Below are 57,671 nucleotides of genomic sequence, written 5' to 3' on the forward strand. Positions count from 1 at the left end.
CACAAACTTCCCAGTAACTTCGCCCAAACGCTGATGAAAACCTGGCGCCTGTATCAACTTCAATGTCGCCAATCCCGCTGCAACCGCAACAGGATTACCAGACAATGTCCCCGCCTGATACACTGCACCCAGCGGCGCCAAATGAGCCATGATGTCACCACGCCCACCAAAAGCACCAACTGGCATGCCGCCGCCTATTACTTTACCAAAAGTCGACAAGTCCGGTGTAATACCATACAAAGCCTGCGCGCCGCCTAATGCCACACGAAAACCCGTCATCACCTCATCAAAAATCAATACCGCACCATATTGCGTACACACATCACGCATGGTTTGCAAAAACTCTGGCAGCGGTGCAATTAAATTCATATTGCCAACAACGGGCTCAACGATCACCGCTGCAATTTGATCTCCATACTGCTTAAAGCAATCAATCAACTGTTGTGGCTGGTTATAATCTAACACTAAAGTATGCGCTGCCAATTCTGGCGGCACACCCGCCGAACTAGGCTGGCCAAAAGTTAACGCACCAGATCCCGCCTTAACCAGCAACGAGTCGCTATGCCCATGATAACAACCCTCGAATTTGATAATTTTTGAGCGACCTGTAAATCCACGCGCCAAGCGTATGGCACTCATAGTCGCTTCGGTGCCCGAACTAGTTAGTCGCACCATGTCCATACTTGGAATCAAGGTGGTAAGCAAATCGGCCATCTCAACTTCACGTGCAGTTGGCGCACCAAAACTCAGCCCTTTTGCAGCCGCTTCACATACGGCTTGCACCACATCTGGATGAGTGTGCCCTACTATCATTGGACCCCATGACCCAACATAATCAATAAATTCGCGTCCATCAGCATCCCACACCCGTGCGCCTGATGCGCGTTCAAAGAAACATGGCGTCCCACCCACAGAGCGGAAAGCACGAACTGGGGAATTAACGCCACCAGGAATATGGCGTTGTGCGCGTTCAAATAAATCTTGGTTTATCGTCATCATTTAATCTTCTGTTTCCGCTAAAAATAAATCGGCAAATTGCCGCGCTGTTGCTGCTACATCATCACTTTCAAATAGCGCACTAATCACTGCGATCGCATCCGCTCCCGCATCAATTAAGTCACCTGCATTAGCTAAAGTAATCCCGCCTATTGCAATAATAGGTATATGGATTTGATGCGTTGCCTGCTGCAATAAAGCCATCTCTGCTAAAGGCGCATCAGGCTTGGTCGAAGAAGGAAAGAAGCTGCCAAACGCAACATAATCCGCGCCAGCTGCCTGAGCCTTTACGGCTAAGTCTATTGATTGATAACATGACACACCGACAATTTTATCAGCGCCCAATATGATCCGTGCTTCGCGTATTCCGCCATCATCCCGGCCTATATGCACACCGTCTGCACCTACCAGATCTGCCAATCGCAAACTGTCATTGATAATCAGCGGAACGCCATATTGACGGCACAAAACCAGCAACTCACTGGCTTGTTCATGTTGACGTGCGATGTCACCACTTTTGTCCCGATATTGCACCACACTCGCACCACCACGTAACGCAGCGGTTATAGCCCCCAACAATGCCGCAGTATTATCGGTCTCCTGCGTAATCGCATACAAACCCGATATCATTGCTTATCCCCATCGCGAGCCCAAAACAAACGGTCAGGAATAAACTGCCCCATACCAGGTCTGAACCCGGCACGCAAAGCTTCATAAGTAAATGCCTGTGCCTCGTGCACCGCATCTGAAATCGACATGCCATGCGCTAAAGCAGCAGCGATTGCCGAAGCCAAGGTGCAACCCGAACCATGGTAACTACCAGGCAAACGCGTCCAAGTATCAGCTCGCAACTCCCCTGTTGCGTCATACAAGGTATTTATCACTTGCGCCGTACCTTCATGCGTACCCGTAATCAACACGTACTCACACCCAGTTGCCAATAAATGTTGCGCACAAATATCCAACGCATCATTATCATTCACTATCTCATCCTGAACCAGATTACGTGCTTCTACACTGTTAGGCGTAATTATCGTCGTTTGCGGGATTAACATATCCATCATTGCTGCCCGCATATCATCCGTAGACAACTCATCGCCACGGCCAGATGCCAAAACAGGATCTAAAATCAAAGGAATATCAGGGTAATCCGCAACGATAGCTGCAATTGTTGCAAGCGCCTCCAAACTACCTAACATCCCAATCTTGAAAGCAGCCACAGGCATATCTTCGAGCAGACAGCGAGCCTGATCAGATATCCACTCTGCATCTAAAGGAAAATAATCTTCAACACCGACCGTATCTTGAACAGTAATGGCAGTTAAAACAGATAGCGCATGACAACCCATACTTGTCATCGTCAGGATGTCAGCCTGAATACCGGCACCACCAGTAGGATCAGATGCGGCAAAGGTCAGTACAATAGGTGGAGGAGATTCATTCATATAAAAAACCGTGCCATTAAAATACATATCTGGATTAGAATACCTATTTTAACTGAAAAGCGACAAGATAATGGCATCAGCTTACAATTGCTACATGTGCGTAGTTTGCGGCTATATTTATGATGAAGCCAAGGGCTGCCCTGACGACGGCATCCCTGCCGGCACAAAGTGGGAAGACGTTCCAATTAACTGGACATGCCCAGAATGTGGCGCACGAAAGGACGACTTTGAAATGGTAGCAATATAATTCAATTACAATAAATACTTGCAAGCCAGTCAAAATAAGATTAAAAATACACGTATACGTAAAGCAACGTCGTAAATAAAAAATAGCGGGGGTAATGTGGCAGACACCAATGATTTAAATGGCATTAAAGTGATGGTGATAGATGACAGCAACACCATACGCAGAAGTGCCGAGATTTTTTTGAAGCAAGCTGGTTGTGAGATCATCCTTGCTGAAGATGGTTTTGATGCCCTTGCTAAAATAACAGACCGCCAACCCGACATTATTTTCGTGGATGTCATGATGCCTCGTTTAGATGGCTATCAGACCTGCTCACTCATTAAGAAAAACAGCCGGTTTAAATCAACACCAGTCATTATGCTATCTAGTAAAGATGGATTATTCGATAAAGCCCGTGGACGCATCGTTGGCTCAAATGAATACCTAACCAAACCTTTTACCAAAGACAGTCTGCTCAGTACCGTACAGCGCTATGTTCCAGCCAGCCCCGCGATCCAACTAATCCCTAATTAATTCAAGGAACATCATGGCAGTCCACAAAGTACTCATTGTTGATGACTCACCCACAGAACGCTTCTTTCTTGCTGACTTGCTAAGCAAGCAAGGCTACCAAATCAATCTGGCGGAAAATGGTGAAGAGGCGTTAGAGAAAGTCAAACAAATCATGCCTGATCTAATCTTAATGGATGTGGTAATGCCTGGCATGAACGGTTTCCAAACTACACGCGCAATTTCGCGTGATGAAGAACTCAAGCACATTCCAATCATTCTATGCACCACCAAAGATCAGGAAACCGACAAAATCTGGGGACTACGTCAGGGTGCAATTGAATACATGATCAAACCTATAGATGGCGCCGCGCTACTACAGAAAATTCGTGCACTCTAAATCATAAAGAAACGACCATGTCCAAACGCGTCAGCTTGAAACAATTCCAACAAGATTTAAGTGATCGATTACAAATTGCAACAAGTCAATCAACTGCGAATAGTCGCCTTGCCGTACGTATTGCCGATCAAAACTGGCTGGTTGATTTAGCGCACATTAGCGAAGTAATTTCCCCATCCGCTATTGCAGTCGTGCCGCTCACACAGCCATGGTTTTTAGGGGTAACTAACATCCGAGGCAAACTGTTTAGCGTTGTTGATTTGGCTCATTTTAAAGGTGCACATGCAACGCCGAGAAATACAGAAAACAGACTGCTGATTGTCCACCCACAATTTACTTCAAATAGCGCTTTACTCGTTGAGCAGGCATTGGGATTGCGCAACATTGATAAAATGCAATTACAGTCAAACATCGCCCTGCCGGCCTGGGCTAGTCAAACGCACCTGGATGAAGACGGTAAAGCTTGGCACAGCTTGAATATTGAAGCATTAGTTACAAGTAACGAGTTCCTGACCGTAAGTTTATAAATTATTCTGATTCACATAAAACAATTTCATAATTAATTAGCACCGGAGACAAAAAATGGCTTTTAAACTTCCAAGTTTCAACCCAAAAAACGAACCTAAGAAATCTGGAAGGGCCAGCTCAGGTGCTGAAAACACAACGTTAATAATGAGCGGCATCAAAAAGATGTCAGACAGCACTGCTTTTGAAACGCCGCTAATAGGTCATTTGCCTGTAGAGAAGCAATACATTCTCTCCATGGTATCCGGTTTGGGATTCTTGGTAGTCACAGGCGTGTTACTTACATACAGTGGCATACAAGCGGGTAATAAAACAGAATACATTACCAAAGCAACTGAGATGCAAATGCTATCCCAGCGTATCGCGAAAGGTGCGCAACAATCTGTTGCAGGCAACCCAGAAGCTTTTGCACAACTCGCTGCAAGTGAAAAACAATTTATCACCAACTTTACCGCCATTTCCAAAGGCAGCATTTCCTTACCTGTCTCGCCAAAATCAACACAACCGATAGTCGCAGAACTAAAAACCCATTGGACACCTGTCGAAGCGCAAATCAATCAAATTCTGAGCCAGCAAAAGCCACTAGTGGAACTGCGTACTAACGTAGATACCATTAACAAAACAGCAAACGATCTGTTAGAAATTTCAGAGCAACTTGTAGGTCGCATGACCGATGCCAATCTTGGTCAACGAGAAAGCACATTGGCCAGTGAAATGGTCATGTTAACTCAGCGTATGGCTAAAAATGCTAATGCGCTGGTATCTTCCGAATCCATAGATCAGGACGTTGCATTTCAACTTGGTAAAGATGCAACTTCATTTCAAGAATATCTAAAAGCATTACGGGATGGTAGTGAACGCTATCACATTGCCGCACTAAGTGACGCCGACGCACATAGCAAGCTGATGGAATTAACCGCTGCATTCAAACCATTTGATGCCGCAACCACAAGCATCTTGAGTAACATGCAACCGCTCGTAGAAACCAAACAAGCCAACATGGCTATTTTCACTACCAGCGATGACATCCTGAAAACCACTCAACAATTAGCGCAAGCTTATTCAAAACTGGGCACCACCAGTAATACATTTGCGATTCTCTCGGGTATATTGGCATTAGCGAGTTTGGTGTTATTTGGTATCGTTAACGTTAACGAATCAAAACGTCGAGTTGGGCAAAGTGAAGCGGAAAACAAACGTAACCAGGAAGCTATTTTGCGATTGCTCAATGAGCTTGGTGATTTGGCGGATGGCGACTTAACCACCAACGCCACCGTTACTGAAGATATTACAGGCGCTATTGCTGACTCGATTAACTTTACTATCGATGAATTACGCGGCCTGGTTTCAGGTATTAACCGAGCGACTGAAAAAGTAACCACCACAACCTTACAAGCACAGAGCATTTCCGAAGAGCTACTCGCCGCGGCACAACGTCAAGCGCAAGAAATCGAAGAAACCTCTGCTGCTATTCTCGGTATTTCACAATCAATTAATGATGTTTCTGCCAGTGCGTCACAATCTGCACAAGTGGCAACCCAGTCACTGGAAGCCGCAGAAAAAGGCACCAAGGCGGTAGAAAACTCTATCACGGGTATGAACAGTATTCGTGAGAACATCCAGGAAACATCCAAACGCATTAAACGACTGGGCGAATCTTCACAGGAAATTGGTGAAATCGTTGAACTGATTTCAGATATTACCGAACAAACCAACGTACTTGCGCTTAATGCTGCGATTCAAGCTGCTGCCGCTGGCGAAGCTGGACGAGGCTTCTCCGTGGTTGCGGAAGAGGTACAACGACTAGCTGAACGTTCTGGTCAGGCGACCAAACAAATTGCTGCGATTGTGAAAACTATTCAGTCAGATACACAAGATGCGGTTTCCGCGATGGAAACCAGTACCCAGGGGGTAGTAGAAGGAGCCAAACTATCCGATGCGGCGGGTCAAGCGCTGAGTGAAATTGGTCAAGTTTCGCGCAACCTTGCGAGTCTGATTGAAAACATTTCTGCAGCTACCGATAGTCAGTCACAGGCCGCAAACAAAGTTACCAAAGCGATGCAGGATATTCAACAAATTACCGAACAAACGACAGCAGGCACACAACAAACTGCGTCGTCTATTGGTGAATTGACATCGCTGGCAACCGATTTGAAGAAATCTATTTCTGGTTTCAAACTAGCATAACCTCTGCACTCAACCTCGGCTTGACCGAGGTGAAAATAAATGAATAAAACAGCAGACTAAATTAGGATAGATCATGAGCTCAACACCAGAATATGACATCGGACCACTCAGCTGGGTCAAAGAAGAAATAGACCGCTCAATAGACCAAATCAATGCCATTGTTGACCAGTTTGATATAGCATCTGATGATACAGCCAAGCTACGCCAAGCAAATACTTTCTTGCATCAGATAACAGGTGCAATTGAAATGATAGGCTTACAAGGCGTTACTCTGGTTTGCCAAGAAGCTGAAAAATTTGTCCACGCGCTTGAACAAAAATCCATCAGCATCACTCCTGAATCACTAGCCTTACTCAAAAACACAACGACCCAGATCGAACAGTATCTGGACGACTTGCTCAAAGGCAAGCCCAATCACGAATTACAGCTTTTCCCAAATTACCAAGCTCTGAGACTTGCACAGGGCATTACCACCTCGTCCGAAACAGATTTGTTTTTCCCGGACATGGGCGGAAGAGCGCCTCGCGCAAATACAAAATCGGAATTATCCAGCACCGATATTAGCCAACTAATCAAAAAATCCAGAGCCAGTTTTCAACGAGGTTTACTCGGCTTTTTGCGCCAACATGATGCTGACCAGGGTCTGTTACTCATGCGCGAAGCAGTGAAGAATATAGAAAACAATATTAACGTACCAGCCAGCCGAACCTTCTGGTGGGGTGCCGGTGCTTTTGTTGATTGCCTGATTAACCATGCAATTGAACCGAGCTTTCCAGTAAAACAGCTTTGTGGCCGTATAGATTTACAAATGCGTCGCCATATAGAAGGCTCACTGAAAACCGCAGAGAGATTGCTGCGTGATTTATTATATTTCGTTGCTCAAAGTAGCGATGTCAATGAGCATGTTGCCGCAGTAAAAAACACTTTCAATCTATCTACGCTTATTCCACAGAACAAGCAGACTATGGATGAAATTGATGCGCTGCGTCCATTGTTAAAACAAATTCTTAGTCATATCAACAATGCGAAAGAGGCTTGGCTGAAACTTATTTCAGGCAGCGCAGATAGTCTTGCTCAGTTTCAATCAATTATTAATGACCTGAATGCGCCCATAGCACAGCTAAACAACACCCCAATTATTAAACTGATTGATGAAATCGCGAGTATCGCCAATGATTATCATCAATTACCGCATGAGCGTCATGAAGCTATTGGTCTGGAAGTCGCCACCACATTATTGCTGCTGCAAAACAACCTGGCTCATTACGAAAACATAGGTGGTGAATTAGTCCAGCAAGCTGAAGTACAAAGTCAACGTTTACGTGCAGCGGCTTATGCGGAAATAGATTTAGCAGACATCCCAGACATCCCCCTGCTTGATGAGTACTCTCGCCAAGCCCAGGAAAAACTATTAATTGCACAAGTCGCACAAGAAATCCAGGTTAATATCCAGCAGATAGAAGAAACACTGGACACTTTCTTCCGTGACAATTTCCACGACAAACAACCTCTGGCTGAGCTGACCAGACCCATTACTGAAATTCATGGTGCGCTTAGCATTATGCAATTAGGTGATGCCAATACCATATTGGAACATACCCACCAATTAATTAAACAGCTTGCTGATCCGGCTCTACCTGTTGATGAAGCCAGCTTTAGCACTATTGCTGATGCCATTAGCAGCATCAGCTTATATGTTGATGCTCAACGCTATCAACGTCAGGATGCGGATGCGATACTACAACCCATCATGAAGGAACTGGGGCTGGTCGATGACCTCAATACAGAGGAAATAGGCGAACGAGTTGAAGATGATCTAGACTCGCTAAAATCTGACTTACAACTGCAACTCACTGAGTGGCAGGAAAATCCTGAGCAGGAAGACACAAAAAAAAAATTAGTTGAAACCCTGCGTGAGATTAGCCAGGATGCTGAATTAGTTGGTGATTATCAACTAAAACAGCAATCTGCAGATGCTTTAAAGCAACTCGAAAATGGCGAAAATGATGCTGCACTAGGCGAGCTCTCACAGCAATTGAATTTATCTGGCGCCACTGTTGTTGAAGAAGAGACTCATACTCCCGAACCTGCTGCAGATGAAATTGACGCTGAATTGCTATCCATTTTCCTGGAAGAAGCTAACGAAGTTTTAGCAAGCCTCCACGCTGAATTAGCCACACTCTCAGAACAGCCTCACAACACTGAAGCACTGCGAACCTGTCGTCGCAACTTTCATACCCTCAAAGGCAGTGGTCGCATGGTAGGCCTTATGGATCTTGGCGAAACAGCCTGGGCACTGGAACAGCTGCTCAACTTATGGTTGCAAGACGACAAAAATGCTACGCCAACATTACTGCATCTACTCGGTAATGCACATCAACTATTTTCTGAGTGGATAGAGAAACTACAATCGCATAGCCCATTCACGCTTGATTACCATGGCCTGGCGAATGAAGCTGACATCCTGCGCACACATCAGGAATCTGATGAAAACAACTTGCCAGACAGTGAACCTGCTATCGATGAAACAACTGATACCGACAACCTGGAACCAGTTATCGTATCAGTTGGTGAACCTGAAATTTCGGCGGAAGCAGAAGCAGAAGCAGAAACCAGCCAGCCTGACATCATCAAAGAAATAACCGACACGCCTGACTATAACATCCATGAAACAGGTTACGTCGACGAAACCCCAGTACAGGAAATTGATGATCGTATTGCCATAGGCACTAATCTTATTTCTCCAATGCTGCTAGATATCTTTTTGCGTGAAGCCGATCAGCATTACCTTACCCTACATGCAGAATTCACCCATTTACAGCAGAACCCACACCTGCCTGTCAGTTATGAGTTTATGCGCGCCGCACACACCCTTGCCGGCATAGCAGGATTAACAGGATTCACCACACTCAGTGAACTGGCGCATGCACTAGAACTCTGGCTAAATCGTTTACAGAGCTTACCAGCCTCATTACCACCACATGACCAGATGACTGAGCATGCAATTGCTACGATTGCATACATGTTGCGCAACATACGCAAGCACGAATTACCCACTGCGGCAGCAGATCTGATCAACCAGCTCAACCATGCCCAAGCTGAAATCGCAAAATCTGTGGATGCAGATACTACAATCACAGATGAAAGTGTCACAGCCCAAACTAATACAGACTATAGTGGGGCAGTAGAAGCAATTGAGCCAGTGGAAGCATTTGCACCAGCGGAAGCAATTGAACCAGTGGAAGCATTTGCACCAACGGAAGCAATTGAACCAGTGGAAGCATTTGCACCAGCGGAAGCATTTGAACCAGCGGAAGTAATTGAGCCAGTGGAAGCATTTGCGCCAGTGGAAGCATTTGCACCAACGGAAGCAATTGAACCAGTGGAGGCATTTGAACCAGTGGAAGTAATTGAGCCAGTGGAGGCAGTAGAAGCACCCAAATTAGAATCACTGCGCTTACCAGTAGATGAAGCACAACGTACACACAATCTCACTGATGATATCGACGAACAGTTACTTCCTATCTTCTTGGAAGAAGTTGCCGATTTGATGCCTGCTATAGAAAGATCTATACGTAGCTGGCAAGGTGCGCCCGAAGGTGAAGAGCAAGCCAATATGCAACGCCTGCTGCACACACTAAAAGGCAGCGCCCGCATGACAGGCGCGATGCATTTAGGTGAGTTGACGCATACGCTGGAAACGGATGTCATAGACGCCATAAATCACCAGAAACTGACACCTGAAACATTTGCTGAGTTTGAAGCCCAGATAGATCAACTCAACATTGCTGTTGATAAACTGCGCAATCCTGCATTCGTAGCCGAACCTGGCACTTCCAATACGAACAACGTGACGGTAGATTTATCTCAAACTACAATCGCAATGCCAATGGCGGCAGAAGCCGACGGCAGTGCGCATACATTGCGTGTTCGTGCTGACATCGTAGACAGGCTGGTTAATGAAGCGGGTGAAATCAACATTGCACGTTCACGTATGGAAAGTAGTGTTGCGGGTATCAAAACCCATATTACAGAACTAAACGAAAACGTCGGGCGTCTGCGGACACAGCTACGCGAATTAGAAATTCAGTCAGAAAGTCAGATGCAATCGACACTGTCACACATGCAAAGTGAAGACAGTCAATTTGACCCACTAGAGTTTGACCGATTCACCCGCCTGCAAGAACTAACGCGCATGATTGCTGAAAGTGTAAACGACGTCGGCAGCGTACAGCAAAACTTGGCATTGGCGCTCAACGAAACTGATTCCGCCATTACCCAACAAGGTCGTCTTGCCAAAGACTTGCAACAAGCCTTGATGCACATTCGTATGGTGCCACTGTCCAGCATATCCGATCGACTCCATCGTACCGTGCGCCTGGCAGCAAAAGATCTGGGTAAAAAAGCCAGTTTGCAGCTGATAGGTGAACACGTGGAATTTGACCGCAGCGTGCTGGATAAAATGGTTGCGCCACTGGAACACTTGCTGCGTAACTCAGTCGCTCATGGTATTGAATTACCTCAAGATCGTATTGCTGCTGACAAATCCGAATATGGCGAAATTGTTCTGTATGCCCGTCAGGAAGGTAACGAAGTTGTAATTGCGTTACGAGATGATGGTCGTGGACTGGATCTGCCAGCCATCCGAGCAAAAGCCATCGACAATAGTCTCATGCAAGCAGAAGATGACTTACCTGCAAATGAACTCATGCAAATGATATTCTCCAGCGGTTTCTCTACTGCAGAATCAGTCACGACACTGGCTGGTCGTGGTGTGGGTATGGACGTTGTAAAAAATGAAATTAGCCAGCTAGGCGGACGTATCGACATCGCCTCCGAAACAGGCAAAGGCGCGCAATTTACGGTTTACTTACCACTGACACTCGCCGTATCGCAAGCAGTGCTGGTCCATGCAGGCGACCGCATCTTCGCGATCTCCTCATCCATGGTCGAGCAAGTTCAGGAATACAAAACCGAACAAATTAATGAGCTACTGGAAAAAGGCGTCATTAGCTGGCAAAACCACCAGTATGACTTCTTCTACCTGTCCCACTTACTTGGTGATACTCAGGCACAGCCAATACAGCAACAATACAGCCCGGTGTTATTACTAAAGAGCGGTAATCAGCGCGCCGCCGTACTCGTCGACAAGCTCATAGGTAATCGAGAATTAGTGATCAAAAATATCGGTCCACAACTTGCTCGTATATTAGGGATTGCAGGTGCAACTGTATTAGGTAATGGCCAAATCGTATTGATCCTTAACCCAGTACAACTTGCCCAGCGCCAAGGACAAATAGTTCGTCAACAAGTCAAACACACACCGATTACGCTAATTAATGAAGATCAGTCCGCGGCTAAAACGGTCATGATCGTTGATGACTCACTAACCGTACGTAAAATCACCAGCCGCATACTCATGCGTGAAGGTTACGAAGTCACCACAGCAAAAGATGGTCTGGATGCATTGCAACTACTACAGACAACAACACCAGACGTCATGCTGCTAGATATCGAAATGCCGCGTATGGATGGATTCGAGCTGACCAAGGTAATGCGTGCCGACAACAAAATGTCACAAATACCTATCATCATGATCACCTCGCGTACTGCTGATAAACACCGTGACCATGCGATGAGCCTGGGTGTTAACGCCTACATGGGTAAACCTTTCCAGGAAGACGAGCTATTAGCCAAGATAGCAGAACTGGCACAGACGGCTTGCGCCATCAATGAAGTTTAAATTCACCGCCTATTTAAAATAAGAAAACAAGCGCATAATACAAAGGAAAAAAGGAAGTCGACAGACAAAAGACAACAATAATACAGGGGGGACAAAGCCATGACTGATGCCACCATACTGATAGTAGATGATCAGCCGACTAATCTGGCTGTGCTGGCTCAGTTATTGCAACCCACCTATCAGGTAAGGGCAGCAAATTCTGGCGTACGTGCCCTGCAGGTTGCCGCGAGTGTTCCCAAGCCCGATCTTATCCTGCTTGATGTCATGATGCCTGATATGGATGGGCTCACGGTACTTACTCAGCTCAAGGCCAACCCAGTCACCCGCGATATTCCCGTCATTTTTGTCACCGCTATGAACTCATCTGAAGATGAAGAATATGGCCTGGAACATGGCGCTGCCGACTACATCACCAAACCAATTACACCCGCTGTCGTACAAGCACGCGTCCGCACCCAGCTGGAAGCCAAACAGGCTCGAGACTGGTTGCATAACCAGAATGCGTTTCTTGAAGCCGAAGTAGCTCGACGCCTGGCAGAAAACGATAGCATACAGTTTGTCAGTATTCGGGCATTAGCCCACTTGGCAGAGATACGTGATCCTGAAACGGGTAATCACCTGCGACGCACTCAGCAATATATCGAAGCACTAGCATTGCAATTACGTAGCCATCCCCGCTTTGCCGCCACCTTAACTGACCGAGCTATACAATTACTGACTAAATCAGCACCACTCCATGACATTGGCAAAGTTGGCATTCCCGACCATATATTGCTCAAGCCAGGTAAACTGACGCCAGATGAGTGGGAAATTATGAAAACCCACGCGAAAATGGGATCAGATGCAATCGAACGTGCCGAGTCAGACAATGAACAACCTGTTGATTTCCTCACCTTAGGCAAAGAAATAGCTCACTGGCATCATGAAAAATGGGACGGCAGTGGTTACCCTGATGGCTTATCTGGCGATGACATCCCGATTTCCGCCCGGCTGATGGCGCTCGCTGACGTCTTTGACGCGCTCATTTCACCTCGCGTCTATAAATTAGCCATGCCGGCCGAACAGGCACGCGACATTATCGTAACTGGACGTGATAAACACTTCGATCCAGACATAGTGGATGCCTTCCTCGTGATTTTTGATCAATTTGTCGCCATCGCCAGGCACTTTAGTGAGTCAGCGCAAACCCCATCATTGGACACAATCACAGCGGGGCTCAACATATGAAAATCAGCAGAACTGCACACACCAGATCAGGATTTTCGCTAGTAACCGTGCCATTAAATGGATTAGCGCTCACCCTAACCTCGCTACCCGCACACGCAATCGAGCTGACAACCGAATTTAACAAAATCCTCATAGGTCTGCCAGCCACATTAATACTGGTGGGCATTATCATCTTTCTTGTACTAAGATCACGCGAACAAGCCCAAGCCCAAACAGAAAAATTACAGGCCAGTGAATCACTATTCCGCTCTTACTTCGAGCTGGGTCAGATAGGCATGGCTATCACCTCATACGACAAAACATGGCTGAATGTAAACGACCGCCTGTGTGAAATGCTGGGGTATAGCAAAGAAGAGTTAGTCAAAATGACATGGACAGAACTGACCTATCCAGATGACCTGGAACCAGATCTGATACAACTCAGACGCGTTTTCTCCGGTGAAATCGACCGCTATGCCATCGACAAACGTTTCATCCACAAGAATGGCAGCATAGTCTACACCGCGCTAACCGTGGCTTGCCAGCGCAAACAAGACAGATCCGTTGACTACATTATCGCAACACTGCAAGACATCACCAAACGCAAACCATATGAAGCGGAGTTGACCAAATTACATCAGGCAATGGGACAAAGTCCTGAGAGCATAGTCATCACCGATCTGGATGCCAACATAGAATATGTTAACAATGCGTTTCTCAATACGACCGGCTATAGCATGGAAGAAGTCGTCGGGCAAAATCCACGCCTGCTGCACTCTGGCAAAACGCCGCAAGCCACCTATGATGCTATGTGGGCAGCACTGTCACAGGGTATACCGTGGAAAGGTGAGCTCATCAATCGGCGTAAAAACGGCGAAGAATATGTGGAAATTGCCAGCATCTCACCCATAACCCAGGCTGATGGGCATATCACACATTATCTAGGCATTAAGGAAGACATTACTGAAAAAAAACGTCTGGGTAGCGAGCTGGATCAATATCGAAACCACTTGGAAGATGTAGTCGCAGAACGCACACTGGCGCTTACTGAAGCAGAAATAAAATACCGCACGGTGGCAGACTTTACCTATGAATGGGAAACCTGGCACGACAACGATCAAAACTTGTTGTATTGCTCACCCTCCTGTTTACGCACAACGGGTTATCACGATCATGAATTCCTCGATCAGCCCCAGTTATATTACGATATTGTTCACCCTGATGACCTGCAAAAAGTACAACATCACTTCCATGCACAGGAATCAGGAAATGTAGCAACAGTGGTATTTCGCATTTACCATAAAAACGGCCAGCTACGCTGGATAGAACATGTCTGCCAACCCGTCAGAGATGCTGCAGGGCAACAAATTGGACGGCGTGCTTCCAACCGTGACATCAACGACAAAAAACTCACAGAAGATGCATTACAATACGCGCTAGAGCTCGCCGAATCAGCAGCGCAAGCCAAAGCCGCTTTTATCGCCAATATGAGTCACGAAATCCGCACTCCCATGAATGCTATTCTGGGCATGACTTATCTGTTACAGCGCAGTGGCGTGACGTCCTCGCAGCATGAGCAGCTAGACCGTATCCATGCTGCCAGTCGCCACCTGCTCGGACTAATCAACGACATATTAGACCTTTCCAAAATAGAAGCTGACAAGCTTGTGCTGGAACAATTGGACATAGATGTAGCCGCATTACCTGTTAATGTGGCATCCATGTTATCAGACCAGATCAAGGCCAAAGGCTTACGTTTCATTATTGACACCGCAACTGTTCCACACAACTTGCAAGGCGACCCCACGCGTATTACCCAGATGCTTATCAACCTGGTGGGCAATGCGATCAAGTTCACAGAAACTGGCACCATCACATTACACACCCACATGCTGGAAGAAAACGATGATACTGCATTACTGAAATTCGAAGTGCAGGATACAGGCATCGGCATATTGCCCGAAGATATGCAGCGGCTATTTACCCCTTTTGAACAGGGCGATAGCTCTACGACTCGGCGTCACGGCGGCACGGGCTTGGGTCTGAGCATTACCAAGCTCCTGGCGCAAACTATGGGCGGTGAGGTCGGCGTCAGCAGCACACCAGGCGTTGGCAGCACCTTCTGGTTCACCGTGCAACTCAGTAAATCCGATACGGGTTCGGCAAACAGATCCGTGCATTTGCCAAGAAATGCGGAAGCCATACTCAGCCGGGACTACCGAGGCGTACGTCTGCTACTGGTTGAAGATGACCCAACCAACCAGGAGGTCGCACTGGGTTTACTCCGCAGTGTAGGCCTTAACCCAGAGCTGGCCAGGGATGGTGTCGAGGCTGTAGCCATGGTGATAAATGATGGCTACGAGCTTATACTGATGGACATACAAATGCCCAACATGGACGGGATAGAAGCCACACAACGCATACGCGCGCTGCCAAACAAACAAGACATACCCATACTGGCAATGACTGCCAACGCCTTTGCGGAAGATCGAGATAGATGCATGGCTGCGGGGATGGATGATTTCATTGCAAAGCCAGTCGATCCTGATCTGCTGTATGCCACTTTACTCAAATGGTTACCGACCAGAGCGGAACAAGAAAAACCCGCCATCGTTGCCGCTGACATACCTGCTACAGTGGCGCACATTGACCTGCCTGATGAGCTGGAACACATGGTCGGGATGGATTTCCAGCGAGGACTGCGTGCAGTGCGTAATGATGTGAAGACCTATCTGCGACTATTGCACCAATTCACTGACAGTCAGTTGCAACAAATATCGCAAATCGCGAGTGCTGACAGCAGTACTTCGATACGCTGGGCACACACGCTTAAAGGCGCAGCAGCAACTTTGGGAATAAATCATTTAAGTGAATTGGCCAGCGCCTTGGAAACCGCGCTACACCAGAATTCACCCGCAGTCATCACCAGCAAACTGCGAGAAGACTGCCATCATGACTTACAAACACTGGATAACGCATTAAGCCACATCGATGCTGAGCAGGCTGAACAGGCGACAACAATAAACGTACAGAACACCATGGATCAATTAGCTAGCATGTTGGCTGCCGATGATACGGCAGCCAACATGCTGTTTGTAGCCGCTCAACCACAATTACGCACTGAATTGGGTGAGCAGGTAGATCAGCTGGGGAATCTAATTACAAATTTTGAATATCCAGCTGCACTGACACTTTTGAACACTATACGTAAGGAATACCGTCAGCAGGATTAGGTGGCCGACCAGTTCACCACGCCTGTATATGCGGTAGCAAGCACGACAATACCGAAAACGATGCGGTACCAGGCAAACACCACAAAATCATGCTGGCTGATGAATTTGAGCAATGCCCGTATCGCAATCAGCGCGCTCACGAATGCCGTCACAAAGCCAATGGCAAACAACATGATGTCGCCCTGTGAATTGAGCAGCAACTCCCTGTTTTTGTAAACTTCATACGCCGTTGCTGCAAGCAGTGTCGGTATCGCCAGAAAGAATGAGAACTCCGTAGCTGTGCGGCGTGACATACCAAACAATAAACCACCGATGATAGTCGCACCTGAGCGTGATGTACCAGGTATCAACGCCAGTGTTTGCGCCAAACCTACCTTCAACGCATCTTTCCAGCTCATCTCTTCTACACTGTCGACACGTATCACATGCTGACGTTTTTCCGCCCACAATATCAATATACCGCCAATAATGAATGCAGCCGCGACAGGCACAGGCTGGAACAAATATTCTTTGATCTTATGTGCGAACAACAAACCTAATATCGCCGCTGGTAGAAAGGCCACGAACAAATTAAACACAAATTTGTTTGAAGCTGGCTGCCCTAAGCCCTTAACCACCGTAGTAATCTTGCTACGATATTCCCAACACACAGCAAGTATTGCACCCGCCTGAATAATAATTTCAAAGGCTTTGCCGCGCTCATCGTTAAAATTCAATAAATCACCTGCCAGTATCAGATGACCCGTGCTCGATATAGGTAGAAACTCGGTTAGCCCTTCTACCAGTCCCAATATCAAAGCTTTTAATGCTAATACTATATCCATATTGCCCACTTTAATTAATTATGAAAAAACAGGGTAACAGTTCTGCATGACAGTTTGCTTAAAATAAAAAATGCGACCAGCGACTAAACACTGGCCGCACTTAATTTCAAGCAATACTTATGCCTTGCTGTAAATCTCAGAACCCTGTTTTACGAACTCTATTGCCTTAACTTCCATGCCTTTGGTCAAGGCCGCTTGTTCTGACAAACCCTGTGCCTGCGCGTAATCACGCACGTCTTGAGTAATCTTCATCGAGCAGAAATGCGGGCCACACATGGAGCAGAAATGTGCCACTTTGGCTGAATCTTTAGGCAAAGTTTCATCATGGAATTCACGCGCCTTATCTGGATCCAGCCCCAGATTGAACTGATCTTCCCAGCGGAACTCAAAACGCGCCTTAGACAGTGCATTATCACGTATCTGTGCACCAGGATGACCCTTAGCTAAATCCGCCGCGTGCGCTGCTACTTTGTACGCCATGATGCCGTCCTTGACGTCATTCTTGTCAGGCAAGCCCAAATGCTCTTTCGGTGTGACATAGCACAACATTGCCGTGCCATACCAGCCTATCTGTGCTGCACCAATCGCGCTGGTGATGTGATCATAGCCAGGTGCAATATCGGTGGTCAAAGGTCCCAAGGTGTAGAACGGCGCTTCATCACACCAGTCCAGCTGCAAATCCATGTTCTCTTTAATCATCTGCATAGGCACGTGTCCAGGACCTTCTATCATCACCTGGCAATCATGCTTCCACGCTACCTGAGTCAATTCACCTAGCGTTTTCAATTCAGCCAATTGTGCATCGTCATTGGCATCGTAAATTGAACCTGGACGCAATCCATCACCCAAACTAAAACTGACGTCATAGGCTTTCATGATTTCGCAGATATCTTCAAAATGGGTGTAAAGGAAACTTTCCTGATGGTGCGCCAGACACCATTTCGCCATAATCGAACCGCCACGCGAAACAATACCTGTCATGCGGTTCGCTGTCAGTGGCACATGCGCCAGACGTATACCGGCATGGATAGTGAAATAATCCACACCCTGCTCCGCTTGCTCTATCAACGTATCACGGAACATTTCCCAGGTCAGGTCTTCTGCCTTACCGTTAACTTTTTCCAAAGCCTGATAGATAGGCACAGTACCGATGGGTACAGGTGAATTACGAATTATCCACTCGCGAGTTTCGTGGATGTTTTTACCCGTTGATAAATCCATCACCGTGTCACCACCCCAACGGATAGCCCAGGTCATTTTTTCGACTTCTTCCTGGATGGAAGAGCCCAGTGCAGAGTTGCCAATATTTGCGTTAATTTTCACCAGGAAGTTACGCCCGATGATCATAGGTTCGATTTCTGGGTGGTTGATGTTGGCTGGAATAATCGCACGGCCACGGGCAATTTCTTCACGCACAAATTCAGCTGTCATGGTTTCTGGCAATGCCGCCCCATACGAATGGCCGCGATGCTGGCGACCCATCAGTTCAAACATTTTTTGACCTGTAGGGCCAGAATTCTTGAGTGACTCCAGATATTCCTGGCGGCGCATATTCTCACGGATAGCCACATACTCCATCTCAGGGGTAACGATGCCCTGACGTGCATAATGCATTTGGGTTACATTTTTGCCTGCGATTGCTTTACGTGGCTGGCGCACCAGACCGGGGAAACGCATAGATTGCAGTTCAGCGTTGTGTAAACGCTCATTACCAAATTCCGAACTCAGCCCTGACAATACCTCGGTATCGCCACGACCTTCTATCCACGGTGTACGTACACCCGCTAAACCTTCACGGATATCGATACTGACAGCTGGGTCAGAATAAGGACCCGAGCAGTCATAAACATAAATCGGTGGGTTAGGCTCAGCGCCATAAGAAGCAGAGGTATCAGACTGGCTGATTTCACGCATAGGCACTTGTATATCTGCGCGCGAACCTTGCACGTAAACTTTACGTGAATTCGGCAATGGCTTAATCGCGGCCTCATCAACATGGGCATTCGCGGCGAGAAATTCTGGATTGGCGTTCATTGGATGTCCTTAAAGCAATAAATAAGCGTAAGGAGCAGTTGAGTGCTTCCCTACGACGGCATGACCCGTATCAGGTTCGAAGGGTGTATCTCACTTCATTTTTCAATGAAGACCCCTAGCAGAGGTGTTAAATTATAGGAAATATGAAATAATCGCAAGATATTAGTGAGATAGGTGTCAAAATGAATATAGAACAAGTCCGTTTTAACATGATAGAGCAGCAAATTCGTCCTTGGGATGTGCTCAACCAAACCGTACTCGACCTGTTAGTTCAGGTGAAACGCGAAGATTTCGTCCCAGCACAATACAGCACCCTCGCTTTCGTCGATATGGAAATTCCATTAGGTCACGATGAAGTCATGATGTCGCCAAAACTGGAAGCGCGCATATTGCAAGAAGTCGCCGTGCAACCCACCGACACCGTGCTGGAAATCGGCACAGGTAGCGGCTACCTCACCGCCCTGCTTTCCCACCTGGCCAAACGTGTTTACAGTGTCGATATCATTTCTGATTTCAAAATGCAGGCACATGCCAAGCTCGCTGCGCATGGTATTAAGAATGTTAATCTGGAATCTGGCGATGCTGCCAAGGGCTGGTCTAAACACGGCAAATATGACGTCATCATCGTCACTGGCTCGCTGCCTGTATTGCCTGAATCCATGTTAAAAGACCTCAACATCGGCGGCCGTTTATTCGCTATCACTGGCGATGCACCTGCCATGTCAGCGCAGCTTATCACCTGCATGGGCGCAGACTCATATAACACCGTCACCCTGTTTGAAACCAACATCAAACCACTAAAAAACGCAGTACAACCTGAGCGTTTCGTATTTTAGTGCAACAACTCAGCGCAGCGCAACTAAACGAGTGGCTGTCCAACCCCTCACGCACACAACCAATATTGCTTGATGTGCGTGAGCCTTGGGAATACCAAATCGCCCACCTGAGCAACGCCCAGCTCATGCCTATGCACACCGTGCCCGAGCAGATGCAGACACTAGATAAGCAAGCCCCTGTCGTAGTCATCTGTCACCACGGCGTACGCAGCATGCATATCGCCAGACTATTGGAACACCACCAATTTACTGACCTTTACAACCTCAGCGGTGGCATAAATGCCTGGGCACATAGCGTAGATCTGGATATGGCGGTTTACTAGTTAGGCTGTATCCGACATTTTGCTGCCAATTGAGTTAACTGGTAGTTTTGCAAATTAGGTTACGCAGTCAGTATTTCAAACTATTTGATGATGTGGATGATAACAGGCCGAGCAGGACGAGAGTTCAGCCTTACATTTCACACAAATTCAACAACCAAAATATCGCTTGTAAGATCAGACCCTAGCGTGTTCGTAGCACACATCAATAACACATCCGCACTGACATCACCCTAGCAAAACGTTCAGCCTGCTCATTCCCTGTGTGTAGGATAAAATACGTGCATCGACTATAAGTCTAACGTGGCATCATCTTTTACATCCACTCCATCGCCTTACATGGTTTGGTAAAAACCTGTGCAAAGAAATACTTGAACGTCTATTTGGGCAAGCCAGCTGCCCCCCAGGACTCCACGCCACTCCGTGCAATAGGCAACACACCTCCATGTTCATTACCCGCCCCACATCCCTAGCCACAACTACCATACACCCCCTCAAACGAATCAAATAACCATTGATTGACATCAAGATTACATGTAGGTTATATTCTGCCAACATTAACAGAGATTACCGCATATAACATTATTAGAAAAAGACAGGGAAAAGCAGAATGGAATACAACTTAAAAAAATTATCTTCCGCTATTATTTGCGGGTCAATTTGTTTTTCCATTTCCGCCAATGCTGGATTTTTTGATAAATTAAGAATGGCATTAGGTGCCACATCTATTGTTTTTATTGAACCACCACCTATTCATGAAACGATTAAATATCGGCACTTAATATTGCAGAACAACTCATCATCTAATCCGCTATTCTCACGATTAGAGAACAATCTAACCAGTTTTCGCATTAATCAATCTGCTTATTTTGATCAGGTAAGTACCACCCCACCTGCTACAAATGAGATGAAAGATACACAATGGGCCATTGTCGATATTTCAACCGATTTATACGAAGTTCATGATGAACGAAGCTCAGAAATAAGGGCGCAATGCCAAAATGGTAAGCTTGTCTGCCATGACAATGAAGCAAGTCACTTTTACGTGGGCTGTAACACTAGGACAGCGACGGTCAGCGGGAAAATCACTTTTAGAGATGCGATAACTCAAAAAACGATCACAGCAGATGTTGGATCTGACAAAGAGATATCTAAAGTTTGTCAAGACACAGGGGGCAACCTTGTGGATTCAGAAACTCTACTTGGCAAGGCTGCCGACGTTGTATCAAACAAATTAACGGCTAAATTTACACCAAAGACCGATAAACAAATTTCAAAACTGATCGAGGAAGACTCGTCCCTGCCGATCGCAAATGACAAACTTAAACAAGCTTATCGTTTAGCAAGTTCTGGAGATGTAAATACCGCGCTTAAAATATATAACCAACTCATTACGGACGGAACTTCTGACGGCATCATCCTATTTAATGCCGCATATTGTGAGCACGCTCAAGGCAACTTTAAAAAAGCCCTTGAATTGTACCAAGCAGCTAGCAATGCGCCGAACGCTCCAAAAGATGTCATAGCAGAGTTACAAACGAAGGTATCTGATTTTGTTGCCGCAGGTATTGATACCGCCGTTAATTAGACAGCCAGATGTCGCGTGAGGATTTCCCCACCTTTTGCCAAGACAAACTTGCTTAAGCAATATTAGAAATAGGTGCTACCACCTAGAATCAATTTAAAACTAAAGGATTTTTATGAACAAAATAATACTGGCTGGAGTTGTAACTTCACTTTTTTTAAGCGCTTGTTCTACCATGCCAATTGATAGCGCCATGCCTGTGCAGGGGACTTTAAAAAATACAAAAGAAATTGGCCTGAATTTCCAAACTGAGGCCGTTAAGCCTCGTGTCGATTTTGCTGTAACAGGCTATACGATCATAGGCGTTGCTTATGTGGCAGCATCAGTTTCAACAATGAACTCACACTCGGAAGCGATGCAGACTGCATATCAAAAATACTTAGCAGCTCACCCTGATGCGTTAACGCTTAAAGATGCATTTAACAATAAGCTAAAACAAGATTTGGAGAGCCGAGGCATTAATCCACAATTGGTACAAGTGACCAAAAAGGCAGATGACAACAAGCACCTTTCTTATGCGATGGATAGCGGATTAAAAGTACAAAAAGTGGTCGTAATTGATGGACTAACATCTCAGTATTTTGCAGCTGATAACGGTTCAGACTACCACCCACGCTCATCTGTTTTGGTGTCTATTTTCGATTCCAACAACAATTACGCAAAACCTGCTAATCAGGAGCGCGTCGTTAATTTAGAGGTGTCTGATTACGCCTATCCGAATTTCGATTCGTTGGCGGCAAATCCAGATAAGTCTTATATCGGATTACTTACCAATGTGGAAAAACTAGCTGATAAGGTCGCAAACGAGCTTTATCAATAAGGCACATAGAAAAAATGTCATCCCACCATTCAGTGAGGATGACAACCAAAATATCAATTTATAGCCAGACCCAAGTGTGTATTACTTTCACGCGAAAGCATAGGGTGTTGGTGTGCATACAATATACCTTGACACAATATCTATTTGTACATACACTTTAGTGCATGAAAATCGATTTTGATCCGATCAAGAACGAACGAAATATCAAAGAGCGTCAACTTTCGTTTGATCGAGCGGCAGAAGTCGATTTCAATACTGCGCTGGTATTTCCTGATACCCGAAAAGCATATGGCGAAACTCGTTACATCGCGCTGTGCTACCTGGATTGCCGGCTGCACGTGCTGTGCTTTACCGAGACCGAAACGGGCATTCGGGTAATCAGTTTCCGTAAAGCTAATACGAGAGAGGCAAATAAACATGGCAAGCCGCAAACCATTAATTAACAGTGACGGCGAGATCCGCGAACTGACCGCAGAAGATATGGCAAAATTCAAGCCAGCCGCTGAAGTGTTGCCACTGTCCCTTAGAAATAAACTAGGAGTGCGTGGCTCCCAGAAGGCGCCAACCAAAGAACGCATTACCATTCGGTTATCACGAGACGTGGTTGAGCAATTCCGCGAAAGCGGTGATGGCTGGCAAACCCGTGTGGACTCAGCCTTGCGCGAGTGGCTCAAAAATCATTCTCCGGCATAAGACGCTGCTCAGTCAAAATCGAAACAACGTGGGCGAACCTTACATTTCACACAAATACAACTACTAAAATCTCAATTATTAAACCCTGCCGTTCCATTTAGCATTTAATGTTCATGGGAAACCCCTAGTCACAGATAGCGTGGCGCATCCATGCGGTCACACAGTATACGAATGTCGCAATGCCGCAGGCGGCGGGAGTAAGGCGATACTCAGCCATGCGTGGTCAACATTCGCTGTTTGAAAGCGTCAGCATCGAATGGGCTTGGTTCTCCGCTGGCTTCCCCGTCAATCAGCGCATCGCGGATATATTCACTGTCGATGGTATAGTGGCCAGCATCAATCCGCGCTTTAACGCAGCTGTCTTGCTGATCAGTCCCAGTAATGGTCTTGCGCACGATTCTCATAATACAGTCTTGTTACAAGTGGCACTGGTTAATTAACGTCATCAACCGCCCTGTAGCACCCTGATGACTGCCACTGAAAGTTAACGCGGCTGCGTGCATTTGTTGACGGCGTGGCTCGTCGGCGAGGAGTTCGGCGACGGCATGGGTCAGGCTGGCTACGTCTTGCACTTGCATTGCCGCGCCGCTGGTGATGGCGGTTTGCGCGACTTCGGCGAAGTTAAACATCGACGCGCCGATGATAATGGGGCAACCTACTACCGCCGCTTCTATAGGATTCTGCCCACCTAACGGCATGAGGCTACCGCCGATAAATGCGACATCCGCCAGTGCATAATAGGCGTAAAGCTCACCCATGCTGTCGCCTAACCAGATTTGCGTATCTGCGCTAATTACCTCACCTGAACTGCGGCGCTGATAACGTAACTGACGCTGCTGTAACAATGCTGCAACCTCGTCAAAACGTTGCGGATGGCGTGGCACGATGACGAGTAATGGTTTATCAGGCATAGCTTGCCAGGCATCCAGTATCAGCGACTCTTCACCTGCCCGCGTACTCGCTGCAACCCATATTAATCTGCTGCCGATTTGGCTACGCCATTGCTGCCCTAACGCAACTAATTCAGCAGGCGGTGCATTATCGAACTTCAAATTACCCGTCACCGTCACGTTTTGCCCACCCAATTGCCGCAAGCGTGTGGCATCCTCTTCGGTTTGAGCGGCAATGTGAGTGAACTGCGTCAGCGTGTCGGGAATTAGCCTGCCCAGCTTGGCATAACGACGCGCAGAACGCGCTGACAGGCGCGCGTTGATCAACATCATGGGAATATGATGTTGATGGCTGATACTAATTAAATTCGGCCATATCTCGGTTTCCATGAGCAAACCCAATTGCGGCTGAAAGTGGCGCACAAACCGGCGCACAGCAAACGGAAAGTCATAAGGCAGGTAAACTCGCCACACACGGTCAGCAAACAGGCGCTCGCTGGTTTCTCGCCCGGTAGGGGTGGTATGGGTGAGTAAAATCTGATGATGTGGATAGGCGGCCAATAAGGCCTCGACTAACGGTTTCGCTGCTCGGGTTTCTCCCACGGATACCGCATGCAGCCAGATCACTGGGCGCGTCACTTGCTGGGTATAAAAACCAAAGCGCTCGGCAACGTGCAGTAAATATCCGCGCTGTTTGCGACCACGCCATAGCAGATGAATGAGCGTGTAAGGCAGCAGCAACCAGATCAGTAGGTTATAAAAGAATCTCGCTATCATAATCGCCGCGTTTGATCGCCTTGTGTAAAACCGAGCAGTGGCATCTCCATAGCCCGTGTCCATGCCATCACTTTGAACAGCTCACCCATTTCAGCTGGGCTCATAAGTTTTTGCACCGCCGCAACTTGCGGCACATAGGCGGCAACATCATCAGCTGAAGTGAGTGCTAACAAATCAGTAATCCCACAATTAATCAGAAATTGCGCCTGACTGGTGTAACCAGCCAACTGCAAACCTGCATCTATGCCCGCCACCCCCACAGCGGTGAAATCAACGTGGGCGGTAATGTCCTGCAAGCCGGGCAAATAGTATGGATCAGGATGAGCGTGCTGCCGATAATGGCACATCAGCGTACCCTGATTGCGTTGCGGATGATAATACTCGCCCTCGCCAAACCCATAATCTATCATCACTATTGCGCCGCGTTGCAGGCACTGACCCAAGCTGCTGATAAAGCCCTGCGCGCTTAAATTGATTTCGGTGAGGTAATCGGGCATTAACGCCAATGCAGTTGCTGCATCGAATAACACACCTTGAGTAAGCGGCTGATCCTGCCAGACGAATTGCTGGTTTTCACTCACCACACCGCGTTCATACAAGCCGTGCTGTATCTGATGAATGATATGCACTGGCATCGCATCCAGCACCTCGTTGCCGATAATGCATCCAGTGAATGCAGCGGGAAGCTCACTCAGCCACTGCACTTTATTTATCCAGTCTGGTAACTCTTTGGCAACCAGCTGCTGCTGCCGCTCACGTAAGTCTGCGCTCACTTCCAGAATGTAGTAATGACCAGGCGCGCACTCCAGCCGTATCAATTCAGCCAAGATATCACACGCCAAACGCCCGCTGCCAGCGCCAACCTCAAGCACATCCCCGCCCGTTACCCGCAAAACCTGTGCAACTTGTTGCGCCAGACTGCGTCCAAACAAGGGTGAAATTTCAGGCGCGGTCACAAAATCACCTGCCGCACCCAGTTTCGCCGCCCCCGCACTGTAATAACCCAGACCAGGTGCGTACAATGCTAATTCCATATAGCGTGCAAACGATATCCAGCCACGGGCTTGTATTTCCTCGTTAATGACTTGCACCAGTTGCTGGCTAATGGATAATGCTTCAGGCGTAGGTACGGGTAATGACATAAACTCGACGTAGAACAGTAAAAGTGCAAGGATAAAGGAAATACGATGGATGGCAAAACGATATTAATCACAGGCGGCGCAAAACGGGTAGGGGCAGCGATATGTCGTCGCCTGCATGCTGCGGGTGCCAATCTGGTGATTCACTATCATCAATCCGCCAAGGAAGCGCGTAAGCTGCAAGCTGAGTTAAACAGCTTACGCGCCGGTTCAGCCATGTTGATTCAGGCCGATTTACTCGACTGCACCAGTTTTTCCAATATCATCAGCACCACACTCAACCATTATGGCCGTCTGGATGCGCTGGTGAACAATGCCTCCAGTTTCTTTGCCACTCCTGTAGGCAGCATTGGCGAAGACGATTGGCTAGATTTGATAGGTACCAATTTAAAAGCTCCGCTGTTCCTCGCCCAGGCTGCTGCGCCAGAACTGCGCAAACAGCGTGGCTGTATCGTCAATATCAGTGATATACACGCTGAACGGCCGATGAAAAATTATGTAATTTACAGCATAGCCAAAGCAGGACTGGACGGCCTCACCAAATCTCTGGCACGCGAGCTGGGTCCGGAAGTGCGCGTCAATGCCGTTGCGCCTGGTCCCATACTGTGGCCAGAAGAGGCGAACAAGATAGATGAAGTTTCACGCCAACGCATCATCTCCCACACCATACTCAAGCAGGCTGGTAATCCTGATGACATCGCACTGGCAGTTTACTATTTGATAGCGAATGCCCCGTATGTCACAGGACAGGTGATTAATGTGGATGGTGGCCGTAGCGTCAAACTTTGAAATATCTCAGACACAAAAAAGCTGACCCGTTATACACGGGTCAGCTTCAACGTCGTAATTAGAAATTAACGTTTGATAGGTGAGATTTTAGTACCCTCGATACTGATACCTGCCATCAGACCTTGCTGATCAAAGATAAATGCGTAAGCATCATCTTTCAAAGTGGATGATGAAAGATTCTTGGCAACGCCTTCATCTACTACGACCACGGTTGGGCCCACGCCGATTTCCCAGCCTTTGGATTTATGCAGATACTTAACGGCTTTATCACTCATCAGGAACACTACATAACCATATGATTGTGCGCCTGCTTGCAGACCCCACGAAGCTGAGACTGAGTTGTAGTAACCGCTCACGCCGGTGCCTTTGTACAGCACGCCCTCACCATAACTGCCGCCGAACACCAGGCCAGCTTTGACGATATTAGGGAATACCAGCGTTGCCTTGGCTTTCTTGGAAATATCCTCTGCAAATGGATGTGACTTATACAAAGTATTCAGTGCCTGTTGCGCATCATTGTTCAAATCTTCTGCTGTCGCTGCACTGGCAACATTACTCATCGTACCCAGCGTGAATGCTGTCGCGGTAACGAGTAGCAAATTAGTAAAACTACGTCGTGTAATCATGGTGTATCTCCTAATATAACAAATGGTCACCTCGACCTGATTGGCACTATGCCTGGCTGTTTGCAAAAACAGCCACTTCGGCCACTGTGCCGACCGAAGCAATCACAATTGAAACACTGAATGTTCCGCCTGTTGAGAAAGGAGATTACGCTTATCAATACACCACATCTGTGCGCCAGCACACATAGCAAACAATACTCACACTGGCTTTAACTCACATCGGCGTATGGATGCCGCCCCCATACACTCAGTCACATTTCTGCCTATACCACGATACCCAGTAAAGCGCCCTGATGCATCAAACACAGGCTCGCCACTCACTTGAAAATACTGATATTCACCATCCACACTTTGACGACGAAAAAGCAGATCGAGAAATGGACGGCGTGCAGCAATATTTGCCCTTAATATCACTAGCTCGCTCTCATTTTTTTGAGATAACACAGCATCATCAGGTGCATCTTCAGCAGGTATGCCAAGCATCTCCAGCACCGCACCATGCGTCCTGGTATAGTTCCCGACTGCGTCCTGCTCCCAATACCAGTCGGAAGATAATTCCGCCAAACAACGAAAACGCGCTTCACTTTCCCGCAATTCAGCTGTACGTTCTTGCACCATCTGTTCCAGTATCTGATTGTGTTGTTCAAGTTGCTTATACAACAATCGCACTTCCAGCATATTGTGGATACGCGTCTTGAGTTCAACCAGATCAAACGGTTTTGACACAAAATCTTTCGCTCCGCTAGCCAGCGCACGCAGCTTATGACCAGGCTGGGCGGTAATCACTAGTATAGGAACATAACTGTCAATTTCAAGTTGCTGTAGCGCTTCCATCACCTGAAAACCATCCATGCCAGGCATCTGCAGATCCAGCAGAAGCAAGTCAAAATGATGTTCACTATGCAATGCACATACCGCAAAAGGATCAGTGGTTGACGTGAAATTGCTATAACCAGCTTCCGTCAACATTTGCTCAAGCAAATCAATGTTGGCCTGCTGATCATCTACAATCAGAATATTGGCATTCAGAATATCAGTAGTATTAATCATCAAAGTGCTTCCTAGTTAACTGCATGTTCTGCCCCTGTCTCCGCGAATTCCAGCGCCACATCAAGTGTTTCCATAAATTCGTTGATCCTGATCGGCTTGGTAAGATAGCGGAAAAATCCAGCATTCAAGCCTCTTTGTATATCATGCGGCATGGCATTAGCACTGATAGCCATTACCGGAATATGTGCCGTAACAGGATCTTCAAGCAACATTTTAAGCGCCTGAATACCGCTAATACCTGGCAGATTGATATCCATCAAAATCACGTCTGGCTGGTGTATGCGAGCCAACATAATACCGCGCGTGCCATCTACCGCGCTTAACAGGCGCATATTGTCGCGACGGTCTACCAGCTGTTTCACCAGCTGCATATTTGCCTTATTGTCTTCTATATACAATAACGTACTCAACTTGGTGCCATGAGGAATTGGGCATTGCGGCAAATCATGGGGATAGTTCATGCTAGTGAGCAAACTCATAGGCGATGCGACTTTCAGCTCTATCCAGAACACACTCCCTACACCGACAGTGCTTTCCACCCCCATCTCACCCGCCATCAGTTCAACCAGACGCTTACTCACCACCAGACCGATGCCAGTCCCCTCTTCAGCACCCGCCTCTTGCCCGAGACGATTAAATGGCTGGAATAGTTGCGCGAGCTTCTCAGCAGACAATCCCTCGCCAGTATCTCGCACACTGATGCGTATGTGCTCAGGTGCTTTGACGCTACAAGTGACCTCAACCAATCCACCTGCGCAATTATATTTAATTGCATTGGTCAGCAGATTAACCAGCACCTGCTTGACCCGTGTTCTATCGGCATAAGCAAAATACGCGTCATCAACCTTGGGGAAACTCATGTGTATGCCACTTTTTAGCGCTTGTGGCTCTATCATTGCCTGGCAGTCCAGCAGTACTTCGGACAACGACATGGGTTCAAGCGACAGCGACAACTTGCCAGACTCAATCAAGGCAAGATCAAGAATCTCATTTATCAGCTCGAGCAGATACCAGCCAGCCTGAAGAATCTGGTTAATGTTGGCTTTCTGCATAGGAGTGGGCAATGGCGTGCCCAATTCCATTAACTGAGCAAAACCCAGTATCGCATTAAGCGGCGAGCGTAATTCATGACTCATACTGGAAAGAAATTCGGATTTTGCCAGATTAGCCTTTTCCGCGGCAGCTTTGGCATATGTCAGCTCGGTCTCTACTTGCTTGCGCACCGAGTTATCGGCACCGATCAGCAAATAGCCGATGATGTCATCATAATCATCACGCAATGCTGTGATCGACACGATGGCCGGGAAACGGCTGCCATCCTTACAGATGTAGGTCAGATCATAGCTGTCTTCGATACCACGGGAGGCTTTGTATGCCAGGGCTTCAAAGCCCGGCGTAATTGTCGTAGATAACTCTTTGCTCAACGCCTGTACACGCGCCATAACTTCTTCCGGGTCATGTATATCGCTAGGGTTAATCTTGTTCACAACCTCTGCGGCCATATAGCCGAGCATGCGTTCTGCACCGATATTAAATAGCTGGATTATGCCTTTTTCATCCGTGGCAATAATCGAGAAATTAGCACTATTGAGAATTGCGCTCTGCAAGGCACCTGTTTTCAGCAGTGCTTGCTGACGCTGGCCCTCCACAGCATTCACTGCGGAATCGGTAATATCGGTATCGTAAATTTTAATTGGCATGATATTCCTATGTTATTGCGCTAGAGGGGCTGACAATAAGTATTGCTGCAGCGTACAACTGTAATTTCCAGCTTAACGTACACATACATCACTCAATAATCGGTTGAATTCAGTTTTAACGACGGCATAACATTCACATACACGGGATTCCAGACCTGATCTATCGAGTACCGTAATATGACCACGACGGTAACTAATACAACCAGCCTGTTGCAAATGGCCGGCGGCTTCGGTAATCCCTTCGCGACGTACGCCTATCATGCTGGCTATCAGTTCCTGCGTCATCGTCAGCTCGTTACTTGGCAGCCGATCCAGTGTTAATAACAGCCAACGGCATAATTGCTGCTCAACTGAATGATGGCGATTACAGACTGCAGTTTGTGATATCTGGGTAATTAATGCCTGTGTGTAGCGCAGCATCAGCCGCATCATTAGGCCACCACTATTGAACTCCTGCACTATCAGCGCTGCTGGCACACGATAACCATGGCCACCAGTCTGGATAATCGCTCGACTGGGTGTGGTATTACCGCCCATGAACAAAGAAATACCCAGCATGCCTTCATTACCCACACCCGCAATTTCAGAGGAAGCGCCATTTTCCATCACATACTGCAACGATATAATGGCAGTGGTCGGGAAATACACGTATTGCAACTTACCACCCGACTCATATAAAACATCGCCCAGTGGCATGGCGATCAATTTTAAATGAGGTGCAATGCGCTCAAACTCAGCCGCAGGCAGTGCTGCAAGGAGATGGTTCTGTTTGGGATTGTCCACATAGTCCACCGAAAAATCCTCTTTTTGACGCGAACTTGATGCTGTTAGCATACACGCATATGTTTTAAATAGTAGAAGCATCTTGCACACCAACAGTTGCTATTCACCCAGAACTTCCGCCACGGGTTGCAACTGTTCCACATGCTGAGATATAACTTTAATAATGACGATGATCGGTATACCAAGCAACATGCCCCATATCCCCCATAACCATGCCCAGAACAATAGCGAGATGAAAACAGCAGCCGCATTCATTTTGGCAATTCTGCCTGTCACCCAAGTCGTTACAAAAGTACCGATAAACGTGGCGATCGCCAGAGAAGTACCAGCAACCAACAACCCCATCGACCACGAATCAAACTGCAAATAGGCAACCATTCCAGTAGCAACTGCGGTAAACATTGGGCCGATGTAGGGAATTGTATGCAACAGACCTGCTGTCACTGCCCATCCCCCCGCATTATCCAGACCTGTCCAGCGAAATGCGATCCAGCTCAGCAAGCCTAACAGTACATTGGTTACTAACAACATGAACATGTATTTCTGGATCGAATTGTTGATGTCGCTAAGTATGTTGATCGTAATTTTCTTCCTCGACAGGGATGGCCCGGTAAGTCGTAGCAATTTGCGTTTGAACGTATCACCACTCGCGAGAAGAAAAAAGGCCAGAAAGACCACCATGGTCGCCTGACTGATAAAACCTAATGCGCTCACAGAACCAGCCCACATCACATCCCCCAGCTTGAATCCAGGCTTATCGATAACAATGTGGGTAACTCGTTGCTTGTGCACAGGTGGAACACCCGTTATCTGACTGCCTGCCTGCTCCATTTCACCCACAGCAGTTTGCACCTTCTGCAGGCTACCGCCCGGATCATCTCGTATATTGACCAAACTGGCAGATAATTTGCTGGCAGCCTGGGGCAATTGCAGGAAAATGGTCTGCATCTGCCCACGCAACGCGTAAACACCCAGCGCGAATGCACATACAAATACTACAATCACCATACTAGTACCGAGCAGGCGTGGTACTTTAATGCGCTCCAGCAATATGACGAAAGGATTCAGCGTATAAGTCAGGAAAATACCGAGCAACAGGGGTACAAAAAAAGTTTGCATCCAGTCCAATGCAAAAACCACAGCAACTGCAGCCAGTATACTAAGCGCCAGACCTCGCGCATCAACAGGTACGTGAACGACAAAGGCATGAGCACCTTCCACCGTGCCAGAAGCTGGCGCTATCATGCCCGCATCCTTATCCGCTTTTATATTCCCTTCAGCACACACAACTACTTATCACTGAGTTGGCGCATAACTTTCCAGGCTAGCCAGCCACGCCCCAGCCAACTGCCAATGCGAACAGGACGAAATGCCGCCAGCACCAGACCCCCGCCTATCAGCCAGGCCGGATGCTGCTTGAGATAGCGCAATACCATAAGCCCACGATCAACGCGAGCCAAAGGTGTACGCCAAGGCGCTATACTGACTGCCAGCGCCAGACGTTGCGATGCTGCCCGTGCGACCAGATGGTTGCGGCGCTCAATCAGCAAACACAATTTTTTACTCATAACCTGTTCACCAATTCCTGCCTGTCTTTCGACAACTCCGACAGACTCGTTGCAAACATTCTCGGCTTGGTTTTCACCTTGTGCATGAGAAATGCCAATGCGACCATACCTGCCAGCAGAAAGCTTCCCGCAAGCGCACCCAACACCAGGAAGGGATGCGTGTTCCAACATAGCACTACGAGCAGTATGCTGGCCAGTACAACTCCCACACCCAGACAAAACAGGGTAATCAGGGTCGATACCAGTATCGCCATCACGTGTTCCCTGTCTTCTTCCAGATCGTTGGACAACAGATCCAGACGGGTATGCGTGACAGCAACCAGCGTCGATGCCAGCGTGGTCAGTGAGTCGAGCAGCCCTTTGTGCTCTCCAGATGTGGTATCAGTCATGAGGCAGATTAGCGACGGCCTATCAGCAAGCCTATCACCACGCCTACACCGGCAGCCACACCCATGGCTCTCCATGGATTTTCATGTACGTAAACATCGGTAGCTTTAGCTGCTGCTTTGGTTCTAGCGATTAGTGCTTCCTGCGCTTCTACCATATTCGCTTTGGCCACTTTGAGTGACTCTTCGGCCTTAATGCGTATTTCTGTCAGCTTTTCACCACCTTGACCCGCGGTTGCTTTCAGCAGAGCTTCGGCATCTTCGATAACCACTTTGAAATCAGCAATCAGTTGTTGTTTGCTGACTTGTTCTGACAAAGCGTCCATACCTTTTTGAGTTGTACGTTCAATTGCATTCATGATTTATTCCTATCTCTTAATAACGTTAATTGCTAAAGTTTCCAGCCAGTTAAAGTCCGGCCCCTGGCTGGATAAGTTGTATTATTTGCGTACCACTAACAGCACTACACCCACTAACAGCGCACCGACTCCAGCCCAGACAGGAATATTGACTGTTTCTGTATTTTTTACAGAAAGCTCTATCGGCCCCAACTTGGCCTGCTGCGTATCTTTGGTATATGTGAAACTGCCATATGCCAATCCGAGGATGCCTGCCACGATAAGTACGATTGCAAACATTCTGACTGCATTCATTTCATCATCTCCTATCAATAAACGGGTAACCAGCACGTGACTGATTGCTACAGCCTTCGCCCTTGTATGACACGTATTAGTATCACAACAATAGCGATAACCAGAAGTATGTGTATAAATCCACCCATGGTGTATGAAGTAACTAAACCAAGTAACCACAGTATGAGTAAGATAACTGCAATAGTTTCAAGCATTTTTAACACTCCCTTTCAAGTTTCATACTGCATCCTCCGCTTGCTGACAATTCAGCTCTGTGCGCTAACGCACATAACGAGCAAAAAAGTTCATCACACATAACCTAACAACAACAATATGATCAGGATAAGTAAAATCAAACCAAATCCGCCACTGGGCCCGTAACCCCAGTTGCGACTATGTGGCCAGGCAGGAAATGCGCCGACCAACATCAGTATTACAATAATCAATAAAATAAGTCCCATCTTCAGCTCCTAGTGTTATGTCAGTCATTCATACCTGAGCAATGTTGCCCAGGTATTAAGCAAATACCTTAGCGCGCCATAATATTACCGTTACCATCGGAAATGATGATTTCTACACGACGATTGAGTTGACGATGTGCTGCGCTGTTGTTACCCGCAACTGGATAAGATTCGCCATAACCATGCGTAGTGATACGGTCACTATTAACACCCATATCCAACAGGGCATTGCGTACGGCATCAGCGCGACGCTCGGAGAGCACCTGATTATGCTGCTCGCTACCTGTACTGTCGGTATAACCTTCAATCCGGATTTTGCGTTGTGGATATTGCTTTAAGAAATCAGCCAGTTTTTGTGCGCTACGCGTACCACGTGGCGACAACTGAGCTTTGTTGGTATTGAACAAAACGTCACCCAGAGTAATGACCATGCCACGCTCTGTTTTTACTGCATTCAAAGCCTGGAGTTGTGCATCTTGCTGGGCAATCAGCGCCTGGTCACTCTCGGCCTGATTACTTGCAACAACTAACGCGGCAGCTTGTTGATCAGCTGTTTGCTGCACCATCGCTGTTTGCTGATTAGCCGCATTAGTCTGCTGACGTGCTACATCGACCTCAGCTGTTCTTGCTCTCAGCTGCATTTCGTTGCGCTTGGCGCTCGCTGCTGCAACGGCCAGTTCAGCTGTTTTACGCTGGGCGGTTTGTTGGGCAATCGCAACCTGTTGCTGCGTAATGTAAGCTAGCTGATTGACAGTAGCGTCACTCTCACCGTCTTTCAATGCCGCATCCGCCTTACTCAATGAATTGCCAGCCACTTGCAGTTCAGCCGCAGCCAGATTCGTGACTTCAGGATTACTTCGTGCGCTGTCATAACTGTTATGCGCTTCAGTCAGTGATGAGTTCTGTGGTATTGAGCTGCAACCAGAAAACAAGGCAACAGCAATCAGGGTCATAGGGAAATACAGTTTTTTTTGCATGATAAACTCCATGGGAAATTAGTTAGTCTTACGATTTAATTCTTGACGCAGCACACGGCTGTCTTCTTGCACAGCATCTGCGGCTTTTTTCGCTTTGGCGGTATGCGCAGTTGCACTGGCTAATTGCGCGTCAACTTGCGCTTGTTCAGCCAGTTTCCGAGCCAGTACATAATCTTCATCCGCCATTGCACGCTCAGCACCAGCCATCTTCTCAGTAGCTGACTTCAGCTGTAGCGGTGCATACTCACTGCTACCCGCGCTGTTGGCTTCAACCACTGCAGCTCTGGAAACAGCCATTTGTGCCGTGGGTGCCGGTGTACTTGCACACCCGGCCATAAAAATAACTGCACCTGCAGTCACGCCAATTCGGCGCAGCATTTGATACGATGTCATCTGGTAATATTTTTTCATCATCGGTTCCATCCCTTGAATTTAACGTTGAACATAACCGTTGCCATAGCTAGGAGCACAACGATTTTCAATTCAGTCACAGCAACTTGTCTGTCTGATTGATTCAGCCATCTTATGGGGCAAATATCAGCCTGTCGGTGCGATAACGTACATAACGCCAAAAATGACTTTGAACAGGGAATTAATGTGAATGGAAGATGTGGCACGAAGCTATAATATTAAAATTCAGCGTAATCGTTCCCCGATGAATTTTTGCTTTCCAGCTTTACAGATATTTAGCCGTCATGAAATACACACTACGCAAAGTACTTGCCCTCATCATTAGCTTGCTCATATTCCAACCCTGTCACGCAACCGTAACTGACGGATTTCTTGCTTACAGTAAGGGTGACTATGCCAGCGCATTAAAGGAATGGACGCCACTCGCTGCACAAGGCGATGCCCTGGCACAATTTGGTATGGGTCTTTTGTATAAACATGGACGCGGCGTGACGAAAGATAATCAGCAGGCAGCTGACTTGTATCGTAAAGCCGCACAACAGGACATTCCAGCAGCGCAAAATAACCTGGGCTTAATGTATGCCAACGGTGAAGGTGTAACGCAAGACTTGCAGCAGGCAGCCATCTGGTATCGCAAGGCCGCCGATCATCATGTGGCGCAAGCCCAATACAGTCTTGGCATGCTATACGCGAATGGAACAGGCGTCACTCAGGATTATCAACAGGCTGCGAGCTGGCTACGCCTGGCTGTGGATCAATCGTACGCACCAGCACAATCTGAACTGGGTATGCTATATAACAGTGGCCTGGGCGTCAGCCAGGATCAACAACTGGCGATACGATTGCTACGCAAGGCGGCAGAACTCAACTACACGCCAGCCCAGAGAAATCTTGGATTGATATACGAAAAGCAAGGGGAAACAGCAGCAAACTACATAGAGGCACGCAAATGGTTCGGCATCGCAACTGAACGAGGTGAAGCCAGTGCCAGCGAAGACAAAGCACGTATCGAAAAAATCATGCGTCCCCAGGACATTACCGAAGCAAAACGCCTGGCGCGATCCTGGTTAGCGCAGCATAAGTAAAAATGATCAGTGCAAGTGTGTAGGCGCTGGGGTCACAGGCTCCGGCATTTCCGGATGTACCAGTTCACCTTCAACATTTGGAAATAGCGGCATACCACAATCATCGCAATGTTCCATAGGCATGGCCGTAGTCAGAACGACAATTTTACCTAAACCTTCCAGCTCAGCTTCAATTTGACTGATGATATCGGTCTCATCACTTTCATCCCCTATCAGCGGCCAGGTCACACCATGCAGTACCTGACTAGACTTGAGCAGACTGAATCCTATACGATATTCTTCCAGCACTTTGTCATAAAAAGGTGCAATCACTGCACGTAACGCAGAGGCTTCGATTTCCAGCATCTCGCATAAATAGGCAACAGCGGCTCGTAAAGAAAAAGCCCGTGCTTCATACTCCAGTTTGCGCCATGCGCTGAAAAAAGCATTAGGCAACAAGGTCTGTACATGACACCCAGGCAATAATGCTGCGATGATATCCTTGGTATGCAACTGCCAGGTTTGCAAAGCTTCATTCTGGGTAATCTCAGCCTGCTGCCATGCGAATAACGGCGCCCCTTTATCTACCACTATGGCCGCAAATACATAGCGCACATCCGCCACATATTCACCGGAAGTAAGCAAGTCGCTCACATCAACATGCATATCCTCCCCAGTTAATGCCAGCGGTATCATCTGTTGTAATAATGCGCGCGTTTCTATGAAACCTGCAGGCAATTGTTCAGGGCTATACAAAACATCAATCAACGTAATCCGTGCAGCATCGGCTAACAGATATTTAGCCATGGCTGTACGCAACTCCCGTAAACGCGATTTACTAATTTGTCCGCTGGGAATCGAATAGCGTGACCAGGCTAATAATGGAATGGCGATTAAGACCGCATCAGTCTCTGCGGCATCAGTCACGCTCTCGGCGTAATTTTCTATTTGCTGCGCCAACAGCTCACACGCAGGCGGATTTTCTGTCCACAGATAATCCAATGCTTGCTCTAAAGTTTCATTTTGTTTTTTCTGGAACATTTGCGCGATGTGTTTACGCATTTGCTCCTGCCAGGACTGGCTTTCTAACTGACTACCCGATTCTTGCAAAGCTAATGCTAAACGTATCAATTTAGCCGTTTCACGATGCAAGCTGGCTGGTACGGGATGGCGTTTCATACGATATCCCCAATTATGTGGCGGCGCTGTGAGGGTCACAGCGCCGCAGGTTGATTAAGCTAATTTACCGTGGCAATGTTTGAATTTTTTACCTGAACCACATGGGCAAACATCGTTACGACCTACACTAGCATACTGTGCCTCATTGCTGCCTTCTGATGCCAAAGGTGTATCCTCGCCTGCCAGAACAGTTTCATAGTCAGCATGATGATATTCCACATTGGACAAGCCAGTTGGTGTATCCAATTCCTCAACATCCGCAGCCGACTGGATTTGCACTGTGGCGGTGATTTGTGTCACTTCCTGCTTAATCGTATTCAGCATACCGGAAAACAGATCAAAAGCTTCACGCTTGTATTCCTGCTTAGGATTCTTCTGCGCATAACCCCGCAAATGTATACCTTGACGCAAATGATCCAGTGCAGATAAATGTTCACGCCAATGTGTATCTATGTTTTGCAACATGACCGCACGTTCAAAATGATGCATGCCGGTGTCACCCACAGACGCAACTTTTTCAGCATAAGCAGCATCACCTGCTGCAATTACACGGTCACGCACACCCGCTTCATCCAGCGCAGCATCCTGATCCAGCCATTGCTGTATCGGTAAAGTTAACTGATACTCCGCTGCCAAAGCACGCTCCAGCCCTGCAATATCCCATTGCTCGGCCATACTGCCAGGCACTATGTAGGTCATCACCAATTGTGCCAACACGTCTGCACGCATCGCGGTAATGGTTTCGGACACGTCTTGAGTTTCTAACAGTTCGTTACGCTGATGGTAAATCACTTTACGCTGGTCGTTAGACACATCATCATATTCCAGCAACTGTTTACGCATATCGAAGTTACGCGCTTCTACTTTGCGCTGTGCGTTCTCTATGGCACGGGTAACCCATGGATGCTCAATCGCCTCGCCTTCAGGCATTTTCAGTTTGTCCATAATTGCGCCTACACGGTCAGACGCAAAAATACGTAGCAACGGATCTTCCAGTGATAAATAAAAGCGACTGGAACCCGCATCACCCTGACGACCAGAACGTCCGCGCAACTGGTTATCCACACGGCGTGATTCATGGCGTTCAGTACCAATAATATGCAAACCACCGGCAGCCAACACTTCATCATGTACGATTTGCCAAGCGGCTTTCAACGTTTCAGTACGTTTTTGTTTCTCAGCATCAGGCAATTGCTCATCCAGACGTACCGCTTCCAGTTCGCGTTCGATACTGCCACCCAACACAATATCGGTACCACGACCTGCCATATTAGTTGCAATGGTAATCGCTTTAGGCTGACCAGCTTGTGCAATAATTTCCGCTTCTCTGTCATGTTGTTTAGCATTCAACACTTCGTGCGGTAATTTTGCTTCTTTCAGTAACGCTGATAAATTTTCATTATTTTCTATGGAGGTTGTACCAACCAGCACAGGTTGCCCGCGCGCATAACAATCGGCAATATCATTAATAATCGCCTGATATTTCTCACGTGAAGTGCGAAATACCTGATCCATCTTATCTATCCGCACCATAGGTCTGTGGGTAGGGATAACTACGGTTTCCAGACCGTAGATCTGCTGAAACTCGTAAGCTTCGGTATCGGCAGTACCCGTCATACCACCCAGCTTGGCAAACATACGGAAATAGTTCTGGAATGTTATTGATGCCAGTGTCTGGTTTTCCTTCTGGATAGCCACACCTTCTTTCGCCTCTACCGCCTGATGCAAGCCTTCAGACCAGCGACGACCAGACATCAAACGTCCAGTAAATTCATCGACGATTACCACTTCATTGTTCTGCACTACATAATGCTGATCCAGATGGTACAAGGCATGCGCACGTAGCGCAGCATACACATGATGCATCAGTCCGATATTTGCCGCTTCATACAAACTGGAACCGACTGGCAACAAGCCAGCTTCAGTTAACAGTTGTTCAGCACGTTCGTGACCGGCTTCTGACAACAGTACGGTATGCGCCTTTTCATCTACCCAAAAATCGCCTTCTCCATCTTCAACAGTTTGACGATGCAGGTTAGGCATAATCTTATTGACAGTCAGATATAGCTCAGTGCTATCGTCTGCCTGCCCAGAAATAATCAACGGCGTACGCGCTTCGTCAATCAGGATGGAATCCACCTCATCGACGATGGCAAAATTCAAACTACGCTGCACCTTCTCGTATGTCTGATAAACCATATTGTCGCGCAGGTAATCAAAACCAAATTCGTTGTTGGTACCATATGTGATATCAGCCGCGTAAGCTGCCTGCTTTTCATCATGTGGCATTTGCGACAGGTTGACGCCTACTGTCAATCCCAGGAAGTTATGCACCCGTGCCATTTGTGCGGCATCACGGCTAGCCAGGTAATCATTCACAGTAACGATATGCACGCCTTTGCCCGATAAGGCATTCAGGTAGGCTGGCAGACTTGCCATCAGCGTTTTACCTTCACCGGTGCGCATTTCAGCGATTTTGCCGTCATGCAGTACCATGCCGCCGATTAACTGTACATCATAGTGCCGCATTCCCAGCACACGCCGCGCGGCTTCACGCACAGTCGCAAATGCTTCGGGAAGCAACTGATCCAGGCTCTCACCATTGGCATAACGGGTTTTATATTCGGTGGTTTTGGCACACAAGTCAGTATCCGATAATGCCTGAAACTGTAGTTCCAATGCGTTAACTGCACGTACTTTAGCAACATATTGTTTAACTAAGCGGTCATTACGACTACCAAATACTTTTTTCAACAGTGATGAAATCATGGTAATTATTTAAGATGGTAATACTTGCAAATGCGTACATGTTAACATATTCGCCCTATCATTCCGAAATGCTTTAGCGGCTATATACTTATGTCTAAATATTCCAGCCCTAGCCAGCTTGCTTACCGCTATATAGACAGCAATGAACGCCTGCTGTCACTTAAATCGCATGTTAACGAAATTATGCGATGGCAGAAGATTTGGAGTGCAATTGTTCCAAAAGGTTTAACAGAAGTGAGCCGTATCGGACAAATTCAGGCAGATAGTATAAGTATTTATTGTGACAATGGTGCGGCAGCGGCTAAATTACGCCAGCTCACGCCCAGCATTTGCGCTGCGTTTGCCAAACATGGCATCGCCAACCCTACCATACTGGTCAAAGTCCGTACCAATGCTATTCCAAACCGTGAACACATCGTGAACAAACCCGATTTAAGCAAGGTAGCTATTACAGAAATAGCACGACTTACGCATGATATAGAGGAAGGGGAATTGAGAACTGCGCTGGAAAAATTACTAAGCAAACATCAATAAATCAAATACCGACTAACAACACTCGCTCTGCCACCATTAACGTACCAAACAGTGCCACTAAAATCACAGCGACCTTAAGCACGTTCCAGACATATTGCAAATAACGCTTATCACCCGTCAGAAAATACAACGCACCCGATATAATCAGCGCGATGCATGCGAGGATAAACATCAACCGAATAATGAACATCAGCTAACCTGTGGATGCCACTGTCTTACACCCGCGGGTGCTAGCGCCTCATTCTCGAAGCTGACAAACTCCCAGGCTGATTGATCCTGCAACAGCGTACGCAATAATTTATTATTGAGTGCATGACCCGATTTATGTGCGTAAAACGCACCTATAATAGGATGACCAATGATGTATAAATCGCCTATTGCATCCAGCACTTTATGCTTTACAAACTCGTCTTCGTAACGCAAACCATCACTATTCAACACCCGAAACTCGTCCATCACGATCGCGTTATCCAGACTACCACCTAGCGCCAGACCATTTGCTCGCAACCATTCGACTTCTTGCATAAAACCAAATGTACGCGCGCGACTCACTTCCTTGATATAAGAAGTTTTGGCGAAATCCAGACTAATCGCCTGACCTGATTTTTCAAATACGGGATGTTTAAAATCTATGGTAAATTCTATTTTGAACCCATCATAAGGTTCAAATCGTACCCGTTTATCGCCTTCAACCACTTCTACGGATTTTTTAATACGTATAAATTTCTTAGCCACACCCTGTTCGGTAAATCCTGCGGACTGCAACAGAAATACAAATGACGAGGCTGATCCATCCATAATCGGCACTTCTGGGCCATCCATATCGATATACACATTATCGATACCTAATCCAGCCAACGCTGACATCAAATGTTCTACCGTAGCCACCGTCGCACGCCCGTTATCTAGCGTCGAACACAAACGCGTATCTCCTACTTGATTTGCATTCACCGCAATATCAACAGGTTCAGCCAGATCCACGCGACGGAATACCACACCCGTATTTGGCGCAGCAGGACGCAGCACGATGCTGGCCTTGGTGCCCGTGTGCAGACCCACGCCTGAAGCGCGAATAGTATTCTTGATGGTACGTTGTTGTATCATGGATAATCAGGATAGATAGTTTCGCGCATTATAGCGCAAAACCACCCATCCCTGACATGCGCATCAGTCAGCCTGCTTACGCAAGAACGCAGGAATATCCAGATAATCCATACCAGAACTCTTCATTGCTTCAACCTGTGCGCTGTTACCGGTGCTGCGTCCACTACGAAATACGGTAGGCTCAGCGGTGTTGTCTGCATGATACTCAACATTACTTGCTGAATAATCATCCGTACCTGTTTTCATCACTATAACTGGTTTAGGTTGCTGACGTGCTACTGCGCCACCCAGACCGGTTGCAACTATAGTTACTCGCAATTCGTCACCGATTTCTTCGTCGATAACAGTACCCACAATGACCGTTGCTTCTTCTGCAGTAAAACCTTTAATTGTGTTCATAACTTCGTAGTACTCTTTCATTTTGAAAGAGCTTGAAGCCGTAATATTAACCAGCACGCCACGCGCACCAGCCAGATTCACATCTTCCAGCAATGGGCTGGCTACAGCCTGTTGAGCCGCCATACGTGCACGGTCTGCACCTTGCGCCGCTGCTGAACCCATCATTGCCATACCCATTTCCGACATTACTGTGGTTACGTCAGCAAAGTCGACGTTAACCATACCTGGGCAGTTAATCACTTCAGCGATACCTGCAACAGCACCATGCAATACGTTATTGGCGGCTTTAAATGCATCTAACATAGACACATCTTCACCCAATACTTGCATCAATTTTTCGTTAGGAATAACGATTAATGAATCTACATGACGTGATAACGCTTCTATCCCGGCGTTGGCCAAACGTACGCGCTTACCTTCAAAGATGAAAGGCTTGGTCACTACAGCAACCGTTAATATACCCAGCTCTTTTGCTACTTCAGCAACAACTGGTGCAGCACCTGTACCTGTACCACCGCCCATACCCGCAGTGATAAACAGCATATCGGCACCTTCTATCAGCTCAGCGATACGCTCTCTGTCTTCCAGCGCAGCTTCGCGGCCCACTTCTGGATTTGCACCCGCACCTAAACCGCGAGTCAGCTTGCCACCCAATTGCAATTGCACTTTTGCTGAATTACGTTGTAATGCTTGTGCATCGGTATTGATGCAAATGAATTCAACGCCATCCACACCACATGCAATCATATGGTCAACTGCGTTACCACCACATCCACCTACACCAATAACTTTGATAACGGCTTCTTGGCTAACTGTATCCATAATTTCAAACATCTTTATCTCCTTAAATATTGCGCAACTAATAAATTAAATAATGACCTAATTAAAAACTCACTAAAAACTCTTGAACCAACCCTTCATCTTTTCTAATATTTGCTGCATAGATGTTCCTGAAAACTTGCTTGATGTCATGCGATCCTGCTGATCCAATCCTGCCAGCAGCAAGCCCACACCAGTCGCATAGCGCGCATTGTGCATAACCTCTGATAGCCCACCCTGATATTGCGGCAAACCTAAACGTACTGGCATATGGAACACCTCCTCACCTAACTCAACCATGCCCTGCATTGCTGCCGAGCCCCCTGTAATCACTATCCCTGAACGCATCAACTCTTCAAAACCACTGCGGCGCAACTCGGCCTGTACCATTTCATACAGCTCCAATACTCTAGGCTCTATCACTTCAGCCAATAACTGCCGCGACATCTGCCGCGCACCACGTTCACCTACACCCGGCACTTCGAACATGTCGTGCGCACCAGCTAATTGGCGCAATGCACAACCATTGGCTATTTTGATATCTTCAGCATCTTTCAATGGCGTACGCAATGCCAGCGCGATGTCATTGGTAATCTGATCACCCGCTATCGGTATTACTGCGGTATGCCGGATCGCACCTTGCGTGAACACGGCTATATCCGTCGTACCACCACCGATATCCACAATGGCAACGCCCAAATCTTTTTCATCTTCGGTCAGCACAGCCATGGCTGAGGCTAGCGGCTGCAACACCAGATCCACCACTTCCAGGCCACAACGACGCACGCACTTGATGATGTTTTGTGCGGCGGAAACCGCGCCCGTTACGATATGCACTTTCACTTCCAGACGCACACCGCTCATACCGATAGGTTCACGCACATCTTCCTGACCATCAACCAGATATTCTTGCGGCAAGATATGCAAAATCTGCTGATCTGTAGGTATGTTCACTGCACGCGCAGTTTCTATCACCTTATCTACATCCCACTGCGTCACTTCTTTATCTTTAATCGGTACCATACCGTGTGAGTTAAAGCTCTTAATGTGACTGCCAGCTATCCCCGTATACACCTCGGTGATTTTGCAATCTGCCATCAGCTCAGCCTCTTCCAGCGCACGCTGGATAGAGTTCACAGTAGATTCGATATTGACCACTACGCCTTTTTTCAGTCCGCGAGATGGGTGACTACCCATACCCACTACGCTTATTTCACCCTCTGGCGATACTTCAGCGACGATAGCGATAACCTTGGATGTCCCTATATCCAGACCCACTATCAAATCGCGTTTATCTTTTGCTCTGCTCATACTGATTTCCCCTGCGCCTGTACGACAGGCGGCTTCTTGTCACTTGCTAATAAATGCACCGCAAACCCTTTTGGATAACGCAAATCTATCTCGGCAACAGGCACAGTCAATTGCGCCATCGTCATCGGATACACTGCCACCCAGCGTGCTAACCGCTGTTGCGCTTGCTCACGCCCCAGCGCCAGACGCATACCATTACTCAACACTACTGACCAACTCCGCCTGTCATTCAACTCCACCTTCACTGGATTAAGCTTGAGTGGCTGTAATATCTGAGTAAACTCCTGACTCGCTTGCAACACCTCCGGCGCACTACCATCCGGCCCATTCAAACTTGGCAACACCGCATCACTTGCTGCGCGATACACCTCGCCATACGAATTCACCAAGGCATCATCATTCCATCGCGCTGCTGCTTCATGTTCCTGCAACGTCACCACCAGCTTATTTGGCCATACCCGCCTCACAGCAGCCTCACGCACCCAGGGCAACTTGATAAATGCCGCACTGGTTGCATCCAAATCAGTACTAAAAAAATTGCCGTACAAACGTTGCTGTACCACCAGCTTCACTTGTTGCTCAGTAACATGATGCGCGCCCAATATCTTTATTTCGTGCAAATCAAACATCGGCAACCTCGACAACCATGTCAAACTTGCCCATAGCAGCAATGCCAGCGTGCCCCACAACATTAACTTTGTGAGACTGGCCAATTGCGACTCGTTATCCCACACGGGCTTGCTCCAAAATCGCTAACACCAGTTCATCGAATGTCATTCCTGCCGCCCTCGCCGCCATCGGCACCAGACTGTGATCTGTCATTCCTGGTGAGGTATTGGCTTCCAGAAAATATGGGCGCCCATCCGCATCTATCATCACATCCAGACGCGCCCAGCCCCGACAACCCAGCACGTCAAATGCCTGTACCGCCAGTTTCTGTATCGCTAATTCCAGCTCTGCTGGTAAACCACACGGCACACGGTATTCAGTGTCATCACGCAGATACTTGGCTTCAAAATCATAAAACGCCACTTTCGGCACCAGACCTATCATCGGCAATGCTTTTCCCGCCAAAATCGCACAGGTGTATTCCCCCCCGGCGACAAACTTTTCCGCCAGCACCAGGCTGTCAAACTGCGCGGCTTTTTCCCATGCCGCCCGCAATTCGTTGGCTGCAGTCACTTTGCTCATGCCTATACTCGAACCTTCACGTGCAGGCTTAACAAAGATAGGCAAACCTAAACGTGCCACTACCGCATCAAAATCCGTATCCGCGTCTAGCAAAGCATATTCAGGCGTGGGGATACCAGCTGACTGCCATAACAATTTGGTACGCCATTTATCCATGGCTAAGGCCGATGCCATTACACCGCTACCTGTATAAGGAATCTCCAACCAGTCCAGCGCGCCCTGTATCGTGCCATCCTCACCAAATCTGCCATGCAGCGCGATGATCACTCGATCAAATTTCTGTTCAGCCAGCGTAGCCATGTCGTGTTCCGCAGGGTCAAAGGCATGCGCATCAACACCCTGACGCAACAATGCTGCCAGCACCGCGTTGCCACTTTTGAGCGAAACATCCCGTTCCGCTGAGCGACCACCCAATAACACGCCTACCTTGCCGAAATCCTGCATTTTCAATTCCTGTCCCCTATGACTCGCACTTCCCGCTGCAACGTGACGCCTGTTTGCGTCAATACCGTCGCAGCCACATCGTCTATCAAATTTTCTATATCCGCCGCACTGGCATTACCGGTATTCACGATAAAATTTGCATGCTTCATCGACACTTGCGCGCCACCCAGCTGTTTACCTTTTAGTCCACTAACCTCTATCAACCGCGCCGCATAATCTCCTACCGGGTTACGAAATACTGAACCGGCATTAGGCTGCCCCAAGGGCTGACTGGAAATTCGTTGCTGCAATAATTTCTTAATTTCCAGTTTCGATGCTGCGCCATCACCTACCGGCAACTCGAACCAGCCACCGACAAACCATTCTTCTTCTGCTGCTACGTGCAACACCACATGGCGATAATCCAATTCATAATCACTACGGGCTCTCTCCTGCAACTCGCCCTGGCGATTAATGGTCAGCGCACGCCGTGCAATGCGCCAGGTATCACTGCCATAACAACCTGCATTCATCGCCAGCGCCCCGCCCACCGTACCTGGGATACCCGCCATAAACTCCGCACCGATCAAATCCTGCCCCGCCGCAAAACGTGCTAATTTCGGTGCAGCTACTCCAGCTTCCGCAAAAATCTCACCCGTTGCATCATCTTTACGGATTAAACGTATTTCTCGTAACGCGCCATGCAACAAAATCACCGCACCGCGATAGCCACCATCACGTACCAATAAATTACTGCCCAAACCCACACAGGTCACCGCCATCTCAGCCGGCAAACTGCGCAAATACGCTGCCATATCCGCCACGTCCACAGGCACATATACCTGTTCCGCATGACCACCTGCGCGCCAGCTGACATGCCCGCTCATGGGCTCATCATGATGTAATTGACCACGTAAGATCGTGTTCAAATCAGCGCACATGTGTCACCTCCAGCACTTGTGCTGGTGTATTACCAATGGAACCTGCACCCATGGTCAACACCACATCGCCGTCTTGCACTGAGTCCAATATCGTTGCTGGCATATCAGCTATCTGCTCAACGAACAATGGTTCTACCTTACCGGTCACCCGTATCGCACGTGCCAGTGCACGACCATCCGCTGCAACTATGGGTGCTTCACCAGCCGCGTAGACTTCAGCCAGCAACAGCACATCCACGCTCGACAGCACTTTGACGAAATCTTCAAACACATCACGGGTACGCGTATAGCGATGCGGCTGGAACGCCAGCACCAGTCGCCGTCCTGGAAATGCAGCGCGTGCAGCCGCCAGCGTTGCTGCCATTTCTACCGGATGGTGACCATAATCATCCACCAGCGTAAACGTTCCACCTGCTGCAATAGCGACTTCTCCATAACGCTGGAAACGTCGTCCCACCCCACTGAAATCTGCCAAAGCCTGTGCAATAGCTACTGCTGATGCACCTACTTCCAAACCAATCGCAATCGCGGCCAATGCATTCAGCACGTTATGTACGCCTGGTAAATTCAGTACCACGTCCATCACATGACGACCGCCGCCGTTCTGCACAGCAAAATGCATCTGCCCGCCAACGTGGCGCACGTTTACAGCGCGAATGTCTGCACCCTCACTCAAACCATAACCCGTTACCGGCTTGGTAATCATCGGCATAATGGCACGCACGTTAGCATCATCAACGCACAGAACTGCGCGACCATAAAATGGAATATGCTCAACAAATTCCACAAACGCATGTTTTAATTTTTCAAAGTCATGTCCATAAGTTTCCATATGGTCTGCATCGATATTGGTCACTACCGCCAGTATCGGTAGCAGGTGCAGGAACGACGCATCTGATTCATCTGCTTCCACCACGATGTAATTACCTTGACCCAAACGTGCATTTGCACCTGCTGCTTCCAGCCTGCCACCAATAACAAATGTTGGATCCATCCCCGCCTGCGCCAAAATACTGGTCACCAGTGAAGTTGTTGTCGTCTTGCCATGTGTACCCGCAATCGCAATGCCCTGACGCAAACGCATCAATTCAGCCAGCATAATTGCGCGTGGCACGACTGGTGTCGCACGCTCGCGTGCCGCAACTACTTCAACGTTGTCCGCTTTCACTGCAGTTGATACCACCACCGCATCTGCCGCACCGATATTGCCGGCAGCGTGCCCAACAAATATCTGTATACCCAGACTCTGTAAGCGACGGGTTACAGTGTTATCCGCCATATCCGAACCAGTGACTTCATAGCCAAGATTTTTTAAAACCTCAGCTATCCCGCTCATCCCTGAGCCGCCTATACCAACGAAATGTATCTGTTTTACTTTATGTTTCATTGCGCTAACCCCATACACAGTTGTGCCACTGCCATCGTTGCATCAGGCTTGGCCAGCGATTTCGCTGCCTGCGCCATCGCCAACAGCTGCGCACTGTCTAATTGTTGTAATGTTCTGGCTAACTGCACCGCGCTCAAATCTGCTTGTGGTAATAGTTGCGCCGCACCTGCCGCCACCAAAAACTGTGCATTCGTGGTCTGATGATCATCAACTGCATGCGGGTAAGGCACGAGCAACGCAGGCACACCCGCCGCTGCCAGTTCCGCCACCGTTAATGCACCTGCGCGGGTAATCGCTAAATCGCACCAATTATAGACTTCAGCCATATCAACGATGTAATCACGTACATCAGCATTCACCGCCACTGCCTGATAGTTTTCACGCAGCTTGTCCACATGTTTGGCACCCGACTGATGAATAACTTCAGGTCTCTGCGTATCGGGTATCAACGACAATGCCATCGGCACGATGTCATTCAATGCAGTCGCACCCAGACTGCCACCCACCACCAGCAAGCGCAGAGGTCGCGCTGGTATAGCTTGCTTGGCTGGTACTGCCGCTATGGTATTGCGCACCGGATTACCCAACCAGTTTGTTGTGACTTTACGACATGGAATAGGCTTATCCTGGCGATTCGTAAATGCTGCCGGAAAGCCCACTACAATCTTGTCTGCCAGACACGCGAGTATCCGATTAGTTAGTCCGGCAATTGAATTTTGCTCATGCACTACCAAAGGTTTACCCAGCAACACCGCCATCATGCCACCAGGAAAGCTGGGGTAGCCACCCATGCCCAGCACTACATCCGGCTGGTATTTACGTAACGCTTTTAATGCCTGTGCAAAGGCCACCAACAAAGTAAACGGCAATTTAATTTTGCGCAGTAAGCCATTGCCACGCACACCACCCATGGATAAGTTCACCATGGTGTAACCGTGCTCAGGCACAATACGTGTTTCCATGCCATGTTGAGTACCTAGCCATACTACATTCCAGCCCGCATCGCGCACCGCAGCGGCGACAGCCAGACCAGGGTAGATATGCCCGCCGGTACCGCCTGCCATAACCATAAGTGTGCGAGTTTTCATCAAGTACCCTTTTTGCCGCGCTGCAAACTGCGTGTTTCATAATCCACACGCAATAAAATTGCTATCGCCATGCAATTTGCCACTATGCCGCTACCACCAAAAGATAAGAATGGCAGGGTTAATCCCTTAGTTGGCAACAACCCAACATTCACGCCGATGTTAATGCACGCCTGTACACCTAACCACACACCTATACCCATAGCGGTTAATGCGCAGAAATGGCGTTCGAGTTTTGCTGCTGTACGACCGATCTGAAATGCTCGCAATACCAATGCTGCAAATAATGCGATAACGAAGGCGACGCCTACAAAACCAAGCTCTTCCGCGATGACAGCCAACAAAAAGTCTGTGTGTGCCTCAGGCAGGTAAAACATTTTCTCCACACTGCCACCCAGGCCTAAACCAGTCCATTGCCCGCGTCCGAATGCTATAAGTGCATGTGATAGCTGATACCCTTTGCCATAAGGATCAGCCCACGGATCCATAAACCCAACGATGCGTTGCAAACGATATGGTGAACTCCAGATCAGGCCAACGAATCCCACTACCAACCCTACCAACAACACACCGAATATCTTCAGGTTCAGCCCACCCAGAAACAAAATCGACATAGCAATCGCGATAATCACCACAAATGCACCAAAGTCAGGCTCACGTAGCAGCAATGCGCCGGTAAACAACATCGCAATCAGCATGGGTGCGAATCCCTGTTTCACACTATGCATAAGCGCCCCCTTGCGTACCGTATAGTCGGCTGCATATAAAACTGCTGCGAGCTTCATTAATTCCGAAGGCTGCAAATTCAGAATACCTAGTGGCAACCAGCGTTGACTGCCATTTACGTTACGACCTAATCCGGGTATCAACACTAGCGCCAGCAGTACCAGACCACCCACAAACAACCATGGCGCAAGCTTCTGCCAGCGCATCATGGGTATTTGAAATACGGTGTACGCAGCAATACCGCCAATAATCAGAAACATCAAATGGCGCTGTGCAAAAAACCAGGGGTTATGTCCACTCGCCTTGTTTGCTTCAGCAATATCTATAGACGCCGAATACACCATCACAAAACCAAATGACAACAAAGCCAGGGTCAGCCAGATCAGCACGTAGTCAAACTCCTCTACGTGTCTACGTAATCTGGGTGAAGCAGCTCTGTTGGTCATAGATTCAGCCATGTGACACCTCGGAGAGATTATTTACAGCTGCAACAAATACTTCAGCACGGTGCGCATAATTCTTGAACATATCAAAACTGGCGCATGCTGGAGATAGCAATACTGCATCACCTGCTTGCGCTTGCGCATAAGCAAGGCTTACTGCCTGCTCCATACTTTCTGCACGCAATATGGGCACACCAGCTGATGCTATTGCCTGCGCAATCAACTCACCATCCCGCCCAATTTGCACGACTGCACGTGCTGATTTTTTTACAGCAGCTGCCAACGGGGTAAAATCCTGCCCCTTGCCTTCACCACCGACTATCAGCACCACAGGCTTATCCATACCGTTTAATGCAGCCTCTGTTGCACCGACATTGGTACCTTTGGAATCATCATAGAAATCTACGCCACCGACTTTTGCTACCCATTCCACCCGGTGTGGCAAGCCCTTGAATTCACCCATCGCCTTAGCTAAGGGCGCATCTGGCAACCCTGCTGCTGCGCATAATGCCCATGCTGCCAGCGCATTCGCGGCGTTATGCAAACCAGCCAGTGGCAGATCTTTCACCGCCATTAACTGATGATGACCACGACACAAATAACCGTCACGGATACCGTATTCATTATCCTGTTCGCTCGCATCCAGCCCGAATGTCACCACGTCATGCGTTGCCATTGCCATACTGCGCCGATCTTCACGATTCAATACCTGCACACCACCGGCCTTAAAAATCCGCGCCTTGGTTTCGGCATAGTCGTCCATGCCGGCATAGCGATCCAGATGGTCTTCGCTTACGTTCAATACAGTCGCTGCAACTGGATGCAAGGTATAAGTCGTTTCCAACTGAAAACTGGACAGCTCCAACACGAAAATATCCGTTTCAGGATGATCTTCCAATGCATCCAGTACAGGTAAGCCGATGTTGCCCGCCATCAAGGTACGTTTGCCCGCCTCACGACACATCGCATCGACCATCGTAGTCACTGTGCTCTTGCCATTTGATCCGGTAATCGCAATCACTTGTGATTTCTCCGGTAGCGCTTGCGCAAACAGTTCCACATCACTCCACACCGACACACCACGCTCGATTGCCGCCTGTATCAAGGGCTGCTGCACAGGTACACCAGGACTGATAATGATGCGATCAGCCCAGGAAAAATCTTCCGCCAGGAACTCGCCTGCGCTTACTTTAATCGCTGGATTGATCGCCATTAATGCTGGCAAGTTGGCAAGCTCAGTCGCGCTATCCGCCACCCGCAAATCAGCGCCACGGTGCGACAACCAGCGTGCCGCTGCCAGCCCGCTATTGCCTAAGCCCAAAATTAAAACATGATCACCGTACCAGTTCATATCAGCGGATCTTCAAGGTTGATAAACCAATTAACACCAGAATCATGGTAATAATCCAGAACCTCACCACTACCTGTGTCTCTTTCCAGCCTTTTAACTCATAGTGATGATGCAGCGGCGCCATCTTGAATACGCGCTTGCCTCGCAGTTTGAACGACCCCACCTGTATCATCACCGACAAGGTTTCAACCACGAATACACCACCCATAATGAACAACACAATTTCCTGGCGCACAATCACGGCCACTACGCCTAATGCCGCACCTAAAGCCAAAGCGCCCACGTCGCCCATGAATACTTCAGCGGGGTATGCGTTAAACCAAAGGAATGCCAGACCAGCGCCAACGATGGCCGCACAAAACACCACCAGCTCACCCGCACCCGGTATATGCGGTACACCGAGATATTTAGAAAACACTGCATGACCAGCAACATAAGCAAACACCGCCAATGCTGAAGCGACCATCACCGTCGGCATAATCGCCAGTCCATCCAGTCCATCAGTCAAATTCACAGCATTGCTCGAACCGACTATGACAAAGTAAGTCAGCACCACAAAGCCCACCGTACCCAGTGGAATTGCTATATGTTTGAAAAACGGCACAATCAGCTCAGTTTGCGCTGGCAATGCTGTCGAATAAGCTATATACAGAGCGGCACCCAGACCAAACACTGATTGCCAGAAATATTTTGCTTTGGCAGACAAGCCTTTAGGATTGCGATAGACCACTTTACGGTAATCATCCACCCAGCCCACCGCACCAAACCCCAACGTAGTTACCAACGCCACCCACACATAATGGTTGGTCAGATCACCCCAGAGGAAAGTTGAAATTGCAATCGACACCAGTATCAAAGCGCCGCCCATAGTAGGCGTGCCGGCTTTTACCAAATGACTCTGTGGACCATCATCGCGTACTGACTGTCCTATCTTCATCTCACCCAAACGCCGTATAACATAAGGCCCGACCATAAATGAAATGGTCAGCGACGTCAGTGTTGCCAGCACTGCGCGCAATGTAATGTAGTCGAATACATTAAACGCTCTGACATCTGCCGCTAAATGTTTAAATAGCCATAACAGCATCAGCCTTGCTCCTCTAAAATTTTAACTACACGTTCCATCTGCATAAACCGTGATCCTTTAACCAGCACTGTCACATTCGCTGACATTTGTGCATCAACCGCATTTACCAACGCTTCCACAGCATTAAAACGCAGCGCACCCTCTCCGAAGCCATTAACTGCATGCACACTCAAGTCACCCAAAGCGTATAAAGCATCTATTCCTGCCACTTTCGCTGCCACACCAACCTGCTTATGCATAACCGCGGCGTCATCGCCCAATTCGCCCATATCGCCCAATACCAAAATCTTGCGACCTGGCATACCCGCCAAGACTGCAATCGCTGCCAGTGTTGAGTCCGGGTTGGCGTTATAGCTATCATCAATCACAACACCACCACACTTGGCTGCCTTGCGTTGCAACCGGCCTTTCACACCTTGGTAACTTTCCAGGCCTGCTTTAATCAGTTCCAATCCAAAACCTGCCGCATGTGCTACCGCAGCCGCCGCCAAGGCATTCATCACATTGTGCTCACCTGCTACTGCTAGATGAACAACAGTTGATACCACGCCTGTTTGCAAAGTAATTACACTACCCAGCGACTCCGCACGGTAAGTCGCACATACGTCATGTCCATGAACCAGACCAAAATCCATAACACGATGATTCCCTGCCAACTCACGCCACATAGCCGCGTAGGCATCATCCGCGTTAATCACTGCAATACCCCTGCTAGCCAACCCTGCCAATATCTCGCCCTTGGCCGCCGCAATAGCAGCTTGTGACCCCAGCATGCCTATATGCGCAGTGCCTGCATTAATGATTGCGGCTACATCCGGGTGCGCCAATTCAGTTAAATAGGCAATCTCACCTGCGTGATTCATACCCATTTCAACTACGGCAAATTGATGATCCAGTCGCAAGCGCAATAAAGTCAGCGGCATACCGATGTCATTATTCAAATTACCTTGGGTGGCCAATACCGCCTCATCGCCAACTGCAACACGCAAGATGGCAGCAAGCATTTCCTTTACCGACGTTTTACCGCTGCTACCCGTAATCGCCAGTACACGGGCAGGCATGCGCTGCCGCCACACTGATGCGAGCTGACCTAAGGCTAAACGCGTATCGGCAACAACGATGGCTGGCACAATATCCAATCCGGCCTGTTCATCCACCATGACTGCTGCCGCACCTTGTTCCAAAGCCTGTTTAACGTAGTCGTGACCATCGAATTTGTCACCACGCAAGGCGATAAATAAATCCCCAGCCTGAATCTGTCGACTGTCGGTTGTTACCCGTGCAAATGCGACATCCGCACCGAGCACTTGTGCTGAAATTGCCTGTGCAGCTGCATGTGTCGTCCACATCATGCGACTCTCGCTTTCAACGCTGCCTGCGCCACGATTACATCGCTAAATGGATATTTCACGCCAGCCACTTCCTGATAATCCTCATGTCCTTTACCTGCTATCAACACCACATCGCCTGCTTGCGCCAGCTTGATTACGTTCTGTATCGCCTGCGCTCTGTCTGGCGCAACCATTTCCTGCCCATTCATACCCACACGGATTGCGTCGATTATGGTTTGTGGCTGTTCACCACGAGGGTTATCCGAAGTCACCATCGCTACATCCGCATAACGACTTACCGCAGTGCCCATCAGTGGACGTTTACCTGCATCACGCTCACCACCGCATCCAAACACACACCACAGCTTCCCTGCAGGATTTAATTCACGCAATGTCTGCAATACTTTTTCCAGCGCATCTGGCGTATGGGCGTAATCCACAACAACCAGTGGCTGTGAATTTCCACCCAATGTTTGCATACGGCCAGCGACTGGCTGCACTTGCTCCAACACTCGCAACGCATCAGCAAATGGCACATCACTTACCAGCAGCACAGCTAAACTCGCGAGCAAGTTATGCGCATTAAACCGCCCCAGCAAAGATGACTGTAAACGACCATTTCCCCATAACGTCTCTACTTGCATACTCAAACCGGCCAAGGACAACTGTAATTCGCTGCCCTGTACATCCGCCTGTCCAAATCCGTAAGTCACAACCTTGGCTGCTGCAGGTTGCAACGCCAACTCGCGGCCCAAAACATCATCTCTATTCAAAATGACATAGCGCAAACCTGACCAGTTGAACAACTTGCTTTTAACCGCTGCATAAGTCGCCATATCACCGTGGTAGTCCAGATGATCCTGGGTAAAGTTAGTTAACACCGCCACATCAAACTTAACACCATGCACACGACCTTGATCCAGACCGTGTGACGACACTTCCATCGCCAGCGCAGTCACGCCCTGGTCACAATAATCTCGCAATGCTGCCTGCACGACAGTCACGTCTGGCGTGGTATTGCCGGTGTAATTCAAATCAGGTGGAACCCCATTACCCAAAGTGCCAATAATGGCTGTCTTGCGTGACAACTGATTCAGACATTGCGCTATCCACTGTGTGCATGAAGTCTTACCATTTGTACCGGTAACACCTATCACCCATAAATCCTCGCTTGGATTGCCATATACTGCTGCCGCAATCTCACCTAATTGTTCGCGTAATTCCGCCACGGCAAAATTGGGGACAGATGCTAACTCTGCTGGCCAGACAAAATCCTGCGCCTCCCACACCACAGCTACCGCGCCAGCTTTGACTGCAGCCGCTATATAACGCCTGCCATCCCCTGCTTCACCGGGATAAGCTGCGAACACCATACCTGCACGCACCTGACGACTATCACTGGTGATCCCCGTTACGCCCAAATGCGCAAAAGCCACCAACATATTGGCGGCCATTTCAACGGCTGACTGGTGTGCAACTAAGCTCATGTGGACTCATCCTCCCCTGTGACCGTTGCAGGGATAGGTTTTTGTGTAATCTCTTTATCAGGCGCAACATCTAATTGACGTAGCGCACCTTGCATCACTTTTTTAAACACAGGCGCGGAAACCGTACCGCCGTAGTATTGCCCCGCCGAAGGCTCATCGACCATTACCGCAATAATCAGCCTTGGATTACTTGCTGGTGCAAAACCAATAAATGACGCGATATATTTATCAGCCGAATAACCACCGCGGTCAGGCTTGTGCGCCGTCCCGGTTTTACCCGCGACGCGATATCCTTCTATCGCAGCTTGTGGTGCTGTACCTTCAGGCGATATCACACTTTCCAGCATCGGTATCACGGCATCCGCACTCTTTGCGCTGAACACACGTACACCTGGTGCTGCGGGTCCATTCAGCTTCAACATGGTCACCGGTTTCAGCACACCATGATTGGTAAACACGGTATAGGCACGCGCCAACTGCAACAAACTGACTGAGATACCGTTACCATAAGACATGGTTGCCTGTTCTATCGTGCGCCATTTCTCATAAGGGCGCAGACTGCCTGATGCCGCTCCCGGGAATCCGACTTGAGGTACCGTACCAAATCCTGCATTGTGAAATGCTGTCCACATGTATTCAGGTGTCATGGTTAACGCAATTTTCGATGCACCTACGTTACTCGATTTCTGTATCACCTGAGAAACGGTCAACATGCCATGCGGATGCGCATCACGAATACGTTTGGTACCGATAACATAACTGCCATTTTCAGTGTCAATCAGTGTATCCGGCGTATATCTGCCCGTATCCATCGCCGCCGCTATGGTAAACGGCTTCATGGTTGAACCTGGCTCATATTCATCAGTAACAGCATGGTTACGCATTTGCCACGGCTTTACGCCCTCTCGGTTGTTTGGATTGAATGATGGAGTATTTGCCAACGCCAGAATCTCCCCAGTTTTTGCATCCAGCACCACTATTGCACCCGCTTTTGCCTTATTCGCTATCACCGCCGCTTGCAATTCGCGATACGCCAAATATTGCAAACGCATATCAATTGATAAGGTTAAATCCTGTCCCGGCTTCGGGCTTAATATGCTTTCTACGTCCTCAAAAATATTACCCTTGCGGTCTTTGAGCACCCTGCGACTACCTGGCACGCCGGCCAATACATTTTGATAAGCCAGCTCCATACCTTCCTGCCCGCTATCGTCCAGCCCGGTAAAGCCCAGCAAATGCGCTGCTACTTCACCTGCAGGGTAATAACG

54 protein-coding genes, 1 pseudogene and 1 riboswitch (2 of these 56 only partly in view) are annotated in these 57,671 nt (G+C 48.1%); of the genes and pseudogenes, 18 read left to right on the top strand and 37 right to left on the bottom strand.

The genetic code is table 11. The features are described from left to right. The 3 genes in view from hemL to thiD are tightly spaced (each overlapping or abutting the next) and all read right to left on the bottom strand, a layout consistent with a single transcriptional unit that may run on beyond the window. A protein-coding gene (gene hemL, locus SFSGTM_RS13540) for a glutamate-1-semialdehyde 2,1-aminomutase (RefSeq protein ID WP_162085624.1) crosses the window boundary here: on the bottom strand, positions 1-999 show its 5' portion. The gene continues 282 nt to the left of window position 1, outside the view; the window shows 999 of its 1,281 coding nt (coding positions 1-999); the start codon lies at positions 997-999; its stop codon lies beyond the left edge, outside the window. Next, complete coding sequence (gene thiE / locus SFSGTM_RS13545) at positions 1,000-1,626, bottom strand: thiamine phosphate synthase (protein WP_162085625.1); 627 nt, start codon at positions 1,624-1,626, stop codon at positions 1,000-1,002. Beyond that, positions 1,623-2,441, bottom strand: coding sequence for a bifunctional hydroxymethylpyrimidine kinase/phosphomethylpyrimidine kinase (gene thiD, locus SFSGTM_RS13550; RefSeq protein ID WP_162085626.1), 819 nt, complete (start codon positions 2,439-2,441; stop codon positions 1,623-1,625). Before thiD ends, thiE begins: the two co-directional genes overlap by 4 nt. A 94-nt stretch (positions 2,442-2,535) precedes the next feature. Here thiD and SFSGTM_RS13555 point away from each other — a divergent pair, with 94 nt between their 5' ends. The 8 genes from SFSGTM_RS13555 (at position 2,536) to SFSGTM_RS13590 (ending at position 16,471) form a co-directional block, all read left to right on the top strand. Beyond that, positions 2,536-2,688: a rubredoxin gene (locus SFSGTM_RS13555; RefSeq protein ID WP_198420564.1), complete on the top strand. Its 153-nt coding sequence runs from the start codon at positions 2,536-2,538 to the stop codon at positions 2,686-2,688. Between the two features lie 96 nt (positions 2,689-2,784). Further along, positions 2,785-3,201, top strand: a complete 417-nt coding sequence (locus SFSGTM_RS13560; protein ID WP_269780058.1) for a response regulator — start codon at positions 2,785-2,787, stop codon at positions 3,199-3,201. Positions 3,202-3,214: 13 nt separating this feature from the next. Continuing rightward, a complete protein-coding gene (locus SFSGTM_RS13565) occupies positions 3,215-3,577 on the top strand; it encodes a response regulator (RefSeq protein WP_162085628.1) in 363 nt (120 codons plus the stop codon). Between the two features lie 17 nt (positions 3,578-3,594). Continuing rightward, the gene (locus SFSGTM_RS13570) at positions 3,595-4,104 is read left to right on the top strand and encodes a chemotaxis protein CheW (protein ID WP_162085629.1); all 510 of its coding nucleotides are present in this window, start codon (positions 3,595-3,597) and stop codon (positions 4,102-4,104) included. A 55-nt stretch (positions 4,105-4,159) separates the two neighbouring features. After that, complete coding sequence (locus SFSGTM_RS13575) at positions 4,160-6,289, top strand: methyl-accepting chemotaxis protein (RefSeq protein ID WP_162085630.1); 2,130 nt, start codon at positions 4,160-4,162, stop codon at positions 6,287-6,289. 73 nt (positions 6,290-6,362) lie between these two features. Continuing rightward, on the top strand, positions 6,363-12,032 hold the full coding sequence (locus tag SFSGTM_RS13580) for an Hpt domain-containing protein (protein WP_162085631.1): 5,670 nt from the start codon (positions 6,363-6,365) through the stop codon (positions 12,030-12,032). A 99-nt stretch (positions 12,033-12,131) separates the two neighbouring features. Beyond that, positions 12,132-13,259: a response regulator gene (locus tag SFSGTM_RS13585; protein WP_162085632.1), complete on the top strand. Its 1,128-nt coding sequence runs from the start codon at positions 12,132-12,134 to the stop codon at positions 13,257-13,259. Beyond that, positions 13,256-16,471: a PAS domain-containing hybrid sensor histidine kinase/response regulator gene (locus SFSGTM_RS13590; RefSeq protein ID WP_162085633.1), complete on the top strand. Its 3,216-nt coding sequence runs from the start codon at positions 13,256-13,258 to the stop codon at positions 16,469-16,471. Before SFSGTM_RS13585 ends, SFSGTM_RS13590 begins: the two co-directional genes overlap by 4 nt. Here SFSGTM_RS13590 and SFSGTM_RS13595 read toward each other — a convergent pair. Both SFSGTM_RS13595 and thiC read right to left on the bottom strand, forming a co-directional pair. Then, positions 16,468-17,295 carry an undecaprenyl-diphosphate phosphatase gene (locus SFSGTM_RS13595; protein ID WP_162085634.1) on the bottom strand — a complete coding sequence of 276 codons (828 nt, stop codon included), beginning with the start codon at positions 17,293-17,295 and terminating at the stop codon, positions 16,468-16,470. The two genes, SFSGTM_RS13590 and SFSGTM_RS13595, sit on opposite strands and share 4 nt — an antisense overlap. Positions 17,296-17,412: 117 nt before the next feature. Beyond that, positions 17,413-19,329, bottom strand: coding sequence for a phosphomethylpyrimidine synthase ThiC (gene thiC, locus SFSGTM_RS13600; protein WP_162085635.1), 1,917 nt, complete (start codon positions 19,327-19,329; stop codon positions 17,413-17,415). 30 nt (positions 19,330-19,359) lie between these two features. Beyond that, positions 19,360-19,456, bottom strand: a riboswitch (TPP riboswitch). Between the two features lie 55 nt (positions 19,457-19,511). Here thiC and SFSGTM_RS13605 point away from each other — a divergent pair. The 7 genes from SFSGTM_RS13605 to SFSGTM_RS17135 all read left to right on the top strand — a co-directional run bounded on the left by SFSGTM_RS13605 (position 19,512) and on the right by SFSGTM_RS17135 (position 24,023). Continuing rightward, positions 19,512-20,165 (top strand): protein-L-isoaspartate O-methyltransferase family protein, encoded by a 654-nt coding sequence (locus SFSGTM_RS13605; protein WP_162085636.1) that lies wholly within the window; start codon positions 19,512-19,514, stop codon positions 20,163-20,165. Then, the gene (locus SFSGTM_RS13610; RefSeq protein ID WP_162085637.1) at positions 20,165-20,488 is read left to right on the top strand and encodes a rhodanese-like domain-containing protein; all 324 of its coding nucleotides are present in this window, start codon (positions 20,165-20,167) and stop codon (positions 20,486-20,488) included. The genes SFSGTM_RS13605 and SFSGTM_RS13610 overlap by 1 nt, the downstream gene beginning before the upstream one ends. 607 nt (positions 20,489-21,095) lie before the next feature. Further along, the gene (locus tag SFSGTM_RS13615; protein ID WP_162085638.1) at positions 21,096-22,073 is read left to right on the top strand and encodes a tetratricopeptide repeat protein; all 978 of its coding nucleotides are present in this window, start codon (positions 21,096-21,098) and stop codon (positions 22,071-22,073) included. 112 nt (positions 22,074-22,185) lie between these two features. Then, positions 22,186-22,890 carry a hypothetical protein gene (locus tag SFSGTM_RS13620; RefSeq protein WP_162085639.1) on the top strand — a complete coding sequence of 235 codons (705 nt, stop codon included), beginning with the start codon at positions 22,186-22,188 and terminating at the stop codon, positions 22,888-22,890. Between the two features lie 164 nt (positions 22,891-23,054). Further along, a complete protein-coding gene (locus tag SFSGTM_RS13625; RefSeq protein WP_162085640.1) occupies positions 23,055-23,333 on the top strand; it encodes a BrnT family toxin in 279 nt (92 codons plus the stop codon). Then, positions 23,308-23,583, top strand: coding sequence for a BrnA antitoxin family protein (locus tag SFSGTM_RS13630; protein WP_162085641.1), 276 nt, complete (start codon positions 23,308-23,310; stop codon positions 23,581-23,583). Before SFSGTM_RS13625 ends, SFSGTM_RS13630 begins: the two co-directional genes overlap by 26 nt. 215 nt (positions 23,584-23,798) lie before the next feature. Next, on the top strand, positions 23,799-24,023 hold the full coding sequence (locus tag SFSGTM_RS17135) for a hypothetical protein (RefSeq protein ID WP_232525980.1): 225 nt from the start codon (positions 23,799-23,801) through the stop codon (positions 24,021-24,023). Here SFSGTM_RS17135 and waaA read toward each other — a convergent pair. Continuing rightward, entirely contained in the window at positions 24,000-25,250 is a 1,251-nt protein-coding gene (gene waaA / locus SFSGTM_RS13640) for a lipid IV(A) 3-deoxy-D-manno-octulosonic acid transferase (RefSeq protein ID WP_162085643.1), read from the bottom strand. The genes SFSGTM_RS17135 and waaA overlap by 24 nt on opposite strands. Then, complete coding sequence (locus SFSGTM_RS13645; protein WP_162085644.1) at positions 25,247-26,392, bottom strand: class I SAM-dependent methyltransferase; 1,146 nt, start codon at positions 26,390-26,392, stop codon at positions 25,247-25,249. The genes waaA and SFSGTM_RS13645 overlap by 4 nt, the downstream gene beginning before the upstream one ends. Before the next feature lie 45 nt (positions 26,393-26,437). On the opposite strand from SFSGTM_RS13645, the gene SFSGTM_RS13650 reads away from it, so the two are divergent. Continuing rightward, positions 26,438-27,178 (top strand): pteridine reductase, encoded by a 741-nt coding sequence (locus tag SFSGTM_RS13650; protein ID WP_162085645.1) that lies wholly within the window; start codon positions 26,438-26,440, stop codon positions 27,176-27,178. A 65-nt stretch (positions 27,179-27,243) separates the two neighbouring features. Here the strand turns inward: SFSGTM_RS13650 and SFSGTM_RS13655 are convergent, their stop codons facing one another. From SFSGTM_RS13655 to SFSGTM_RS13715, 13 genes and pseudogenes are all read right to left on the bottom strand, one after another. Beyond that, positions 27,244-27,804 (bottom strand): lipid-binding SYLF domain-containing protein, encoded by a 561-nt coding sequence (locus SFSGTM_RS13655; RefSeq protein WP_162085646.1) that lies wholly within the window; start codon positions 27,802-27,804, stop codon positions 27,244-27,246. Positions 27,805-28,002: 198 nt separating this feature from the next. Next, positions 28,003-28,854, bottom strand: coding sequence for a response regulator (locus tag SFSGTM_RS13660; RefSeq protein WP_162085647.1), 852 nt, complete (start codon positions 28,852-28,854; stop codon positions 28,003-28,005). An 11-nt stretch (positions 28,855-28,865) separates the two neighbouring features. Beyond that, positions 28,866-30,554, bottom strand: coding sequence for a PAS domain-containing hybrid sensor histidine kinase/response regulator (locus SFSGTM_RS13665; protein WP_162085648.1), 1,689 nt, complete (start codon positions 30,552-30,554; stop codon positions 28,866-28,868). A gap of 72 nt (positions 30,555-30,626) precedes the next feature. After that, positions 30,627-31,388: a Crp/Fnr family transcriptional regulator gene (locus SFSGTM_RS13670; RefSeq protein ID WP_162085649.1), complete on the bottom strand. Its 762-nt coding sequence runs from the start codon at positions 31,386-31,388 to the stop codon at positions 30,627-30,629. A gap of 48 nt (positions 31,389-31,436) precedes the next feature. Continuing rightward, a complete protein-coding gene (locus SFSGTM_RS13675; RefSeq protein ID WP_174237421.1) occupies positions 31,437-32,582 on the bottom strand; it encodes an AI-2E family transporter in 1,146 nt (381 codons plus the stop codon). A gap of 122 nt (positions 32,583-32,704) precedes the next feature. Continuing rightward, positions 32,705-32,905: pseudogene (locus tag SFSGTM_RS13680) on the bottom strand (YqjK family protein); the annotation flags it as partial. Further along, positions 32,902-33,294: a phage holin family protein gene (locus SFSGTM_RS13685; RefSeq protein WP_162085651.1), complete on the bottom strand. Its 393-nt coding sequence runs from the start codon at positions 33,292-33,294 to the stop codon at positions 32,902-32,904. The pseudogene SFSGTM_RS13680 and the gene SFSGTM_RS13685, both read right to left, overlap by 4 nt. A gap of 8 nt (positions 33,295-33,302) precedes the next feature. Further along, positions 33,303-33,650, bottom strand: coding sequence for an ElaB/YgaM/YqjD family protein (locus tag SFSGTM_RS13690; protein ID WP_434784330.1), 348 nt, complete (start codon positions 33,648-33,650; stop codon positions 33,303-33,305). 81 nt (positions 33,651-33,731) lie between these two features. After that, positions 33,732-33,944, bottom strand: coding sequence for a hypothetical protein (locus SFSGTM_RS13695; protein ID WP_162085652.1), 213 nt, complete (start codon positions 33,942-33,944; stop codon positions 33,732-33,734). 47 nt (positions 33,945-33,991) lie between these two features. After that, positions 33,992-34,138, bottom strand: a complete 147-nt coding sequence (locus SFSGTM_RS13700; protein ID WP_162085653.1) for a lmo0937 family membrane protein — start codon at positions 34,136-34,138, stop codon at positions 33,992-33,994. Between the two features lie 93 nt (positions 34,139-34,231). Next, positions 34,232-34,384: a DUF3309 domain-containing protein gene (locus tag SFSGTM_RS13705; RefSeq protein ID WP_353545125.1), complete on the bottom strand. Its 153-nt coding sequence runs from the start codon at positions 34,382-34,384 to the stop codon at positions 34,232-34,234. A gap of 68 nt (positions 34,385-34,452) precedes the next feature. Further along, complete coding sequence (locus tag SFSGTM_RS13710; protein WP_162085654.1) at positions 34,453-35,361, bottom strand: OmpA family protein; 909 nt, start codon at positions 35,359-35,361, stop codon at positions 34,453-34,455. 18 nt (positions 35,362-35,379) lie between these two features. Continuing rightward, positions 35,380-35,775 (bottom strand): DUF4398 domain-containing protein, encoded by a 396-nt coding sequence (locus tag SFSGTM_RS13715; RefSeq protein ID WP_232525981.1) that lies wholly within the window; start codon positions 35,773-35,775, stop codon positions 35,380-35,382. A gap of 281 nt (positions 35,776-36,056) precedes the next feature. On the opposite strand from SFSGTM_RS13715, the gene SFSGTM_RS13720 reads away from it, so the two are divergent. Further along, complete coding sequence (locus SFSGTM_RS13720; RefSeq protein ID WP_162085655.1) at positions 36,057-36,857, top strand: tetratricopeptide repeat protein; 801 nt, start codon at positions 36,057-36,059, stop codon at positions 36,855-36,857. Between the two features lie 6 nt (positions 36,858-36,863). On the opposite strand, the gene SFSGTM_RS13725 is transcribed toward SFSGTM_RS13720, so the two are convergent. Next, positions 36,864-38,015, bottom strand: a complete 1,152-nt coding sequence (locus SFSGTM_RS13725; protein ID WP_162085656.1) for a DUF2863 family protein — start codon at positions 38,013-38,015, stop codon at positions 36,864-36,866. Between the two features lie 54 nt (positions 38,016-38,069). Next, positions 38,070-40,784: a preprotein translocase subunit SecA gene (gene secA, locus SFSGTM_RS13730; RefSeq protein WP_162085657.1), complete on the bottom strand. Its 2,715-nt coding sequence runs from the start codon at positions 40,782-40,784 to the stop codon at positions 38,070-38,072. A gap of 90 nt (positions 40,785-40,874) precedes the next feature. On the opposite strand from secA, the gene SFSGTM_RS13735 reads away from it, so the two are divergent. Further along, positions 40,875-41,318, top strand: a complete 444-nt coding sequence (locus tag SFSGTM_RS13735) for a DciA family protein (RefSeq protein WP_162085658.1) — start codon at positions 40,875-40,877, stop codon at positions 41,316-41,318. A gap of 1 nt (position 41,319) precedes the next feature. Here SFSGTM_RS13735 and SFSGTM_RS13740 read toward each other — a convergent pair whose 3' ends face one another. The 15 genes from SFSGTM_RS13740 to SFSGTM_RS13810 all read right to left on the bottom strand — a co-directional run. Next, positions 41,320-41,508, bottom strand: a complete 189-nt coding sequence (locus tag SFSGTM_RS13740; RefSeq protein WP_162085659.1) for a hypothetical protein — start codon at positions 41,506-41,508, stop codon at positions 41,320-41,322. After that, positions 41,508-42,422 (bottom strand): UDP-3-O-acyl-N-acetylglucosamine deacetylase, encoded by a 915-nt coding sequence (lpxC, locus tag SFSGTM_RS13745; RefSeq protein WP_162085660.1) that lies wholly within the window; start codon positions 42,420-42,422, stop codon positions 41,508-41,510. Before lpxC ends, SFSGTM_RS13740 begins: the two co-directional genes overlap by 1 nt. A gap of 63 nt (positions 42,423-42,485) precedes the next feature. After that, on the bottom strand, positions 42,486-43,655 hold the full coding sequence (gene ftsZ / locus SFSGTM_RS13750) for a cell division protein FtsZ (protein ID WP_162085661.1): 1,170 nt from the start codon (positions 43,653-43,655) through the stop codon (positions 42,486-42,488). A gap of 60 nt (positions 43,656-43,715) precedes the next feature. After that, the gene (gene ftsA, locus SFSGTM_RS13755; protein WP_162085662.1) at positions 43,716-44,951 is read right to left on the bottom strand and encodes a cell division protein FtsA; all 1,236 of its coding nucleotides are present in this window, start codon (positions 44,949-44,951) and stop codon (positions 43,716-43,718) included. Next, a complete protein-coding gene (locus tag SFSGTM_RS13760) occupies positions 44,948-45,664 on the bottom strand; it encodes a cell division protein FtsQ/DivIB (protein ID WP_162085663.1) in 717 nt (238 codons plus the stop codon). The genes ftsA and SFSGTM_RS13760 overlap by 4 nt, the downstream gene beginning before the upstream one ends. A gap of 10 nt (positions 45,665-45,674) precedes the next feature. Then, the gene (locus SFSGTM_RS13765) at positions 45,675-46,586 is read right to left on the bottom strand and encodes a D-alanine--D-alanine ligase (protein ID WP_162085664.1); all 912 of its coding nucleotides are present in this window, start codon (positions 46,584-46,586) and stop codon (positions 45,675-45,677) included. A 2-nt stretch (positions 46,587-46,588) separates the two neighbouring features. Beyond that, complete coding sequence (gene murB / locus SFSGTM_RS13770) at positions 46,589-47,506, bottom strand: UDP-N-acetylmuramate dehydrogenase (protein ID WP_162085665.1); 918 nt, start codon at positions 47,504-47,506, stop codon at positions 46,589-46,591. After that, on the bottom strand, positions 47,496-48,893 hold the full coding sequence (gene murC, locus SFSGTM_RS13775; RefSeq protein WP_162085666.1) for a UDP-N-acetylmuramate--L-alanine ligase: 1,398 nt from the start codon (positions 48,891-48,893) through the stop codon (positions 47,496-47,498). The genes murB and murC overlap by 11 nt, the downstream gene beginning before the upstream one ends. Beyond that, the gene (gene murG / locus SFSGTM_RS13780) at positions 48,890-49,981 is read right to left on the bottom strand and encodes an undecaprenyldiphospho-muramoylpentapeptide beta-N-acetylglucosaminyltransferase (RefSeq protein ID WP_162085667.1); all 1,092 of its coding nucleotides are present in this window, start codon (positions 49,979-49,981) and stop codon (positions 48,890-48,892) included. The genes murC and murG overlap by 4 nt, the downstream gene beginning before the upstream one ends. Then, the gene (gene ftsW, locus SFSGTM_RS13785; protein ID WP_232525982.1) at positions 49,981-51,162 is read right to left on the bottom strand and encodes a putative lipid II flippase FtsW; all 1,182 of its coding nucleotides are present in this window, start codon (positions 51,160-51,162) and stop codon (positions 49,981-49,983) included. Before ftsW ends, murG begins: the two co-directional genes overlap by 1 nt. Beyond that, a complete protein-coding gene (gene murD / locus SFSGTM_RS13790) occupies positions 51,155-52,498 on the bottom strand; it encodes a UDP-N-acetylmuramoyl-L-alanine--D-glutamate ligase (protein ID WP_162085668.1) in 1,344 nt (447 codons plus the stop codon). The genes ftsW and murD overlap by 8 nt, the downstream gene beginning before the upstream one ends. Before the next feature lies 1 nt (position 52,499). Further along, positions 52,500-53,585, bottom strand: a complete 1,086-nt coding sequence (mraY, locus tag SFSGTM_RS13795) for a phospho-N-acetylmuramoyl-pentapeptide-transferase (RefSeq protein WP_162085669.1) — start codon at positions 53,583-53,585, stop codon at positions 52,500-52,502. Then, complete coding sequence (locus SFSGTM_RS13800) at positions 53,585-54,937, bottom strand: UDP-N-acetylmuramoyl-tripeptide--D-alanyl-D-alanine ligase (protein WP_162085670.1); 1,353 nt, start codon at positions 54,935-54,937, stop codon at positions 53,585-53,587. Before SFSGTM_RS13800 ends, mraY begins: the two co-directional genes overlap by 1 nt. Then, entirely contained in the window at positions 54,934-56,403 is a 1,470-nt protein-coding gene (locus SFSGTM_RS13805) for a UDP-N-acetylmuramoyl-L-alanyl-D-glutamate--2,6-diaminopimelate ligase (RefSeq protein WP_232525983.1), read from the bottom strand. The genes SFSGTM_RS13800 and SFSGTM_RS13805 overlap by 4 nt, the downstream gene beginning before the upstream one ends. Beyond that, on the bottom strand, positions 56,400-57,671 hold the 3' portion of the coding sequence (locus SFSGTM_RS13810; protein ID WP_232525984.1) for a peptidoglycan D,D-transpeptidase FtsI family protein. The gene runs 474 nt beyond the window's last position; 1,272 of the gene's 1,746 nt are visible here — the last part of the coding sequence; its start codon lies beyond the right edge, outside the window — the gene reads right to left on this strand; the stop codon is at positions 56,400-56,402. Before SFSGTM_RS13810 ends, SFSGTM_RS13805 begins: the two co-directional genes overlap by 4 nt.

The organism is Sulfuriferula nivalis, assembly GCF_009937995.1.
In the GTDB taxonomy this organism is placed as follows: domain Bacteria; phylum Pseudomonadota; class Gammaproteobacteria; order Burkholderiales; family Sulfuriferulaceae; genus Sulfuriferula; species Sulfuriferula nivalis.

Bases quoted from the DNA above. Each gene is read 5' to 3' on its own strand.
- SFSGTM_RS13665 (WP_162085648.1), bottom strand. From the start codon at position 30,554: ATGCCAATTAAAATTTACGATACCGATATTACCGATTCCGCAGTGAAT.
- murC (WP_162085666.1), bottom strand. From the start codon at position 48,893: ATGAAACATAAAGTAAAACAGATACATTTCGTTGGTATAGGCGGCTCA.
- SFSGTM_RS13645 (WP_162085644.1), bottom strand. From the start codon at position 26,392: ATGTCATTACCCGTACCTACGCCTGAAGCATTATCCATTAGCCAGCAA.
- mraY (WP_162085669.1), bottom strand. From the start codon at position 53,585: ATGCTGTTATGGCTATTTAAACATTTAGCGGCAGATGTCAGAGCGTTT.
- SFSGTM_RS13655 (WP_162085646.1), bottom strand. From the start codon at position 27,804: ATGATTACACGACGTAGTTTTACTAATTTGCTACTCGTTACCGCGACA.
- murG (WP_162085667.1), bottom strand. From the start codon at position 49,981: ATGAAAACTCGCACACTTATGGTTATGGCAGGCGGTACCGGCGGGCAT.
- SFSGTM_RS13625 (WP_162085640.1), top strand. From the start codon at position 23,055: ATGAAAATCGATTTTGATCCGATCAAGAACGAACGAAATATCAAAGAG.
- thiE (WP_162085625.1), bottom strand. From the start codon at position 1,626: ATGATATCGGGTTTGTATGCGATTACGCAGGAGACCGATAATACTGCG.
- ftsA (WP_162085662.1), bottom strand. From the start codon at position 44,951: ATGAGCAGAGCAAAAGATAAACGCGATTTGATAGTGGGTCTGGATATA.
- SFSGTM_RS13590 (WP_162085633.1), top strand. From the start codon at position 13,256: ATGAAAATCAGCAGAACTGCACACACCAGATCAGGATTTTCGCTAGTA.
- SFSGTM_RS13710 (WP_162085654.1), bottom strand. From the start codon at position 35,361: ATGCAAAAAAAACTGTATTTCCCTATGACCCTGATTGCTGTTGCCTTG.
- SFSGTM_RS13735 (WP_162085658.1), top strand. From the start codon at position 40,875: ATGTCTAAATATTCCAGCCCTAGCCAGCTTGCTTACCGCTATATAGAC.
- SFSGTM_RS13575 (WP_162085630.1), top strand. From the start codon at position 4,160: ATGGCTTTTAAACTTCCAAGTTTCAACCCAAAAAACGAACCTAAGAAA.
- SFSGTM_RS13580 (WP_162085631.1), top strand. From the start codon at position 6,363: ATGAGCTCAACACCAGAATATGACATCGGACCACTCAGCTGGGTCAAA.
- SFSGTM_RS13715 (WP_232525981.1), bottom strand. From the start codon at position 35,775: ATGATGAAAAAATATTACCAGATGACATCGTATCAAATGCTGCGCCGA.
- SFSGTM_RS13720 (WP_162085655.1), top strand. From the start codon at position 36,057: ATGAAATACACACTACGCAAAGTACTTGCCCTCATCATTAGCTTGCTC.
- SFSGTM_RS13685 (WP_162085651.1), bottom strand. From the start codon at position 33,294: ATGACTGATACCACATCTGGAGAGCACAAAGGGCTGCTCGACTCACTG.
- SFSGTM_RS13605 (WP_162085636.1), top strand. From the start codon at position 19,512: ATGAATATAGAACAAGTCCGTTTTAACATGATAGAGCAGCAAATTCGT.
- SFSGTM_RS13690 (WP_434784330.1), bottom strand. From the start codon at position 33,650: ATGAATGCAATTGAACGTACAACTCAAAAAGGTATGGACGCTTTGTCA.
- SFSGTM_RS13615 (WP_162085638.1), top strand. From the start codon at position 21,096: ATGGAATACAACTTAAAAAAATTATCTTCCGCTATTATTTGCGGGTCA.
- SFSGTM_RS13675 (WP_174237421.1), bottom strand. From the start codon at position 32,582: ATGATAGCGCCAGCTTCTGGCACGGTGGAAGGTGCTCATGCCTTTGTC.
- SFSGTM_RS13800 (WP_162085670.1), bottom strand. From the start codon at position 54,937: ATGATGTGGACGACACATGCAGCTGCACAGGCAATTTCAGCACAAGTG.
- SFSGTM_RS13765 (WP_162085664.1), bottom strand. From the start codon at position 46,586: ATGCAGGATTTCGGCAAGGTAGGCGTGTTATTGGGTGGTCGCTCAGCG.
- SFSGTM_RS13555 (WP_198420564.1), top strand. From the start codon at position 2,536: ATGTGCGTAGTTTGCGGCTATATTTATGATGAAGCCAAGGGCTGCCCT.
- secA (WP_162085657.1), bottom strand. From the start codon at position 40,784: ATGATTTCATCACTGTTGAAAAAAGTATTTGGTAGTCGTAATGACCGC.
- thiC (WP_162085635.1), bottom strand. From the start codon at position 19,329: ATGAACGCCAATCCAGAATTTCTCGCCGCGAATGCCCATGTTGATGAG.
- SFSGTM_RS13620 (WP_162085639.1), top strand. From the start codon at position 22,186: ATGAACAAAATAATACTGGCTGGAGTTGTAACTTCACTTTTTTTAAGC.
- ftsW (WP_232525982.1), bottom strand. From the start codon at position 51,162: ATGGCTGAATCTATGACCAACAGAGCTGCTTCACCCAGATTACGTAGA.
- SFSGTM_RS17135 (WP_232525980.1), top strand. From the start codon at position 23,799: ATGCGTGGTCAACATTCGCTGTTTGAAAGCGTCAGCATCGAATGGGCT.
- murD (WP_162085668.1), bottom strand. From the start codon at position 52,498: ATGAACTGGTACGGTGATCATGTTTTAATTTTGGGCTTAGGCAATAGC.
- SFSGTM_RS13725 (WP_162085656.1), bottom strand. From the start codon at position 38,015: ATGAAACGCCATCCCGTACCAGCCAGCTTGCATCGTGAAACGGCTAAA.
- SFSGTM_RS13670 (WP_162085649.1), bottom strand. From the start codon at position 31,388: ATGCTAACAGCATCAAGTTCGCGTCAAAAAGAGGATTTTTCGGTGGAC.
- SFSGTM_RS13565 (WP_162085628.1), top strand. From the start codon at position 3,215: ATGGCAGTCCACAAAGTACTCATTGTTGATGACTCACCCACAGAACGC.
- waaA (WP_162085643.1), bottom strand. From the start codon at position 25,250: ATGATAGCGAGATTCTTTTATAACCTACTGATCTGGTTGCTGCTGCCT.
- SFSGTM_RS13660 (WP_162085647.1), bottom strand. From the start codon at position 28,854: ATGATTAATACTACTGATATTCTGAATGCCAATATTCTGATTGTAGAT.
- SFSGTM_RS13585 (WP_162085632.1), top strand. From the start codon at position 12,132: ATGACTGATGCCACCATACTGATAGTAGATGATCAGCCGACTAATCTG.
- SFSGTM_RS13650 (WP_162085645.1), top strand. From the start codon at position 26,438: ATGGATGGCAAAACGATATTAATCACAGGCGGCGCAAAACGGGTAGGG.
- SFSGTM_RS13570 (WP_162085629.1), top strand. From the start codon at position 3,595: ATGTCCAAACGCGTCAGCTTGAAACAATTCCAACAAGATTTAAGTGAT.
- lpxC (WP_162085660.1), bottom strand. From the start codon at position 42,422: ATGATACAACAACGTACCATCAAGAATACTATTCGCGCTTCAGGCGTG.
- SFSGTM_RS13700 (WP_162085653.1), bottom strand. From the start codon at position 34,138: ATGCTTGAAACTATTGCAGTTATCTTACTCATACTGTGGTTACTTGGT.
- SFSGTM_RS13705 (WP_353545125.1), bottom strand. From the start codon at position 34,384: ATGGGACTTATTTTATTGATTATTGTAATACTGATGTTGGTCGGCGCA.
- SFSGTM_RS13595 (WP_162085634.1), bottom strand. From the start codon at position 17,295: ATGGATATAGTATTAGCATTAAAAGCTTTGATATTGGGACTGGTAGAA.
- SFSGTM_RS13630 (WP_162085641.1), top strand. From the start codon at position 23,308: ATGGCAAGCCGCAAACCATTAATTAACAGTGACGGCGAGATCCGCGAA.
- SFSGTM_RS13695 (WP_162085652.1), bottom strand. From the start codon at position 33,944: ATGAATGCAGTCAGAATGTTTGCAATCGTACTTATCGTGGCAGGCATC.
- ftsZ (WP_162085661.1), bottom strand. From the start codon at position 43,655: ATGTTTGAAATTATGGATACAGTTAGCCAAGAAGCCGTTATCAAAGTT.
- murB (WP_162085665.1), bottom strand. From the start codon at position 47,506: ATGTGCGCTGATTTGAACACGATCTTACGTGGTCAATTACATCATGAT.
- thiD (WP_162085626.1), bottom strand. From the start codon at position 2,441: ATGAATGAATCTCCTCCACCTATTGTACTGACCTTTGCCGCATCTGAT.
- SFSGTM_RS13740 (WP_162085659.1), bottom strand. From the start codon at position 41,508: ATGTTCATTATTCGGTTGATGTTTATCCTCGCATGCATCGCGCTGATT.
- SFSGTM_RS13805 (WP_232525983.1), bottom strand. From the start codon at position 56,403: ATGAGCTTAGTTGCACACCAGTCAGCCGTTGAAATGGCCGCCAATATG.